At 69.6% G+C, this 55,928-nt stretch carries 57 protein-coding genes (2 of these 57 running past the window's edge); 22 read left to right on the forward strand and 35 right to left on the reverse strand.

Annotated elements, in window-relative coordinates:
* The 3 genes in view from J3P44_RS00875 to cysC are tightly spaced (each overlapping or abutting the next) and all read right to left on the reverse strand, a layout consistent with a single transcriptional unit that may run on beyond the window.
* Positions 1-357, reverse strand: partial view of a sulfite exporter TauE/SafE family protein gene (locus J3P44_RS00875; RefSeq protein ID WP_255888340.1) — the beginning only. It extends 648 nt beyond the left edge of the window; 357 of the gene's 1,005 nt are visible here — the first part of the coding sequence; the start codon lies at positions 355-357; its stop codon lies beyond the left edge, outside the window.
* A complete protein-coding gene (locus J3P44_RS00880) occupies positions 357-932 on the reverse strand; it encodes an arsenate reductase/protein-tyrosine-phosphatase family protein (RefSeq protein ID WP_255888341.1) in 576 nt (191 codons plus the stop codon). Before J3P44_RS00880 ends, J3P44_RS00875 begins: the two co-directional genes overlap by 1 nt.
* Entirely contained in the window at positions 925-2,196 is a 1,272-nt protein-coding gene (gene cysC, locus J3P44_RS00885) for an adenylyl-sulfate kinase (RefSeq protein ID WP_255888342.1), read from the reverse strand. The genes J3P44_RS00880 and cysC overlap by 8 nt, the downstream gene beginning before the upstream one ends.
* Before the next feature lie 57 nt (positions 2,197-2,253).
* Here cysC and J3P44_RS00890 point away from each other — a divergent pair, with 57 nt between their 5' ends.
* The 4 genes from J3P44_RS00890 (at position 2,254) to J3P44_RS00905 (ending at position 4,860) form a co-directional block, all read left to right on the forward strand.
* On the forward strand, positions 2,254-3,237 hold the full coding sequence (locus tag J3P44_RS00890) for an asparaginase (RefSeq protein ID WP_255888343.1): 984 nt from the start codon (positions 2,254-2,256) through the stop codon (positions 3,235-3,237).
* 95 nt (positions 3,238-3,332) lie between these two features.
* On the forward strand, positions 3,333-3,737 hold the full coding sequence (locus tag J3P44_RS00895; RefSeq protein WP_255888344.1) for a helix-turn-helix domain-containing protein: 405 nt from the start codon (positions 3,333-3,335) through the stop codon (positions 3,735-3,737).
* Positions 3,734-4,462, forward strand: coding sequence for a hypothetical protein (locus J3P44_RS00900; RefSeq protein WP_255888345.1), 729 nt, complete (start codon positions 3,734-3,736; stop codon positions 4,460-4,462). The genes J3P44_RS00895 and J3P44_RS00900 overlap by 4 nt, the downstream gene beginning before the upstream one ends.
* A 104-nt stretch (positions 4,463-4,566) precedes the next feature.
* The gene (locus tag J3P44_RS00905) at positions 4,567-4,860 is read left to right on the forward strand and encodes a DUF2516 family protein (protein WP_255888346.1); all 294 of its coding nucleotides are present in this window, start codon (positions 4,567-4,569) and stop codon (positions 4,858-4,860) included.
* 175 nt (positions 4,861-5,035) lie between these two features.
* On the opposite strand, the gene J3P44_RS00910 is transcribed toward J3P44_RS00905, so the two are convergent.
* From J3P44_RS00910 to J3P44_RS00920, 3 genes are read right to left on the reverse strand one after another with little or no spacing between them, the layout of a single operon-like run.
* Positions 5,036-6,454: a sugar nucleotide-binding protein gene (locus tag J3P44_RS00910; RefSeq protein WP_255888347.1), complete on the reverse strand. Its 1,419-nt coding sequence runs from the start codon at positions 6,452-6,454 to the stop codon at positions 5,036-5,038.
* Complete coding sequence (rfbB, locus tag J3P44_RS00915) at positions 6,451-7,449, reverse strand: dTDP-glucose 4,6-dehydratase (RefSeq protein ID WP_255888348.1); 999 nt, start codon at positions 7,447-7,449, stop codon at positions 6,451-6,453. The genes J3P44_RS00910 and rfbB overlap by 4 nt, the downstream gene beginning before the upstream one ends.
* 10 nt (positions 7,450-7,459) lie before the next feature.
* Positions 7,460-9,367 carry a DUF4012 domain-containing protein gene (locus J3P44_RS00920; protein ID WP_255888349.1) on the reverse strand — a complete coding sequence of 636 codons (1,908 nt, stop codon included), beginning with the start codon at positions 9,365-9,367 and terminating at the stop codon, positions 7,460-7,462.
* 62 nt (positions 9,368-9,429) lie between these two features.
* On the opposite strand from J3P44_RS00920, the gene rfbA reads away from it, so the two are divergent.
* A complete protein-coding gene (rfbA, locus tag J3P44_RS00925) occupies positions 9,430-10,296 on the forward strand; it encodes a glucose-1-phosphate thymidylyltransferase RfbA (RefSeq protein ID WP_255888350.1) in 867 nt (288 codons plus the stop codon).
* On the opposite strand, the gene J3P44_RS00930 is transcribed toward rfbA, so the two are convergent.
* Entirely contained in the window at positions 10,297-11,232 is a 936-nt protein-coding gene (locus tag J3P44_RS00930) for a GDP-mannose 4,6-dehydratase (RefSeq protein ID WP_255888351.1), read from the reverse strand.
* Positions 11,229-12,209: a GDP-mannose 4,6-dehydratase gene (gene gmd, locus J3P44_RS00935; protein WP_255888352.1), complete on the reverse strand. Its 981-nt coding sequence runs from the start codon at positions 12,207-12,209 to the stop codon at positions 11,229-11,231. Before gmd ends, J3P44_RS00930 begins: the two co-directional genes overlap by 4 nt.
* Before the next feature lie 41 nt (positions 12,210-12,250).
* Between gmd and galE the strand changes: the two genes are divergently transcribed.
* A complete protein-coding gene (gene galE, locus J3P44_RS00940) occupies positions 12,251-13,264 on the forward strand; it encodes a UDP-glucose 4-epimerase GalE (RefSeq protein WP_255888353.1) in 1,014 nt (337 codons plus the stop codon).
* A complete protein-coding gene (locus J3P44_RS00945) occupies positions 13,261-14,085 on the forward strand; it encodes an N-acetylmuramoyl-L-alanine amidase (RefSeq protein WP_255888354.1) in 825 nt (274 codons plus the stop codon). The genes galE and J3P44_RS00945 overlap by 4 nt, the downstream gene beginning before the upstream one ends.
* 16 nt (positions 14,086-14,101) lie before the next feature.
* On the opposite strand, the gene J3P44_RS00950 is transcribed toward J3P44_RS00945, so the two are convergent.
* Positions 14,102-15,004: a dihydropteroate synthase gene (locus tag J3P44_RS00950; protein ID WP_255888355.1), complete on the reverse strand. Its 903-nt coding sequence runs from the start codon at positions 15,002-15,004 to the stop codon at positions 14,102-14,104.
* Between the two features lie 17 nt (positions 15,005-15,021).
* Here J3P44_RS00950 and J3P44_RS00955 point away from each other — a divergent pair, with 17 nt between their 5' ends.
* Positions 15,022-15,708, forward strand: coding sequence for a dihydrofolate reductase family protein (locus J3P44_RS00955; protein WP_255888356.1), 687 nt, complete (start codon positions 15,022-15,024; stop codon positions 15,706-15,708).
* Here J3P44_RS00955 and J3P44_RS00960 read toward each other — a convergent pair.
* Positions 15,705-16,232, reverse strand: a complete 528-nt coding sequence (locus J3P44_RS00960) for a type 1 glutamine amidotransferase domain-containing protein (RefSeq protein ID WP_255888357.1) — start codon at positions 16,230-16,232, stop codon at positions 15,705-15,707. The genes J3P44_RS00955 and J3P44_RS00960 overlap by 4 nt on opposite strands.
* Positions 16,233-16,342: 110 nt before the next feature.
* Between J3P44_RS00960 and npdG the strand changes: the two genes are divergently transcribed.
* On the forward strand, positions 16,343-17,008 hold the full coding sequence (npdG, locus tag J3P44_RS00965; protein WP_255888358.1) for an NADPH-dependent F420 reductase: 666 nt from the start codon (positions 16,343-16,345) through the stop codon (positions 17,006-17,008).
* Positions 17,009-17,035: 27 nt separating this feature from the next.
* Here npdG and J3P44_RS00970 read toward each other — a convergent pair whose 3' ends face one another.
* On the reverse strand, positions 17,036-18,196 hold the full coding sequence (locus J3P44_RS00970) for an acyl-CoA dehydrogenase family protein (protein ID WP_255888359.1): 1,161 nt from the start codon (positions 18,194-18,196) through the stop codon (positions 17,036-17,038).
* 109 nt (positions 18,197-18,305) lie between these two features.
* On the opposite strand from J3P44_RS00970, the gene J3P44_RS00975 reads away from it, so the two are divergent.
* A complete protein-coding gene (locus J3P44_RS00975; protein WP_255888360.1) occupies positions 18,306-18,944 on the forward strand; it encodes a hypothetical protein in 639 nt (212 codons plus the stop codon).
* Positions 18,945-18,970: 26 nt separating this feature from the next.
* Here the strand turns inward: J3P44_RS00975 and J3P44_RS00980 are convergent, their stop codons facing one another.
* Positions 18,971-20,035 carry a P-loop NTPase family protein gene (locus J3P44_RS00980; RefSeq protein WP_255888361.1) on the reverse strand — a complete coding sequence of 355 codons (1,065 nt, stop codon included), beginning with the start codon at positions 20,033-20,035 and terminating at the stop codon, positions 18,971-18,973.
* A gap of 23 nt (positions 20,036-20,058) precedes the next feature.
* Between J3P44_RS00980 and J3P44_RS25330 the strand changes: the two genes are divergently transcribed.
* The gene (locus tag J3P44_RS25330) at positions 20,059-20,469 is read left to right on the forward strand and encodes a VanZ family protein (RefSeq protein WP_255888362.1); all 411 of its coding nucleotides are present in this window, start codon (positions 20,059-20,061) and stop codon (positions 20,467-20,469) included.
* Here J3P44_RS25330 and J3P44_RS25335 read toward each other — a convergent pair.
* Positions 20,444-20,728 (reverse strand): PqqD family protein, encoded by a 285-nt coding sequence (locus J3P44_RS25335; protein WP_255888363.1) that lies wholly within the window; start codon positions 20,726-20,728, stop codon positions 20,444-20,446. The genes J3P44_RS25330 and J3P44_RS25335 overlap by 26 nt on opposite strands.
* Entirely contained in the window at positions 20,725-21,582 is an 858-nt protein-coding gene (locus J3P44_RS00995; RefSeq protein WP_255888364.1) for a nucleotidyltransferase family protein, read from the reverse strand. The genes J3P44_RS25335 and J3P44_RS00995 overlap by 4 nt, the downstream gene beginning before the upstream one ends.
* 79 nt (positions 21,583-21,661) lie before the next feature.
* On the opposite strand from J3P44_RS00995, the gene J3P44_RS01000 reads away from it, so the two are divergent.
* Positions 21,662-23,173: a tyrosine-protein kinase domain-containing protein gene (locus J3P44_RS01000; RefSeq protein WP_255888365.1), complete on the forward strand. Its 1,512-nt coding sequence runs from the start codon at positions 21,662-21,664 to the stop codon at positions 23,171-23,173.
* A 22-nt stretch (positions 23,174-23,195) separates the two neighbouring features.
* Here J3P44_RS01000 and J3P44_RS01005 read toward each other — a convergent pair whose 3' ends face one another.
* The 11 genes from J3P44_RS01005 to J3P44_RS01055 all read right to left on the reverse strand — a co-directional run bounded on the left by J3P44_RS01005 (position 23,196) and on the right by J3P44_RS01055 (position 35,652).
* A complete protein-coding gene (locus tag J3P44_RS01005; protein ID WP_255888366.1) occupies positions 23,196-24,608 on the reverse strand; it encodes a sugar transferase in 1,413 nt (470 codons plus the stop codon).
* Between the two features lies 1 nt (position 24,609).
* A complete protein-coding gene (locus J3P44_RS01010) occupies positions 24,610-25,731 on the reverse strand; it encodes a glycosyltransferase (protein ID WP_255888367.1) in 1,122 nt (373 codons plus the stop codon).
* The gene (locus tag J3P44_RS01015; protein WP_255888368.1) at positions 25,728-26,753 is read right to left on the reverse strand and encodes a glycosyltransferase family 4 protein; all 1,026 of its coding nucleotides are present in this window, start codon (positions 26,751-26,753) and stop codon (positions 25,728-25,730) included. The genes J3P44_RS01010 and J3P44_RS01015 overlap by 4 nt, the downstream gene beginning before the upstream one ends.
* On the reverse strand, positions 26,746-27,897 hold the full coding sequence (locus tag J3P44_RS01020) for an O-antigen ligase family protein (RefSeq protein WP_255888369.1): 1,152 nt from the start codon (positions 27,895-27,897) through the stop codon (positions 26,746-26,748). The genes J3P44_RS01015 and J3P44_RS01020 overlap by 8 nt, the downstream gene beginning before the upstream one ends.
* Positions 27,894-28,952 carry a glycosyltransferase family 4 protein gene (locus J3P44_RS01025; protein ID WP_255888370.1) on the reverse strand — a complete coding sequence of 353 codons (1,059 nt, stop codon included), beginning with the start codon at positions 28,950-28,952 and terminating at the stop codon, positions 27,894-27,896. Before J3P44_RS01025 ends, J3P44_RS01020 begins: the two co-directional genes overlap by 4 nt.
* Positions 28,943-31,216: an N-acetylneuraminate synthase family protein gene (locus J3P44_RS01030; RefSeq protein ID WP_255888371.1), complete on the reverse strand. Its 2,274-nt coding sequence runs from the start codon at positions 31,214-31,216 to the stop codon at positions 28,943-28,945. The genes J3P44_RS01025 and J3P44_RS01030 overlap by 10 nt, the downstream gene beginning before the upstream one ends.
* Positions 31,217-31,289: 73 nt before the next feature.
* The gene (locus tag J3P44_RS01035) at positions 31,290-31,961 is read right to left on the reverse strand and encodes an acylneuraminate cytidylyltransferase family protein (protein ID WP_255888372.1); all 672 of its coding nucleotides are present in this window, start codon (positions 31,959-31,961) and stop codon (positions 31,290-31,292) included.
* The gene (locus J3P44_RS01040; protein WP_255888373.1) at positions 31,958-32,920 is read right to left on the reverse strand and encodes a hypothetical protein; all 963 of its coding nucleotides are present in this window, start codon (positions 32,918-32,920) and stop codon (positions 31,958-31,960) included. The genes J3P44_RS01035 and J3P44_RS01040 overlap by 4 nt, the downstream gene beginning before the upstream one ends.
* A 62-nt stretch (positions 32,921-32,982) precedes the next feature.
* The gene (locus tag J3P44_RS25340) at positions 32,983-33,993 is read right to left on the reverse strand and encodes a CgeB family protein (RefSeq protein WP_255888374.1); all 1,011 of its coding nucleotides are present in this window, start codon (positions 33,991-33,993) and stop codon (positions 32,983-32,985) included.
* Complete coding sequence (locus J3P44_RS01050) at positions 33,990-35,042, reverse strand: glycosyltransferase family 2 protein (protein WP_308212204.1); 1,053 nt, start codon at positions 35,040-35,042, stop codon at positions 33,990-33,992. Before J3P44_RS01050 ends, J3P44_RS25340 begins: the two co-directional genes overlap by 4 nt.
* Positions 34,969-35,652: a class I SAM-dependent methyltransferase gene (locus J3P44_RS01055; protein WP_255888376.1), complete on the reverse strand. Its 684-nt coding sequence runs from the start codon at positions 35,650-35,652 to the stop codon at positions 34,969-34,971. The genes J3P44_RS01050 and J3P44_RS01055 overlap by 74 nt, the downstream gene beginning before the upstream one ends.
* A 101-nt stretch (positions 35,653-35,753) precedes the next feature.
* Between J3P44_RS01055 and J3P44_RS01060 the strand changes: the two genes are divergently transcribed.
* On the forward strand, positions 35,754-36,665 hold the full coding sequence (locus tag J3P44_RS01060; protein ID WP_255888377.1) for a glycosyltransferase family 2 protein: 912 nt from the start codon (positions 35,754-35,756) through the stop codon (positions 36,663-36,665).
* A gap of 52 nt (positions 36,666-36,717) precedes the next feature.
* Here J3P44_RS01060 and J3P44_RS01065 read toward each other — a convergent pair whose 3' ends face one another.
* Positions 36,718-38,496, reverse strand: a complete 1,779-nt coding sequence (locus tag J3P44_RS01065) for an ABC transporter ATP-binding protein (RefSeq protein WP_255888378.1) — start codon at positions 38,494-38,496, stop codon at positions 36,718-36,720.
* Between the two features lie 53 nt (positions 38,497-38,549).
* Between J3P44_RS01065 and J3P44_RS01070 the strand changes: the two genes are divergently transcribed.
* On the forward strand, positions 38,550-39,395 hold the full coding sequence (locus J3P44_RS01070) for a glycosyltransferase family 32 protein (protein ID WP_255888379.1): 846 nt from the start codon (positions 38,550-38,552) through the stop codon (positions 39,393-39,395).
* A 4-nt stretch (positions 39,396-39,399) separates the two neighbouring features.
* On the opposite strand, the gene J3P44_RS01075 is transcribed toward J3P44_RS01070, so the two are convergent.
* The 5 genes from J3P44_RS01075 to J3P44_RS01095 form a co-directional block, all read right to left on the reverse strand.
* Positions 39,400-40,185, reverse strand: coding sequence for a glycosyltransferase family A protein (locus tag J3P44_RS01075; protein ID WP_255888380.1), 786 nt, complete (start codon positions 40,183-40,185; stop codon positions 39,400-39,402).
* 5 nt (positions 40,186-40,190) lie between these two features.
* Entirely contained in the window at positions 40,191-41,018 is an 828-nt protein-coding gene (locus J3P44_RS01080; protein WP_255888381.1) for a glycosyltransferase family 2 protein, read from the reverse strand.
* 813 nt (positions 41,019-41,831) lie between these two features.
* Positions 41,832-42,701, reverse strand: coding sequence for a beta-1,6-N-acetylglucosaminyltransferase (locus tag J3P44_RS01085; protein ID WP_255888382.1), 870 nt, complete (start codon positions 42,699-42,701; stop codon positions 41,832-41,834).
* Positions 42,702-42,709: 8 nt separating this feature from the next.
* Entirely contained in the window at positions 42,710-43,585 is an 876-nt protein-coding gene (locus J3P44_RS01090) for a glycosyltransferase family 32 protein (protein ID WP_255888383.1), read from the reverse strand.
* 39 nt (positions 43,586-43,624) lie between these two features.
* Positions 43,625-43,864, reverse strand: a complete 240-nt coding sequence (locus J3P44_RS01095; RefSeq protein ID WP_255888384.1) for a hypothetical protein — start codon at positions 43,862-43,864, stop codon at positions 43,625-43,627.
* Between the two features lie 111 nt (positions 43,865-43,975).
* Between J3P44_RS01095 and J3P44_RS01100 the strand changes: the two genes are divergently transcribed.
* Positions 43,976-44,893, forward strand: a complete 918-nt coding sequence (locus J3P44_RS01100; RefSeq protein ID WP_255888385.1) for a glycosyltransferase family 2 protein — start codon at positions 43,976-43,978, stop codon at positions 44,891-44,893.
* On the opposite strand, the gene J3P44_RS01105 is transcribed toward J3P44_RS01100, so the two are convergent.
* The gene (locus J3P44_RS01105) at positions 44,872-45,639 is read right to left on the reverse strand and encodes a class I SAM-dependent methyltransferase (RefSeq protein WP_255888386.1); all 768 of its coding nucleotides are present in this window, start codon (positions 45,637-45,639) and stop codon (positions 44,872-44,874) included. The two genes, J3P44_RS01100 and J3P44_RS01105, sit on opposite strands and share 22 nt — an antisense overlap.
* A gap of 110 nt (positions 45,640-45,749) precedes the next feature.
* Here J3P44_RS01105 and J3P44_RS01110 point away from each other — a divergent pair, with 110 nt between their 5' ends.
* Both J3P44_RS01110 and J3P44_RS01115 read left to right on the forward strand, forming a co-directional pair.
* Positions 45,750-46,370 (forward strand): PIG-L deacetylase family protein, encoded by a 621-nt coding sequence (locus J3P44_RS01110; RefSeq protein WP_255888387.1) that lies wholly within the window; start codon positions 45,750-45,752, stop codon positions 46,368-46,370.
* On the forward strand, positions 46,367-47,008 hold the full coding sequence (locus J3P44_RS01115; protein WP_255888388.1) for a WbqC family protein: 642 nt from the start codon (positions 46,367-46,369) through the stop codon (positions 47,006-47,008). Before J3P44_RS01110 ends, J3P44_RS01115 begins: the two co-directional genes overlap by 4 nt.
* 45 nt (positions 47,009-47,053) lie before the next feature.
* On the opposite strand, the gene J3P44_RS01120 is transcribed toward J3P44_RS01115, so the two are convergent.
* Positions 47,054-48,034 carry a MauE/DoxX family redox-associated membrane protein gene (locus J3P44_RS01120; RefSeq protein WP_255888389.1) on the reverse strand — a complete coding sequence of 327 codons (981 nt, stop codon included), beginning with the start codon at positions 48,032-48,034 and terminating at the stop codon, positions 47,054-47,056.
* A gap of 195 nt (positions 48,035-48,229) precedes the next feature.
* Between J3P44_RS01120 and J3P44_RS01125 the strand changes: the two genes are divergently transcribed.
* Positions 48,230-49,576: an MFS transporter gene (locus J3P44_RS01125; RefSeq protein WP_255888390.1), complete on the forward strand. Its 1,347-nt coding sequence runs from the start codon at positions 48,230-48,232 to the stop codon at positions 49,574-49,576.
* A 1-nt stretch (position 49,577) separates the two neighbouring features.
* On the opposite strand, the gene typA is transcribed toward J3P44_RS01125, so the two are convergent.
* Positions 49,578-51,473, reverse strand: coding sequence for a translational GTPase TypA (typA, locus tag J3P44_RS01130; RefSeq protein WP_255888391.1), 1,896 nt, complete (start codon positions 51,471-51,473; stop codon positions 49,578-49,580).
* A 158-nt stretch (positions 51,474-51,631) separates the two neighbouring features.
* Between typA and J3P44_RS01135 the strand changes: the two genes are divergently transcribed.
* The 3 genes from J3P44_RS01135 (at position 51,632) to J3P44_RS01145 (ending at position 54,553) form a co-directional block, all read left to right on the forward strand.
* On the forward strand, positions 51,632-52,975 hold the full coding sequence (locus J3P44_RS01135; protein ID WP_255888392.1) for a protealysin inhibitor emfourin: 1,344 nt from the start codon (positions 51,632-51,634) through the stop codon (positions 52,973-52,975).
* A gap of 10 nt (positions 52,976-52,985) precedes the next feature.
* Positions 52,986-53,483: an O-acetyl-ADP-ribose deacetylase gene (locus J3P44_RS01140; protein WP_255888393.1), complete on the forward strand. Its 498-nt coding sequence runs from the start codon at positions 52,986-52,988 to the stop codon at positions 53,481-53,483.
* A gap of 77 nt (positions 53,484-53,560) precedes the next feature.
* Entirely contained in the window at positions 53,561-54,553 is a 993-nt protein-coding gene (locus tag J3P44_RS01145) for a DNA topoisomerase IB (protein ID WP_255888394.1), read from the forward strand.
* Positions 54,554-54,568: 15 nt separating this feature from the next.
* On the opposite strand, the gene serC is transcribed toward J3P44_RS01145, so the two are convergent.
* Positions 54,569-55,705, reverse strand: a complete 1,137-nt coding sequence (gene serC / locus J3P44_RS01150; protein ID WP_255888395.1) for a phosphoserine transaminase — start codon at positions 55,703-55,705, stop codon at positions 54,569-54,571.
* 100 nt (positions 55,706-55,805) lie between these two features.
* Between serC and J3P44_RS01155 the strand changes: the two genes are divergently transcribed.
* Positions 55,806-55,928: the 5' end (the start) of a GNAT family N-acetyltransferase gene (locus J3P44_RS01155; RefSeq protein WP_255888396.1), read on the forward strand. 423 nt of this gene lie beyond the right edge of the window; 123 of the gene's 546 nt are visible here — the first part of the coding sequence; its start codon is at positions 55,806-55,808; its stop codon lies off the right edge, out of view.

A 55,928-nucleotide genomic window follows, 5' to 3' on the forward strand; every position in this document is an offset into this window, starting at 1 on the left:
GAGCAGCAGCGCAAAGCCGATGCAGAGCTTGAGGGTGTCGTCGATGTCCTCCGGGTCGACCACCCACGACACCAGGTAGGGTCCGAGCAGCGCCATCGGGATCGACCCGATCATCAGCCACTTGGCGAGCTGCATGTTGGGGGATCCCTCGCGCTTGTGCACGATGGCCCCGCCGGTCTTGTAGACCGCCGCTGCCGTCAGGTCGGCGGTCACCACGGTGGCGGTCTCCCCGACACCGAGGAAGATGAGGGCGGGGGTCATCAGCGCGCCGCCGCCCATCCCGGTGAGGCCGACGACGATGCCGACGAGGAACCCCGCCGCGAGGATGGCGAAGAACGTCTCGGTGATGAGGTCCATCAACCCTCTTCCTCGGTGGTGGTGGGCTCGGTCGTGGCGGCGTGGGATGCGGCCGACGAGCCTGTCAGACGCGGCACGATCGCGCTCAGCATGGCAGTGATTGTGCCGGTTGCCTCCGTGGCGGCTGCAATACCGCGCCGGTAGGGGTCGGCGACGTCGTGCTCCGGGGCGGAGGGCGTACGCCTCTCGCCGGCAGCGACGACGAGCTCACGACCGGTCAGGTCCGGGATCTCGGCGATCGACGCGGCGAACTGTCCCAGGGTGAAGACCCGGCGGTGGAGCTGCGGGAAGTCGTCGAGGATGTGCTGACGGTGGACCTGCTCGGCGGTGAGGACCAGGTCGGCGCCGGTCAGCGTCGCGGCGGTGAGGTGCCGGCTGCGGAACTCGTCGGAGACACCCGCGCGCAGCGTGGTGATCATGTCCGGGTTCATCGGCCGGCCGTTGCGGGCGTGGGTGCCGGCGCTGGCGAAGACCACCTGTGCGGAGCCTGCGAGGTCGCGGGCGATCAGCTCCATGGCCGGCGAGCGACAGATGTTGGCGGTGCACACGAAGAGCACCGTGAGCGGCTCACCCATGCCGGGGGAGGTGGAGGAAACGGGCCTGGTCGAGGGCGACCAGGACGTCGTCGAGGGCGTCCTCGATCGTGCGCCCCGTGGTGTCCACGCGCACGGCGGGGTCGTCGGGTTCCTCGTAGGGGGAGGAGATGCCGGTGAACTCGGGGATCTCGCCGGCACGGGCCTTGGCGTAGAGCCCCTTGCGGTCGCGGCGCTCGCACTCCTCCAGCGGGGTCGCGACGTGGACGAGGAAGAACGCGCCGCCTGCGTCCTCGACCATCTGCCGCACCTGCTCGCGCGTCTCGGCGAACGGAGCGATCGGCGAGCACACGGCCACCCCGCCGTGGCGGGCGATCTCGGCGGCCACCCAGCCGATGCGGCGGATGTTGGTCTCCCGGTCCGTCTTGGAGAAGGTCAGCCCCGCCGAGAGGTGGCGCCGGACGACGTCCCCGTCGAGGCTGGTCACCGAGCGGCCACCCTGCTCGAGCAGCAGGTCCATCAACGCCCTGGCGAGCGTCGACTTGCCGCTCCCGGAGAGGCCGGTGAAGAAGAGCACCAGTCCCTGCTGCTCCGGCTCGGGCCGGTCCTCCGCGACGATCTCGGCGATCGCGGCGGGGTAGACCTCGCTGGTCGCGGAAGGCGCGCCGGCACCCCCGCTGGTCGAGGAAGGCGCGCCGGCACCCCCGCTGGTCGAGGAAGGCGCGCCGGCGCCTGTCACGAGACCCGTGTCCGACAGCGCGTGGACCAGGTCCGGTCCGGCGTACGTCGCCACCACCTGCGCCCCCAGCTTGTGGTCGACGTCGGCGTCGCCGTGGGAGGGAAGGGGTACGGCAACCACGCGGGCGTCGTCGAGCAGGTCGGCGGCGGCCAGGGTGGCGCGGAGCAGCGCGACGGGCGACAGCGCAGGCGTACCGGTGCCCATGAGCGCCACGAGGACGACACGTCCGAGGCCGCGGACCTCGGCTATCTCGCTCTCGGTGAGCGCGTCGGCGACGGGGACGAACGTGGCGCCGGCGTGCTGCTCACGCGTCTGGGCCGGGGTGAGGTGCAGCCGGCGGAAGGGGCCGTACTGGGCGTGGGTAAGCGGTTCCAGAGAGCCGTCCGCGGAGACGCGCGCCAGGGGCAACCCCTCGGGATCGACGAGCTCCGCCTCGAGGGCACCGTCGGGCAGGTCGAGCGTCACGGCGCTGCCTGGCTCGTTGAAGCGGGTGAGCGGTGCGTAGGCCCCTGACAGGAGAAGCTCCAGGTCGTCGAGCTCGGTCGGCGTCGGGCAGTGCTGGATCACCCGCGCATCCTCTCACCCTGTCCGAACCGGGTGCGGCGCGGTGAGTAGCCTGCCCGCATGCCTGCTGTCGCCACCCTGTCCCCGAGCGGTCTGCCCGTCGTCGCCGAGATCGTCCGCTCGGGGTTCGTGGAGGGTCACCACTACGGCTCGATCGTCGCGCTCGCGGCAGACGGGTCGGTCGACTGGTCGGTGGGCGAGGTCGAGGCGCCCATGCTGCCCCGGTCGAGCAACAAACCGATCCAGGCGCTGGCGATGGTCGAGCTGGGGTTGGACCTCCCGCCGGACCTGCTGGCCCTGGCGTGTGCCTCGCACTCCGGGGAGCCCATCCACGTCGAGGGCGTACGCCGCACGCTCGCCTCCGCGGGCCTGGACGAGTCCGCCCTCCAGACCCCGCCGGACTACCCGCTCGACGACGACGCCCGCGAGGCCCTGATCCGCGAGGGCGGCTCCCGGTCCTCGATCCTGATGAACTGCTCCGGCAAGCACGCGGCGATGCTGGCGACCTGCGTGCTGCGGGGCTGGGACACGGCGACCTATCTCGACCCCGGGCATCCGCTCCAGGTGGCGATCATCGAGACCTTCGCCAGAGTGACCGGTGAGCCGGTCACGACGGTCGCGATCGACGGCTGCGGAGCTCCGCTGCTGGCCACGTCGCTCACCGGGCTGGCGCGGGCCTTCTCCTCGCTCGCGCGCGCCACGGACGGACCGGAGCGCGCGGTCGCCGACGCGATCCGCGAGCACCCCGAGTACGTCAGTGGCACCACGCGCGACGAGCTCGAGCTGCACCGCGCGATTCCGGGACTGATCGGCAAGGCCGGGGCCGAGTCGTGCTACGCCGTCGCGCTGCCGGACGGTCGCGCCTGGGCGCTCAAGACCGACGACGGCGCGCCCCGGGTGCGCCCGGTCCTGATGGCCGAGGCCCTGCGTCGCTCCGGGGTGCTGACCGAGCAGGGAGTGGACGCAGCAGCGGTCGAGGCCACCGGGAAGCTCGAGCTGCTCGGCGGCGGTATCCCCGTCGGCGAGATCCGTGCTGCCTTCTAGCTAGCACCCAAAAGAGCCAGAAATATCTGGAAGAGTGAGCGCCGTCACCTGACCCCGGCTTGTTTTCTGCTAACTCTTGTTAGCACAATGGGGTCATGGCCGGGAACAAGAGCACCAAGACGAGCAAGGCCGTCGTCGGCTCCCTGGGCTCGCTGGGCGACTACCTCAAGGAGCAGCGGCTCGCTGCTCAGCTCTCCTTGCGCCAGCTCGCCGACCAGGTGGGGGTGAGCAACCCCTACCTGAGCCAGATCGAGCGTGGCCTGCGCAAGCCGTCGGCCGAGGTCCTCCAGCAGCTGGCCCGGGCGCTGCGCGTCTCCGCCGAGCAGCTCTACGTACGCGCCGGCATCGTCCACCCGGACGCGGGCCAGGCCGGCTCGGTCGAGCTCGCCGTCCTTGCGGACCCCGGCCTCACCGAGCGCCAGAAGCAGTCGCTGCTCGACGTCTACGCCTCGTTCCTGGCCCTCAACGAACGCGACACCCCCACCAACCCACAGGCATGACCACACCCCACCAGAAGGAGAAGGACATGGCCACCGCCAAGTTCGACATCAAGACCGCCGACCTGAAGAACCAGGCACTCAGGCCCGTCCTCGCGAGCGTCGGCGTCACCGACCTCGCCGTGGAGGTCGTCCGCGATGCTGTCGCCGACGTGCAGAAGCGCCTCACCGCCGTGCAGAAGGACGTCACCGCCCGAGTGGCCGACGTGCAGAAGCGCGACGCCAAGGCTGTCCGCACCGCCATCGAGGCCCGCATCGCCGAGCTGCAGTCCGAGGCACTGACCTACCCGGCGAAGGTCACGACGATCGTCGACGAGAACGTCGCGGCCGCCAATGCCACCTACACCGAGCTCGTCAAGCGCGGCGAGTCGCTCGTCGACCGCATCCGCCGCCAGGAGTCGACGAAGGCCACCGTGACCTCGGCCAAGTCGACCGTCGCGAAGGCGAAGACAACCGCCACCCAGGCCAGGAAGGCCGCCGACGCCCAGGTCGCCGCCGCCGACAAGGCCGCCGCCACCAAGGTCGCGCCGTCGCCCAAGCCGACCGCCAAGAAGGCCACCAGGAAGGCTGCGGGCAAGAAGGCCGCCGCCACGACCGCCCGCAAGACCGCGGCCAAGAAGACGGCGACCGCCCAGAGCAGCGCCAAGGCCACCGCCTCCGCCGCCACCCAGACCGCCGCCACCGCAGTCCAGGCCGTCACCGACGCCGCCGAGAAGGTCGGCGACTGAAGAGACGCCCCAACCGAGGAGCAGCTGACGCTGTTCTGAGCCCACGCAGGACCCCCGTCCCACGGACGGGGGTCCTGTTCGTCCTCAAGCCTTAGGCTGGTGGGGTGAACATCTACGCGTTCCAGAGCACCCTGATGCTGGTCGTGCTCGTGGTGCTGCTCGCGATCAAGGGATTCGCGTTCATCAACTCGCTGACCTACTCCGCCGAGGCCTATGAGGCCGCGGGCAAGCTGACCAAGCAGGCCTGGTGCGCGATCACCGGTCTGGGCTTCGCGGCCCAGCTGATCCTGATCGGCTCCTCACCGCTCGGGATCATCCACCTGGTCTTCACCATCGCCTCGCTCGTCTACATCGCCGACGTACGTCCGGCCCTGGCCGAAGTGACGTCAAGGCGCTAGACATTTGGCTCGCTCCGCTCGCCGTGTCCGCAGCGCTCGTAACCCGCTCGTTCGTCGTCGCGCGTGCGCGCCTCCCCCGCTTCGCTCCTCCTGCGCTTCCCGCTCCTCCTGCACTCCCGGGCGCGCTGCGGACCTTGAGGGCGAGCGGAGCGAGCCAATCAGGAGAGCGAGCCAGTCAGCCCAAATAGCGGTCGAGGGCCGCGATCGCGTCCTCGGGCTTGTAGCCCGTGGCCTTGATCTTCTCCAGCGACATCGCCGAGTTGAGCGGCCGGGGTGCGAACGGCTCCCCCCGCGCGAGCACGCCCTCGGCGTACGCCGTCGTGCTGGTGCCCGAGACGTCCTCCGCGCTGCGCCCGGACCGGCCGAAGACGGCCTGAGCGATCTCGCGCCAGGACATCGCCGGGCCGTCGTTGGAGATGTTGTAGGTGCCGAAGTCGGCGCCGGACTCGAGCAGGTGGCGGGTCGCGCGCACCAGCTCGTCGGTGAAGGTCAGCCGCCCGACCTGGTCGTCGACCACGCTGGGGGACACACCCTTCTCCGCAAGCGCCTGCATAGTGCGGACGAAGTTCTTGCCCTCGCCGATCACCCAGGACGTGCGCAACAGGTAGTGGCGCGGCGCGAGGCCGACGGCGAGGTCGCCCGCCGCCTTGGACTGGGCATAGACGCCGAGCGGCGACAGCGGCTCGTCCTCGGTGTGGCCCGGGTCGAGGGGCGCAGTGCCGTCGAATACGTAGTCCGAGGAGTAGTGCACGAGTGTGAACCCGTGCTCGCGGGCGAGTCGGGAGAGCGTGGCGGGACCGGAGGCGTTGGCGGCCCAGGCGGCCACACGGCCCTCGGTGGTCTCCGCGGCGTCCACGGCGGTGTATGCCGCTGCGTTGAGCACGACGGCGTACTCGTGCCACGGCCACGCGCCGACCGCCTGCGCGTCGGTCAGGTCGAGGGCGGGGACGCCGTCACTGGCGAAGATGTCGACGCGGTCGGCGTCGGGGTGGGCTGCGTGCAAGGCCCGGCCGAGCTGGCCGAGCGCACCGACGATCAGCGTCTTCTTCGGCGCGATCGCGGTCGTCGGGTCGAGGGCCGGGTTGTTCTGGTCCTTCTCACTGATGATGGCCTCGTCCAGCGGGATGGGCCAGTCGATCGCGACCGTCGCGTCGTCCAGCGCGAGGGCGGGGTAGGAGATGCCGGGGCGCCAGTGCTCGTTGACGAGGTAGGTGTAGGCCGTGGCGTCCTCGAGCGTCTGGTAGCTGTTGCCGACGCCGCGGGGCACGAAGACGGCGACGGACGTGTCCATCTCGAGGGTGAAGGTCGTGCCGAACGTCTCGCCCTCGCGCATGTCCACCCACGCCCCGAAGATCCGACCGGTGGCCAGCGAGATGAACTTGTCCCACGGCTCGGTGTGGATGCCCCGCGTGACGCCGCGCTCGCTGTTGAAGGAGACGTTGTTCTGGACCGGGCCGAAGTCGGGGAGACCGATCGCGAGCATCTTCTCGCGCTGCCAGTTCTCCTTGAAGAACCCGCGGTCGTCCTCGCGGCGGTCCAGCCGGACGACCACGAGCCCCGGGATCGCCGTGGTCTCGAGGGAGGGGAGGGTCACTGCCCCTTCTCCGCGTACTTCGCCTCGGTGGCGTCCTTGTGCGGGCGCCACCAGTCCTCGTGCTCCTGGTACCAGGTGATGGTGTTGGCCAGACCGGACTCGAAATCCTGGAACTGCGGCTGCCAACCGAGTTCCTGGCGGAGCTTGCCCGACTCGATGGCGTAGCGCAGGTCGTGGCCGGCCCGGTCGGTGACGTGGTCGAAGGCGTCCTCGGGCTGGCCCATCAGCGTGAGGATCAGGCGGACGACCTCGAGGTTGTTCTTCTCGCCGTCGGCGCCGATCAGGTAGGTCTCGCCGATGCGGCCCTTCTCCAGGATCGTCAGGACGGCCGAGGAGTGGTCGTCGGCGTGGATCCAGTCGCGGACGTTCTCACCCGAGCCGTAGAGCTTGGGCCGGATCCCGTCGATGACGTTGGTGATCTGGCGTGGGATGAACTTCTCGATGTGCTGCCAGGGGCCGTAGTTGTTGGAGCAGTTGGACACCGTTGCCCGCACGCCGAAGCTGCGCACCCAGGCGCGCACCAGGTGGTCGGAGCCGGCCTTTGATGCGGAGTAGGGAGAGGACGGGTTGTAGGGGGTGTCCTCGGTGAAGCGCTTGGGGTCGTCGAGCTCGAGGTCGCCGTAGACCTCGTCGGTCGAGACGTGGTGCAGGCGCTTGTCGTGCTTGCGCACCGCCTCGAGGATCGTGTAGGTGCCGAGGATGTTGGTGCGGATGAACGGGCTCGGGTCGTTGAGCGAGTTGTCGTTGTGGGACTCGGCTGCGTAGTGCACGACGGCGTCGTGCGCTGCGACCAGCGGGTCGACGACGTCGGCGTCGGCGATGTCGCCGACCACCAGCTGCACCCGGTCCTCGGGCAGCCCCGCCAGCGACTCCTGGGAGGCGGCGTAGGTCAGCTTGTCGAGCACCGTCACCCGCAGGTCGGTGTGGTCCACGAGGTGGTGCACGAAGTTCGACCCGATGAACCCCGCGCCTCCGGTCACAAGAAGGCGTTCCATGGGGGCGAGTCTAGGGTGCGGACTGCGGCCGGGCCGAGCCGGTGAGCCTGAAGCTCGGCTGCGTGACCAGTCCCGGATCCTCGTACGTCGCCACGCCGGGCGCGGTCCGCCTCCACCCCTCGGGGAGCTCCGAGACGTCGTAGCCGTCGGGCCACTGGACGGTCACGGACAGCGCCTGCGGCGTGACGAGCCCCTGCGGGGTCGCGTCGAGCCGGTAGGTGAGCGTGCCGTCGTCGAGGGCGACCGCGGCGGCAGGGACGTCGTACTCCAGCACGGCCTCGCGGGTCTCGCCGGGCGGCAGGACGAGGCGGAGCAGCTTGTAGGGGCGGCCGTAGTAGTCGAAGACGTCGGTGCCGACCGGGCGGTCGGCCACGAAGGTGCTGGCGACCTCCACGCCGTCGGGGAGGAAGACGCCGAGCGTCATCCCGTTCCAGCGGGTGCGGCTGCTGCCGCCACGAGGATCGCCGAACTCCTGGTTGGCGCCGTAGGGCGGCGAGTCGTTGTGGACGGAGATCGTCAGCCGGACCCGGGCCGAGCCGTCCTCGCGCAGCGTGACCTTGCTCGTCACCGAGCGTCGCTGCCAGTAGTCGGACTTGCTGGCGTTGGTGTTCTGGTTGAAGACCGCGATGTAGTCGTGGTCGGTGTCCGAGAGGTCTCCTGCCAGCCCGACGTCGGAGACCGCGGCCCGAAGGTCGAGGTCGCGCATCCAGATGGCGAAGTGGCGGCCCTGCGCGGAGTCGCGCAGGGAGTTGATCTTGTCGACGCCCTGGCCGGGCGAGAGGAGCCGATCGGCGAACACCGGCACGATGGCGAGGTTGAGGTCGTGGCGGGCCTCGTTGTCGGGGAACGCGTCGTAGTCGCCGACCATCTTCTGCGTGAAGTTGCTGGAGTCGAGCTGCCCGTAGATCGGCGCCTCGACGGGGCCGGTGATCCGCAGCAGGTCGGCCACGGCGACCACGTCGACAGCGACGAGGCCGTCGACATCCTGCCCGGTCCGGCGCTCCCAGCCGCGCAGGAGCTCCTCGCCGGAGACCGACCAGTCGGGTGCGAACGTCGCCGTGGAGAGACGGAGCTTGCCGTCGTGGAACGGGTTGCCCTCGACCTTGTCCCACCGTCCCACCCGGAAGAGATCGGGGTCCGATGTGTCCCGGGCGTCGCCCACGGTGAGCCGGCCCTCGGCAACGTCCAGGGGCACCACCGTCAGTGGCGCTCCACCGGAGAAGCGTTGCTCGCTCGGGTTCAGGAGGGCCAGCAGGTAGGTCTTCTCGGCGTCGGCGCCGAACAGGTCCGGCAGCACGTCGGCCAGCGGCTTCGCGCGTCGTGCGCTCGCGGCGAGCGGGGACACGACGGCGGACGCCTCGTCACGCGCCTCGGCCAGACGGGTGCCCACGCCGATGGCGGAGTCGTCGACCTCACGGAGCTCGAGCTGCGCGGCGTCGAGGTTGGCGCTGGCCTCGGAGACCGCGTCGACGAGGGACATCAGTGTGGGGATGTCGACGGAGCGGTTCCCGAACAAGGTGGCCTGCTTGCCGTTGACGGCCGGCCACGCCTCGACGGCCAGCTCGGCGGTCGCGGTCAGGTGGTCCAGGGCGTTGCCGAGGTGGCGTACGTCGGCGACCGGCTCACCCACGACCGGCACCAGGCTCCAGATGTCGCCACCGATGCCCTGCATCGCCTCCTGGACCTGGTCGGCGTGGCGCCGAGCGCTCTGCACGCTGGCCTCCGCCGTGGCGACGTCGCCGGCCTCGAGCGAGGTCTTCGCCGCCTCGAGGTCGGTCCGGGCAGCCTCGGCGTGGGTGGGCGCCTTGAGGAGGGGGATCGCCAGCAGCGCCAGGCCCACCAGCACCAGGAACAGGACACCGATGAGCGTGGCGGGTCGGATCCAGCGTCGCGAGGACGAGCGACGGTCGGACGGCATGCACCCATGGTGTCAAAGGACGCCGAACGGCGTGGGGGAACGCTCGGCCCTAAGGTGGCTCCATGCGTGGAATCATCCTGGCCGGAGGCACCGGCTCGCGACTGCACCCGATCACCCAGGGCATCAGCAAGCAGCTGGTGCCGGTCTACGACAAGCCGATGATCTACTACCCGCTGTCCACGTTGATGCTCGCCGGCATCCGGGACATCCTCATCATCACCACGCCGCACGAGGCGGACGGCTTCCACCGGCTGCTCGGCGACGGCTCGCAGTTCGGCATCAACCTGAGCTTCGCCGTCCAGCCCAGTCCGGACGGGCTGGCACAGGCGTTCATCATCGGCGCAGACCACATCGGCGGCGAGCGCTCGGCGCTGGTGCTGGGCGACAACATCTTCTACGGCTCCGGACTGGGCCACCAGCTGCTGCGCTTCGCGGACCTCGATGGTGCGGCGGTCTTCGGCTACCACGTGGCGGACCCCCGGGCGTACGGCGTCGTGGAGTTCGACGAGCAGGGGCGCGCGCTGTCGCTGGAGGAGAAGCCGGAGCACCCCAAGAGCGACTTCGCGGTGCCGGGGCTCTACTTCTACGACAAGGACGTGGTCCAGTACGCCGCCGAGCTGGCGCCGTCGGCACGTGGCGAGCTCGAGATCACCGACCTCAACCGCCGCTACCTCGAGGAGGGGCGCCTCCACGTCGAGGTGCTGCCGCGCGGCACGGCCTGGCTGGACACCGGCACCTTCGACTCGCTCAACGACGCCTCCAACTTCGTGCGCACGATCGAGGGCCGGCAGGGCTTCAAGGTCGGCGCGCCCGAGGAGGTGGCCTGGCGGATGGGGTGGATGTCCGACGACGAGCTGGTCGCACGGGCCGAGCCGCTGCGCAAGAGCGGCTACGGCGAGTACCTCATCGGGCTGCTCAGCCACGGCTGATCAGCCGAGGTCGGCCGCCACCATCCGGGCGACGGTCTCCTCAAAGGCCACGGTGGGCTCCCAGCCCAGGACGTCACGCGCCTTCGACGCGTCGCCGACCAGCTCGGTCGGGTCGGCCGGACGGAAGAACGCCCGGTCCTGGCGGACCAGCGGCTCCCAGTCGGTGATGCCCGCGGCAGCGAACGCCGCGGCGACGAAGTCCCGCACGGAGTGGGCCCGGCCGGTCGCGACGACGTAGTCGGACGGCTCCTCGGCGCGGGCAGCGCGGACCATCGCGTCGACGTAGTCCGGTGCCCAGCCCCAGTCGCGGCGCGCGTCGAGGTTGCCGAGCACGAGCTCGTCGGCCTCGCCGCGGGCGATCGCGGCGACGGTGGACGTGATCTTGCGCGTCACGAAGCGCTCGTGGCGCCGCGGCGACTCGTGGTTGTAGAGGACGAGGCTCGACACGTGCACGTCGCGCCGCCGGAAGACGCCGGCGGAGAGGTGGGCGAAGGCCTTTGCCGCGCCGTACGGGTTCACCGGCCGGATCGCCGTGTCCTCTGTCTGTGGCGACTCGGCCGGCTCGCCGAAGATCTCGGCGCTGGAGGCCTGGACGAAGCGCACGTCGCCGACCAGCCGGGCCGACTCCATCAGCGCGACCGCGGCCTGCCCGTTGACGTGGGCGGTGCGGTCCGGCTCGTCCCACGACTGGGCGACGGAGCTGATCGCCGCGAGGTTGTAGACCTCCAAGGGTGAGATCTCCTGCAGCAGGCGACGGGTGGCATCGAGGTCGCCGAGGTCGCCGGGATGGAGGACCACCTCGTCGGGACAGTGGTCCGGCTGGCCGTCCGCCTTCAGCACGAGCGCATGGACCTCCATGCCGTCGCCGACCAGCCGCTCGGCGAGATAGGTGCCGTCCTGGCCGCCGATGCCCGTGATGAAGGCGCGAGCGGTCACCAGCCCGCCTTGACCGCCGCGATGTCGCTGTCCACCATCATCGCCACGAGCTCGGCGAAGGAGACCGTGGGCGTCCAGCCGAGCCCGTCCCTGGCCTTGGACGCGTCGCCGATCAGCAGCTCGACCTCCGCCGGGCGCATGAAGCGCGGATCCTGGGTCACGTGCTTGCTCCAGTCGTCGATGCCGACGTGGGCGAACGCGAGGTCGAGGAAGTCGCGGATGGAGTGGGTCTCGCCGGTGGCGATGACGTAGTCGTCGGCCTCGTCCTGCTGCAGCATCCGCCACATCGCCTCGACGTAGTCGCCGGCATAGCCCCAGTCGCGCTGCGCATCGAGGTTGCCCAGCGCCATCGAGTCCTGCTGCCCCAGGTGGATGCGGGCCACGGCCTGGCTGATCTTGCGGGTGACGAACTCAGGACCGCGGCGCGGGGACTCGTGGTTGAACAGGATGCCGGAGGAGGCGTGCATGCCGTAGGACTCGCGGTAGTTGATGGTCATGTAGTGGCCGTAGACCTTGCTCACCCCGTAGGGAGAGCGCGGCCAGAGCAGGGTGCTCTCCGACTGCGGCACCTCCTGCACCTTGCCGAACATCTCCGAGCTCGAGGCCTGGTAGAAGCGCACGCTGCCGATGTCGTCGCCGGCGTGGAGGCGTACGGCCTCGAGCATGTTGAGGACGCCCATCCCGGTCACGTCGGAGGTGACGAACGCGTTCTCCCACGAGTAGGCCACGAACGAGATCGCGCCGAGGTTGTAGACCTCGTCGGGGTTGGAGTCGCGCAGGGCGCGCATCAGGCTGGAGAGGTCGGTGAGGTCGCCGTTGTGCAGCTTGACGTCGGGCACGAGGTTCTCGACCAGCTCGCGGCGGGGGTTGTTCTGGCCGCGGATGAGTCCGTGGACGTCGTACCCCTTCTCGAGCAGGAGCTCGGCGAGGTAGAGGCCGTCCTGGCCGGTGATTCCGGTGATGAGTGCAGTGGGCATGGGGCTCAGTCTGTCAGGCGGGCAGACCGTAGGCTCGCACCATGAAGATCCTCGTCAGCGGAGGAGCCGGCTACATCGGCTCGCACACCGTCATCCAGCTCGTCGCGGCCGGCTACGAGGTGGTCATCGTCGACAACTTCAGCAATGCCCACCCGACGGTCCTGGGGCGGATGGAGTCGCTGACCGGCACTCGCATCCCTCTGCACTCCTTCGACCTGTGTGACCACGACAAGACCGAGCACCTGTTCGCGTCGGAGCACTTCGACGGGGTCATCCACTTCGCGGGGCACAAGGCGGTCGGGGAGAGCGTCGAGAAGCCCCTCGACTACTACGAGAACAACCTCGGCTCGACGTTCTCGCTCGTGCGTGCCATGCAGCGCTACGACGTCGACAAGCTGGTCTTCTCCTCCAGCGCCACGGTCTACGGCGAGGACCAAGCAGCCGCCACCGAGGACCGGCGGACCTACGCGACCAACCCCTACGGCTGGACCAAGGTGATGCAGGAGCAGATCCTTCGCGACATCGCCGTCGCGGCGCCACAGATGCGGTTCGCCCTGTTGCGCTACTTCAACCCCGTGGGCGCGCACCCGTCGGGGACGATCGGGGAGGACCCCTCGGGCATCCCCAACAACCTGGTGCCGTTCATCGCCCAGGTGGCGGTCGGCAAGCGCGAGAAGCTGATGGTGTTCGGTGACGACTACGACACCGTCGACGGCACCGGAGTGCGCGACTACATCCACGTCGAGGACCTGGCCGCGGGCCACATCGCGGCGCTGGAGGCGCTCGAGGACACCGACACCGCCGTGCACACCTGGAACCTCGGCTCCGGCAAGGGCACGAGTGTGCTCGAGATGCTCCGCGCCTTCGAGAAGGCCGTCGGCCGGCCGATCCCCTACGAGATCGTCCCGCGCCGCGCGGGCGACATCGCGACCTCCTACGCCGACCCGTCGAAGGCCAATGCCGAGCTCGGCTGGAGCACGAGGAAGACCATCGACGACATGTGCGCGGACGTGTGGCGCTGGCAGTCGCAGAACCCCGAGGGGTTCAGCGGGTGATCCCTCGCGCGGTCGCGGGGGTCGCGCTGGTCGCTGCCGGGGTCGTGGTGCCGTCGGTCCACGCGGGCGCTCGAGCGGACCTGTGGCCGCTCGACGACCGGCATGGTGCGGTCCCGGCGTCCACGGGGCTGCCCCAGTCCGCCTCCCTCGACCTGCCGCTCGCCGGGAAGGTCGTGGCGATCGACCCCGGCCACCAGCTCGGCAACCACAACTTCCCCGCGCAGATCAGCCGCCCGGTGCCGGCCGGCGGATTCACCAAGCCGTGCAACACCACGGGCACCTCGACCGACGGCGGCTACCCAGAGGCGACACTCGTGTGGCGGGTCTCGCGACGCGTCGCCGAGCGGCTGCGCGACCTGGGCGCGACCGTACGCCTGACCCGCCACAGCAACCGGCAGGACCGGTGGGGACCGTGCGTCGACGTCCGGGGCCGTGCGGGCAACTCGATCGGCGCTGACCTCAAGCTCTCCGTCCACGCCGACGGGTCGTACGCCGCCGGCGCGCGCGGCTTCCACGTCATCGCCCCGGCCGATCGGGCCCCGTGGACCGACGACATCCACGACGCATCGATGCGCCTCGCGTCCGACGTGAGGTCGGGTCTCCTCGGCAGGCGCTTCGTGGTCGCCAAGTACGTCGCCGGCGGTGACGGGCTGGACGTCCGCTCCGACCTCGGCACCCTCAACCTTTCCGACGTGCCCACGGTGGTGGTCGAGCTCGGCAACATGCGCAGTGCAGCCGAGGCGCGCGTGATGACGTCGCCGCGCGGACGGGCCCGGTATGCCAGGGGGCTGGTCGCGGGAGTCCGCCGCTTCCTGCGCTGAGGCCTGGGCTGAGGGGTCAGCGGACCTCGAGCTCCCCAAGGCCCCGGAGCACCACGCGGAGGTGGGCGACCTCGTGGGTCCGCACCAGGTGGGTGCCGCCGAGGGCCGCGAAGACGCCGTAGAAGCCCTCGGCCTTGCGGAACTCGTCGCCGAAGATGTCGTAGCTGTGGGGCACGGCGTTGCAGACGGGGACGCCGAGCGGTCGGAGCCGGAAACCCTGCGCGAGGACGCGTAACTGGTGCCGTGCCCGGGCGGGCGGGTCGACGAGGTTGCCGTAGTAGAAGCCCATGCCGGGGTCGATGACGATCTTCTGCACACCGAGCGAGCGGGCGTGGGTGATCCGTGGGGCGAAGTGGTCGAGCAGCGCCGGGAGCGGGTCGGTGGCGAGGGGGACGTCGGCGATCTCGCGCACGTTGGCGGTCTCGCCGAAGCACAGCACCACGGCGGCCTCGTAGTCTGCGGCGAGCGCGAGCATCTCGTCCTCGTGCTGGCGTCCGGTCATGTTGAGCACACGAGCGCCGGCGTCGAGGCAGGCGCGGACCACCTCCGGCTCGTAGGTCTCGACGGAGACGACGGCCTCCGAGGCGAGTCCCTTCACGGCCGGCACGAGCGTGGCGATCTGGTCCGCGGCCGGGACGCGAGCGGCTTTCGCGTTGCTCGACTCGGCGCCGAGGTCGATGATCGCGGCGCCCTGGGCCGCCTGGATCCTGCCCATCCGCACGGCATCGGCCGGGCTCGTCGCGACGCTCTCGCGGTAGGTCGAGTCACGCGAGAGGTTGACGCAGCCCATGAGGGTGACCGGTCCGTCGCCGATGACGACCGAACCGCGCGGGCCGTCGAGGACGACCGGCGCCACCGGACTCGCCCACGAGTCGCCATGGGCGTTCTGGAGTGCGGCCAGGTCGGCGAGCGTGATCACAGTGCAACAGTAGGGGCGTGAGCGAACACCTCGAGCTGCAGCGCCTGGCCGATCTCTCCGACGAGGAGCTGGCGGAGGTGTACGCGCCGCCGGCCGAGCCGTGGTTCCGCGTCAACTTCGTGAGCACCGCCGACGGAGCCGCTCAGGGCAGCGACGGCGTCACCAAGAGCATCAACAACGCGCCCGACAAACGCGTCTTCGACGCGCTCCGTGCACGGGCGGACTGCCTCGTCGTGGGAGCCGGCACCCTCCGGGCCGAGGCGTACAAGGTCCCGCGCCTGCCCCTGGTCGTCGTGAGCCGGTCCGCCGGGGTGCCGCCCACGCTGGGGGATGCCCCGCGCGGCCGCATCCTGATGGCGACCGTCGCGTCGGCCGGTGGGCTGGCCGCGGCGCGCGAGCAGCTCGGCGAGGAGAACGTGCTCGTCCTGGGCGAGGACGAGGTCGACCTGGTCGAGCTCAGGACGACGCTCGCGGAGCGGGGCTGGGCCGAGCAGCTGTGCGAGGGCGGACCGGCCCTCTTCGCCGACCTGCTGGCCGCGGGCGTCGTCGACGAGCTGTGCTGGACGGTCGTGCCGACACTGACCGGGGGCGAGGCCCTGCGCATGACCAGGGGCGCCGAGGTCGAGGTCGCGCTGCGTCCCGTCCTGCTGCTGGAGCAGGACGGGACGCTGCTGGGTCGGTGGCTGGTCGAGCGGCCCGACTAGCTCTCGAGCGCGTCCAGCAGGGTCTTCGTGAAGGCGGGGAGGTCGTCAGGCTTGCGGCTGGTGATGAGGTTGCCGTCGACGACGACCTCCTCGTCGACCCACTCGCCGTCGGCGTTGCGGATGTCGGTCTGCAGACTCGGCCAGCTCGTGAGCCGCTTGCCCTGCACCCGGTCGGCCTCGACGAGGGTCCACGGGGCGTGGCAGATGGCCGCGACGGGTTTGCCCGAGTCGACGAAGTCACGGACGAAGGCGACGGCCGTCTCGTCGGTGCGCAGTGCGTCGGGGTTGGCCACGCCCCCGGGCAGGACGAGTGCGTCGTAGTCGGCGACGGCCACGTCGCTCACGCGCCGGTCGATGCGCTGGGTGCTGGACCTGTCGAGGTGCCGGAAGAGCTGGACCTCGCCCTCGTCGAGTGACACGAGGTCGGCCGTGTGGCCGGCATCCACGGCGGCCTGCCACGGCTCCGTCAGCTCGACCTCCTCGACACCCTCGGCAGCGGTCAGGAATGCGATGCGTTTGGACATGCCTCCACCATTGCTCGGGTCCTCGGGTCGGACAACCCCAGGTGGGGGTGTGGTCCACGTCTCGTCGGGCGGCCGGGACGGGGACGTGGGCGTTCGCTAGCGTCGGCCAGATGAGCGACCCCGAGCTGACCTCGCTGACCATCGCCGTGCTCGGCGGCACCGGGCCGCAGGGTCGAGGGCTCGCCCGCCGCTTCGCAGCCGCGGGGCTGGACGTCGTGCTCGGGTCGCGGAGCGCCGAGCGTGCTGCCGAGGCCGCCGCGGCGCTCGCCTCGGCAGGACGGGTGCGTGGTACGTCGAACGCGGAGGCGGCCGCCGCCGGCGACATCGTGCTGGTCGTGGTGCCGTGGGACGGGCACGCCGGGCTGCTCGCGTCGCTGACCGAGGAGCTGGCCGGGAAGATCGTGGTCGACTGCGTGAACCCGCTGGGGTTCGACAAGCAGGGCGCCTTCGCGCTGCCGGTCCCCGAGGGCTCGGCGACCCAGCAGGCGGCCGCCATCCTGACCGGCTCGCGCGTCGTCGGCGCCTTCCACAACGTCAGCGCCGTCCTGCTCGAGGACCCGGACGTCGAGCGGGTGGAGACTGACGTCCTGGTCCTCGGCGACGACCGCGAGGCGACCGACCTGGTCCAGTCGCTGGCGGACGTCGTGCCGGGCATGCGGGGTCTCTACGGCGGGCGGTTGCGCAACGCCCACCAGGTCGAGGCCTTCACCGCCAACCTCATCTCGGTCAACCGGCGCTACAAGGCGCACGCCGGGATGCGGGTCACCGACGTGTGAGAGGTACTGGTTGGGCGGCGCCGAGCGTCAGCCGATCGAGCCGGCGGCGTCCTTCGCCAACGACCGCGAGATGACCATGCGCTGGATCTGGTTGGTGCCCTCGAAGATCTGCATCACCTTCGCCTCGCGCATGTAGCGCTCGACGGGGAAGTCGCGGGTGTAGCCGTAGCCGCCGAGGACCTGGACGGCGTCGGTGGTGACCTTCATGGCGTTGTCGGTGGCGACGAGCTTGGCGATCGAGGCCTCCCGGGAGAACGGCAGTCCGGCGTCCTTGAGGCGCGCGGCGTGGAGCACCGTGGCACGCGCGGACACCACCGCGGCCTCCATGTCGGCCAGCACGAAGGCCAGGCCCTGGTGGTCGATGATCTTCTTCCCGAAGGTCTCGCGCTCGCGGGCGTAGGCCACGGCCGAGTCGAGGGCCCCCTGTGCGAGGCCCACCGCCACTGCTGCGATGCCGAGGCGCCCCGAGTCGAGCCCGGCCAGGGCGATGCGCAGGCCCTCGCCCTCCGCGCCCAGTCGTCGCGAGGCGTCGACGCGTACGTCGTCGAAGCGCATGGTGGCGGTCGCGGAGCCGGTCAGGCCCATCTTGCGCTCCGGCGGATCGGCCGAGAGGCCCTCGGAGTCGGCGGGGACCAGGAAGCAGGAGATCCCGTTGCGTTCGTCCGACGTACGCGCCATCACCTTGTAGAAGTCGGCATGGCCGCCGTGCGTGGTCCAGGCCTTCGCCCCGTTGAGGACGTAGGAGTCGCCGTCGCGGCGAGCGGTCGTACGCATCGCGGCAGGGTCGGAGCCGGCGTGGGCCTCGGAGAGGCAGTAGGCGCCCAGGAGGTCGCCGCTCAGCATGTCCGGGAGCCACTCGGCCCGCTGCTCGTCGGTGCCGAAGGAGGCCAGGCCGAAGCAGGACAGGGCGTGCACGGAGACACCGACGCCGACCGACGACCAGACGGACCCGATCTCCTCCAGCACCTGCAGGTAGACCTCGTAGGGCTGGTCGCCGCCGCCGAACTCCTCGGGGTAGGGCAGGGACAAGAGGCCCGCCTGTCCGAGCAGGGCGAAGACGTCGCGCGGGAAGGTCTCCGTGGCCTCCGCCTCCGCCGACCGGGGTGCGAGCTCCTTGGTGACGATCTCGCGCGTGAGGGCGAGCAGGTCACGGGCCTCGTCGGTGGGGAGCTGGCGGCGCGCGGTCATGGACGGCACGTTACCGGCGAGGTCCGCGAGTCAGCTGAGGGGTAGTCCGTTGGGACCCACTCTTCCCAAGTGGGCTGCGGGAGCTCCCGAGGAGGTCTAACCTGCGCGCGTGGGGACTTCGTGGCTGCCGTGGTCGGCGGCATCGCTGGCGAGCGGTGCCGTGCTCCTGGTGCTGGGTGCCCTCGCGATGCCACCCACCTCCGAGGTCGGCGACGTCATCGTCGCCATCGACCGGCAGGACGCGGCGTGGTTGATGGCCTCGGCGTCGTTCTTCCTCGCGTCCGTGGCGCTCACGATGGGTCTGCCCGCGGTCCTGTTCCTGCTGCCCGCGCGCAGGCACGTCGCGGCCATGGTCGGCATGTGGATCTGGGGGGTCGGCACCATCGGCACCTCGGCACTGGCGGCCTTCCTGATCCTCTTCCGCGCCACGGTGCGCGCCGTCGAGATCTCGCCGGAGGACGTCGAGGAGCTGAGCCGCGACCCGGTGCTGAGCGTGAGCCTGCTCTTCGTCGTCGGGGCCTTCTACCTCGGCGAGCTCGTGGTGGGCGTCGTCCTGCTGCGGTCGGCGGTCGTGCCTCGCTGGATCCCCGCGCTCCTTCTGTTGCACGTGGCCCTTGCCCCCGTCAGTGAGCTCCTGCCGGAGGAGCTGCAGAGCTTCACGGCGATCGTGCTCGGCATCGCCCTGATGGGGATCGCCGTCAAGGCCAGCGAGGCGTGGGCCGGCGCGAAGGCACCTACGCCGCTCTGACGCCCTCCCGGCGAGGCAGGCCAGACTCACGCAGGTCGCTGCACCATCCGCTGGTCGGCCATGAGCTCCAGGGCGTCCGCGACCTTGTCGGCTGCGTCGGGATGGTCGCCCCACAGGGTCTGTGCCCGCGCGACCAGCTCGTCGGCCGTGCGGGGCTGCTCGAGAGCCAGCCAGATGAGCACGCCCAGCCCGGCGAGTGCGTGGACCCCGTCGCCGATCATCAGCACCAGCTCGTCGTCGTACTCCTCCGCGTCCGTCCACGGCGCGCGGGACCACGCGCCGGGGACGGGGTCGCCGGCCGTGCCGGGGTCGAAGGGGTGGTGGGCGTGCCAGGGCGCCGTCCGGGGCTCGCGGTCGAGCAGCCCCACCACGTCCTCGAGCCACCCCGTGAACTCGTGGTACTCCAGCGCCCACACACCGCCGCAGGCATCGATGGTCGAGGCGACCCGATGGATCGGGTGCTCCAGCCGGACGAGGGAGGACGTCTGCTCGACGATCTCGACGATCGCCCGTGGGTCAGGGACAGGAACGAGTCCTTCGTCGCCCGTGCCGCGGTGCAGCAGCACGATCCGGTGGAGGTGTGCGCGGTCCGGGGGGCGGCGGAGCCCGAGGTCGTCGGGGGAGAGGGAGCTCTTGAGGTACGGCGCATCGGGATCGGTGATGACGGACAGCGGCTTCGGGTGGGGGTGAACCTCGAGCGTCTCGTCGATGGAGACGGTCTCGTCCGAGAGGTAGCCGAGCCGGCCCGCGAGCAGGGAGATCGCGGTCGTCTTGCCCGACCCGGACGGGCCGATCACGGCGAGGGTGCGCCCGTCCTCGTCGGCGACGGCACCCGCGTGCAGGTTGAGCCTGCGACCGGCCGTGGCGTCGAGGGCAGCCATCGTGACGCGGCTCGTGACCGCGTAGTCGTGGGCCACCTCGGCCGCGGGGTCGAGCAGCTCGAGGTCGACGACGGTCGAGGCCTCTCGGTCGGTCAGGGCACGGCTCCACTGGCGGCGCAACCGGTCGGCGGCGCTCCCGGTGACCGGGATGCCGACGGCGACCCCGAGGGACTCCACCACCACCTCGGGCGGCTGCCCCTCGTTGCTCACGTCGACCACTCTAGGGTGGGCGCGTGGTCTGGAGGCGTTGGCGCGGTGTCGTGGCCGCAGTTGGCGCCGCCTACCTGCTCGGCCTCGTGGTTGTCGTGGCGAGTCCATGGGGCTGGGAGCTCAACCGTCTGACGGTCGACCTCTACGTGCAGCTGCGCTACGACTGGCCGATCGCTCCGGACTGGGTGTCACCGGAGCACTACGGCGCCCTGCTGAACGTCGTCCTGTTCGTGCCGTTCGGCGCCTTGGCGGTCCTGGTGACCGGTCGGCCGTGGTGGTGGGTCATCCCAGCGGCTGCGCTCGCCTCGGTGGCCATCGAGCTGGCACAGGGGCGGTGGCTCGCCAGGGACGACTCGTCGTGGGACGTCGTCGCCAACACGGCCGGTGCCTTGCTCGGTGCGCTGGCGATCACTCTTCGTGGACGAACCCGATGATGACGAGCTGGTCGACGAGGGTCGCCACGTCATCGCGGATCTCCTCCGGCTCCGCGTCGGTCATCCCGGCCGCGGCAACCGTGATCTCCTCCAGCGTGCCGCCGTCGGCCACTGCCAGCCACACCAGGCACCCGGAGCCCTCGAGGAGGATCGGCGGCCCACCGGGAACCTTGGTGACGTACGCCGTGGGCTCGTCCCCGGGGTCGAGGTCCTGCTCGCTCACCCATGCCACGTCGTCAGCGATCGTGTAGCGCGTCACGAGCCCCTCATCCGTTGCGACAGCTCCGCCGCTGCACGACGCAGCCGGATCACCTGCCTGGCCCGGACCTCGCGGCGCGTGGGGGGCCTGCCCATCTCCATCCTCAGGTGGTCGCGGTTGACCCGCATGGCCGCCGTCACCAGCCCGACCTTGGCTCGGGCCGTCGGGGCAGCAGCCATCCGGGCCCGCCACTCGTCCAACCGGCTTCCGCCATGGATGAAGTAGTGCCACAGCGCATAGGTCGGGTCGTCGCGGTGCAGCTCGAGCTCCCCGATGCCGGCGGCGAGCGCGACCTCGGCGCCCAGCTCGGCGGCGAGCTTGCGTACGTGGTCCTGCTCGCCGGGCTCGGCGTCGCTCCATGCCAGGCCGACGTCGGCCGTGCCGCCCGAGCGCGCCGCGTGCAGGACCAGAATCAGCCGCTGAGCGGTGCGGCCGGGGACCGGGCAGGGTCGGTGGGCGATCGGGTGGAGGACGCTGCCGCGCGCCAGCACCTCGAACGCCTGGTCGGGCTCCAGCGTGATCCCCGGCCAGCTCACGTGCACGTCGACCCAGCCCCAGTCGTCGTGCCACCAGTTGGCTGCATGGGCGAAGACGGATCCGGTCGCGAAGCCGGTGCGCTGCTCCCAGCCGACCGACTCGAGCCCGGCGACGAGCCGGGACAGATGTCCTGGACGCACCAGGACGTCGACGTCGCTCGAGTGCCGACCGGCGGCACGGAGGCCGGGGAGCACGGCCGGCCCCTTGAGGTGCAGGAGGTCGGCGTCGCGGTCGTCGGCCAGCTTCTGCACCACTGCGTGGGCGAGGTGGACGCGGGCGGCGATGGGCGCCGCCCTGCCCTCCCGCTCCTGGCTCATGGGCCCATCGTGCCAGCCTGTGCCGGGCGAGTTGCGCTTTCTGCACGCCCACCGCAGGACACGCCCTAGACTCGCGACCATGACGTTCGGGGACTTCGTCCGGCTGAGCCGCGCCTACGTGTGGGTGCTGATCGGCTGCGCGATCCTCGGCGCCCTGCTGATGGTGGCCAAGACGACCCGCGACCCGGTGCTCTACTCGGCGACGTCGTCCGGCCTGGTCCTGGTCGGCGACGCGACCTCGGCAGCCGAGGATCTGGGCAGCTCCCAGGTGGCCGAGGACAAGGCCGAGCTCTATGCGTTCCTCGTCTCCAAGACCCCGGTGGCGGAGCAGGTGGTCGAGGACCTGGGTATGGACGTGCCGCCCGCGGCGATCGCCGGCCGGTTCTCCGCGTCCGTGAACACCGACGTCAACGCGCTGACGGTCACCGCGATCGGGAGCACACCCGAGGAGGCACGTGACCTGGCCAACGCGGTCGTCGACGCCGTCGTGGTCGTGGCGCAGGAGATCCAGACCGGGGAGACGAGCTCCAGGGGACCCGCCCTGACGCGGATCGTCCCCCTCGAGGAGGCGCAGCTCCCTGGGGCCCCGTTCACCCCCGACTACCCGCGCGCGGCCATCAAGGGGGCACTCGGCGGCCTCGTCCTGGCCTACGCCGTGCTCATCGCCCGCCGCCTCATCGACCGCCGGATCCGCAACGTCGGCCACGTCGAGGAGGCCACCGGGTCGTCCGTGCTCGGCATCATCCCGAAGGAGGAGGCCCTCGGGCGTACCCACCGTGGGGTGCGCGGCGACCTGGGCCGGGCGGCCGAGTCCTTCCGCCAGCTGCGCACCAACCTCCGGTTCGTCGACGTGGACAACGAGCCGAGGCGGATCGTGGTGACCTCCGCGCTGGCCGGTGAGGGCAAGTCCACCGTCTCCGCCAACATCGCCCGGCTGGTCGCCCACGCCGGCACACCCGTGTTGCTGATCGACGCCGACCTGCGCCGACCGATGATCGCCTCGACCTTCGAGATCGACGGTGCCGTCGGGCTCACGCAGGCCCTGGCCGGCGACGTCGACGTCCGGGACGTGATCGTCGAGTCCGGCATGGACAACCTCAGCCTGCTGCCGGCGGGACGCATCCCGCCCAACCCGAGCGAGCTGCTGGGCTCGCTGCGGATGAAGCAGTTCGTCGACGACCTCTCCGCGGACTACCTGGTCATCCTCGACGCGCCGCCGCTCCTTCCGGTCACCGACGCCGGGCTGCTGTCGGCGTTCTGTGACGGGGCCCTGCTGGTGCAGGCGGCCGGCAAGACGCAGATCGAGCAGAGCCAGCAGTGCCGCCGGATCCTCGATCAGGTCGGCAGCCGGCTCCTCGGCGTCGTGCTCAACAAGGCGCCGGTGAAGGGCGCGAGTGCGATCGCCTACGGCGGGGGATACGGCGGCTACGGGGACTACAGCAGCTTCCAGGAGGAGGCCTCGCGCGAGGCGGACTCCACCGCCAGCAGGGGCCGCCGGCGCAAGGCGGCCAAGGCCGACAGGGGCGACAGGGGCGACAACCCGGCCAAGCCCGCCCGGGCTGAGAAGTCGGACAAGGCCGGGAAGCCCTGAGCCGACGGGTCGGCTCAGGGGTTCAGTACGCCCCGCGGCTTGCCAGCACGGCCGTGACGGTGCGCGCCAGGATGAGCAGGTCCTGGACCATCGACCAGTTGTCGACGTAGTAGAGGTCGAGCCGGACCGTGTCCTCCCACGACAGGTCGGAGCGACCGGAGACCTGCCACAGGCCGGTCATGCCGGGCAGCACGTTGAGGCGACGCAGCATGTCGTCCTCGTACTGCTCCACCTCGGACGGCAGCGGCGGTCGGGGGCCGACCAGGCTCATCTCACCGCGCACGACGTTCCAGAGCTGGGGGAGCTCGTCGAGCGAGAAGCGGCGGATGAACCGTCCCGGCCTCGTCACTCGCGGGTCGTTGGGCTCCTTGAAGAGCACGTGGTCGCGACCCTCGAGCTCGGGGAGCCGTTGCTCGGCGTCGATCGACATCGAGCGCAGCTTGAAGCAGGTGAACTCCTTGCCCTCGCGTCCCACCCGGATCTGGCGGAAGAAGATCGGTCCGTGGTCGTCGAGCCTGATCCACAGCATCGCCGCCAGCAGGAGGGGCCACACCAGAGCGAGGATCGTGAGTGCGCCGACGAGGTCGAAGGCGCGCTTGGCGTCGTTGGTCGCCAGCTGGGAGCGGGAGCGTCCCAGGTGCATGAGGGGCAGGCCCGCGACCGGCCGGATCCGCACGCGCTCGCTGGAGACGTCGGTGACGTTGGGAGCGACGATGATCTGCACGTTGGCGTAGTCCTCGAGCTCCCACGCGAGTCGTCGCAGCTGGGTCGAGGAGCTCACCGCGCCGGCGGTGAAGAACACGACGTCGGGTCGATGCTCGTCGACGACAGCCCGGACCTCGTCGATGAACCCGAGGACCGGGATGCCGGTGGAGGTCACCTCCAGCCCGGCGTAGTCATGGGGGATGAGGCAGCCGATCACCCGGTAGCCGAGCCACGACTCGCGGGCCAGCACGGTGTGGATCTCGCCGATGTAGCCGGGGGTGCCGACGAGGAGCACCTTCTCGTTGAAGTGACCGCGCACCCGGAAGCGCTGGATGATGCGGCGCGAGACGAGTCGCCCGATGAGCAGCATGAGCACGCCGATCGGGAACAGCAGGACGAAGAAGCCTCGGGACAGCGGGTACTGCATGAGGAACGCCATGGTGGCGACCAGCGCCCCGGTGAAGAAGGACGCGTTGACGACGAGCTTGAACTCCTCCGTCCCGGCGCCGAAGACGTCGAGCTCGTAGGCGCCGAAGAAGGCGAGCATCACGAGCCACGTCGCGACGAAGAAGCCGCTGGCCAGCACCGAGTTCTCCAGGACGTCGCCGGCCGTGTCGAAGATCGGCAGCGAGACGCGGAACCGGATGGCCAGCGCAGTGGCGGCAGCGATCATCAGCAGGTCGCCGGCTCCCACCAGCCAGGGGAGCAGCTTGACGCCCTCGGGCCGCACCTCAGGACCCCCTTCCTTCGTCGAGCGCGATCGAGCGGATCCGGGCGATGAACCGAGCCTCTCCGAACTCCTCGGCTCGGGCTCGCAGTCTGTCATTGTCCCAGTCGAGTCGGTCCGAGTGGGCAAGAGCCGCTGCAATGTCCTTCGGCTCGGGTCGGTCGAAGAAGAGGCCGGTCTCGCCCTCGACGATGGTGTCCAAGTAACCGCCGCCGCGCAGGGCCACGGTCGGTACGGCGAACGCTGCGGCCTCCAACGGGGTCAGCCCGAAGTCCTCGTGACTGGGCGCCACGAGGACGTCCGCGTGCGCATAGGCCCAGCGCATCTGCTCGTCGGTCAGGCCGTTGAGCATGCGGACGTTGGCCGGCAGCGCGGCACGCAGTCGCGCTTCCTCGGGTCCCCGGCCGATGACGACGAGCCTGCGCCCGTACTGTCGCGCCGCGTCGATGGCCACGTCTACGTTCTTGTACGGGAGCAGCCGAGAGACCAACAGCAGGTAGCCGTCCTGCCAGTCCAAGAGCTCGGAGATCGGCTCCTGCGCAGCGGCTGCGTCCATGCTGTGGGGCGCTGGGACGACGTCCGCGTCGAGGCCGTACGTCGACCGAATGCGATCGCGCACCACCTCGGAGATCGCGAGGTAACGGTCCGCCCGAGCAGCCGCGCGCTTGTCCCACCGGACGAGCGCGGGACGCAGCGCCATCAGGCCGATGCCGGTGGCCGAAGTGTGGGCGGGCGCGCCGAGGTAGCGCTCGCTGTCGTAGAGCCAGCGCGCAGGCGAGTAGCAGTAGACGACCGACCTGCCAGGAATGTCGAAACCGTGTGCCCAGCCGCTGCTGGAGACGATCGTCACGTCCGCTTCGACGCGGAGACGGGAGGCCGTGGGCGCCAAGAGGGGAAGGGCACGCCTGTGGTCACGGCGGAGCGCTCCGACGCGGTTGAGAGGCGACGTGATGACGTTGGCCTCCGAAAACTCCGGATAGGTCCCTTCGGGGTCGTAGAGGGTGGTGTGCACAGCGGCCTCGGGGAACGCCTTCATGAGCGTGAGCACGACGCGCTCGGCGCCGCCGCGCTGGGTGAGATAGTCGTGGGCGATCGCTACTGTGGGCTGACGTCGCTCGCTGTTCATCCCACCCCCAGGTCGTCGAGCAGTCGCTGCACCCGCTGCCGGCCGGACTGCGGGGAGTACTCCTCCTCCCAACGCAGGCGAGCACGGTCGGTCACGCGTTGCACCTGCTCGTCGGAGGCGGACAGCGCACGACCGATCACGGCGGCGAGGTCCTCGGCGTCGCCGCTGCGGGCTACCCAGGGGTGGTCAGCCCCGGCGACCTCGGGCAGCGCGCCGGCGTCGGAGATCACGAAGGGGACGCCGGCGGCCATGGCCTCGGCGACGACGAGGCCGAAGGACTCCGGCACACGACTGGGGAAGACGGCAAGGTCGACCTCTGCGAAGAACTCCCCTGGACTGACGCGGTCCAACCGCTGCACACGGGCACCCAGAGCAGCCAGAGAATCGGTGACTGGCAGTCGCTGCTCTACCGGTACCCACCGGTCGTCACCGGCCACGAGCAGTCGGGCGTCCGGCCCGACCGACGGTGACACCATCGCCTGTGCCAAGAGGTCGAGGCCCTTGTCGGTCGCCAGCCGGCCCAGGAACCCGACGCGGCGGCCACCCGTGGTCATCGGCAGGCGAGTGACCTCGTCCGTCCAGTTGGCACACACCGTCGAGCCGGGAACTCTGGAGGACACGAACGCGGACGGGGTCAGCAGACGCTCGCTGCGAACCCGTGCGAGCGCCAGCGCCGCTTGCTGGGAGCGGGAGCGTGGGAGCTGGTGGAGGTGCACGAGGCGGCTCGCACGTCCGGCGGTCGCGAGAGCAGGCACGAGGCCGTGGCACCACAACAGGCCGTCCCGCTCGGCGAGGTCCCACGCTCGCAGCCGCTGCATGTACTCGCGGCGACCGTCGGCGCGGATCGCGACGACGTGCGCCCCGACCCCGGTGGCGAAGTCGAGGACCTCGCTGGGAGCGTGCGGCGCCACGACGTTGACGCGGTGTCCGAGGTCGAGCAGTGCCTGGGCGCAGCGCAGCATCATCTGTTCACCACCCCCCAGATCGGGGTTGTTGGCAGCCAAGTGGAACAGCTCAACCATCAGGAGGTCCCTCTGGTACAGCCATGAGCCTCTGGCCCAGCGCCATGGCCACGGCCACCGCCATGGGTGTGTCGAGCAGCGCTTCGCCGAGAGTGATGGCCATGACGGCGACGCCGACGATGGCGGCCTGTGCTCCTGCGGCACGGAGGTCCCCCTTACGTGCCAGTGGCGTCAGCTGCACGAAGGCGAACACCATCAGTCCCAGCACGAGGATGAGAGCGACCCAGCCCCCCTCCTGCCTCGTGGCGAGATAGCTGTTGTGGAAGAAGAACTCGAGGCCACGGACGTCGACCGTGGCGGTGCCGGGGCCGTGGCCGTACCACGGAGCGCTGGCCAGCTCCACCTGTTCCTGCCGGATGATCCGTGCCCTCAGGGCGTCGCTTCCGGAACGGTCGGAGAACGGACCGACGGTCGTCAGGTCCTCAGGGATGTTGTTGACCACCCAGACGAGGCCGGCGGCCAGCGCAGCTCCACCGACGACGCCGAGGCGTCGTCCGACGACGAGCCAGATGATGACGAACACCCCAGCCATCAGGCCGGTGCGGGAGTAGCTCAGCGTCAGCCCGGCGGCGACCGGGACGGCGACAACCAGTCGCACCTTGGCGCGCTCGTCGCAGAAGAAGATCGCCAAGGTCCCCAGGACGGCGATGAAGTACGCCCCGGCGTTGGGGTCTGCGAGGTAACCCGTCAAGCGCCCGGGATAGTTGCTGCTGCCGAGCCCGGCGACTGCCAGCCCCATGACGACGATGAGACCGGTGGCGAGCCCCGCCCCCACCGAGCGGGTCGAGAGGCGCCCGGTGCCACCTGCCCACACCAGTCCGGCTAGGACGGCGACGTGTCCGACGCGCCGCGTCCACTCCACGTCGTTGGCCTGGCCGGAGTAGACGAGCAGAGCCAGCAGCGTGCCGAGGAGCAGCACCACCACCCACGGCAACCGCGCGCCGCCGCGGGCCGGCCGGAAGAGGCACAGGCCCACGAGCGCGACCATCGCCAGCTCGTTCACGGGGATTCCCGCGACCGCGATCGAGCGCAGGGGCAGGACGCCCATCAGCATGAAGTCGCTCATCCGGATCTCACGGTCCGCCTGGTCGGCCCGTTCGATCGTCCGGTCGGCCAGGTTCCAGGGAGAGTCGATGCGGCTCACGGTCGCCCCCCGGCCACGGCGTACGTCTCCGCGACCCGCGCACACATGTCGGCCACCGTCGGCCACCCGGTCAGCCCAGGCCTCGCGGTGAGATCGAGGCCTTGGGCGGCCAGGGCCGACGCCACGGCATGCGGATCTTCCGCGCGAACCAGCGAGGCCGCCGGCAGGATCTCGGGATTTGCGCCGACGTCGCTCGCGACGACGCCCATCCCGCGACCGGCTGCGTCGAGGAGCGCGTAGGAGCAGTTCTCCCACACCGAGAGCATGGCCAGCACGTCGTGGGCGGCCATCGCCTGGTCGGGGTCGACGAAGCCGGGCATCGTGACCACCTCGCCGAGGCCCAGCCGGTCGACCTGGTCGCGCAGGGCGCCCGCCTCCGGCCCGGCGCCGGCGAGCGTCAGCCGGGCCTCCGGGTGCGCGCGGCGCAGCTCGGCGAAACCACTCACGAGGGACGGGAGCCGCTTCTCGGGAGCGAGTCGCGCCAGGGACAGGATCCGGAGTCCCGCGCCCGGGTGGGTCGTCGCCACCGCGTCGACCCCGTTGGGGATCACCACGACCTCACGTCTGGGGTGCCACTTCTCGACCATGGCATCCGCGGTGGCCAGGCTCACCGCGATCGCGGCGTCGAAGCGGCGCATCCGAACCGTGTGCACCGCGGCCATGACCCGCGCCTTGGCCATCGACCGGTGGTAGATGACGTCGTCGCGCGCGATGCCGTGCTCCGTGGTGACGAGCCGGGCACCACGGCCCACGGCGAGCGCAGTGACGATGTCGGCGTACGAGAGATGGCTGTGCACGACCTGAGGGCGGAGGCTGCGAACGGTGTGGCGCAGACTTGCCATCGACGCACGCAGACCGTGCTCGGGTCCGAACGGCTGCTCGAGGACGGCCGCCCCCACCGCCTTGAGCTCGCGCGGCAGGTCGCCCGGCGGGGTGAGGAAGACCAGCCGCCAGCCCGGGATCCCGGCGCGTGCCACGTCGAGGACGTGCCGCGCCACCCCTGCCAGGTCGCTGACCGGGACCACCCACAGGGCGGTGGGTGCGATCAGAACCATTGCTCCAACCGCTCCAGAGCGATCCAGAATCCCTCCCCGTCGTTGACGTGCCCCTGCCAGATCTCGGGGATGAAGCTCACGCCCGGCGACATCGCGTCGAGCTGCTGGGCCAGGACGGCCCAGTCGATCTCGCCGTCGCCGACCTGGACGCCCTCACCGTCGACCCCCGTCGCGTCGACCAGGTGGAGGTGCTCGGCGTGCGGAGCGAGGAGGTCCGTCGCCTCGGCGAACGACATGCCGAGGTAGTTGGCCGAGAGCTTGGAGTGGGACACGTCGAAGCACAGGCGCCGGCCGTGGCGCTCGGCGAACTCGGCGGTGTCGCGAGGGTCGACGAAGAGGTTGCAGTAGAGCTGTCCGCCCATGTACCACGGATAGGGCGGGAGCGTCTGCGCGCACAGCCGCACCCCGGAGTCGTCGATCCGGGCCAGGCCGGCGGCCACGCGGTCGTACATCGCCGCCCGCTCTGCCGGCGGCACGAAGGCGTCGGTGGTGAAGCCGCCGAGACTGGCGATGATGACGGGCCCTTCCGCATCGGCCTTCGCGTCCGCGCCTCTCGTGAAGTGCTGCTGCATCTCGCGCGTCGTGTCGACGACACGCTGCAGCTCGCGGATTGAGCGCTCCCAGTGGTCGTCGTCCTCGGAGGCGAGGTTGAGCAGGAAGTCGCCGGCGAAGAGGTCGGGGGAGTGCGTGGTGAAGCCCATCGGCAGGCCGTCGGGGTAGGGCGCGAAGACCTCGGCGACGGGCAGGTCGAGGTCCTTGTAGGAGAAGTGGAACTCCAGGAAGTCCGGGGTGGTGTCCCGGGTCATCGCCTCGATGTCGTGGTAGCGGACCGCCAGGCCCCACGGGCGGCGGAACGAGTACGCCCTCCCGCGCGGCGCGGTGTCGCCGAGGTCGGTGGCGTAGAAGAAGTCACCGGCCTCGAGGGTGCGGGTCGTCGTACGCCCGACGAGCTTGTCGTAGGCGTTGGGCTGCAGCCCGCGGCCGGGGCTCTTGATGTCGATGTCGGCAGCGTTGAGGACCTCGCCGGCCTCGATGCGGCGGGTGGCCACCAGCGACTTGGCGAGGTTGACCCGGTTCATCATCTCGCCGGTCGACACCGCTCGCGGGGCAGCCGTGCCGAGGGCCTCCTCGACCTCACGCACGCGCTGCACCATCTCCCTGAACTCGCCCGGCAGCAGGCTGACCTTGTGGTCGTTGCCCTCCAGGTCGCGGTCGAGGGTGAAGTGCTTCTCGATGATCCGGGCACCCAGCGCGACGGCGGCGAGCGCGATGTGGAAGCCGCGCTCGTGGCCGGAGTAGCCGACCGGCGCCTGGGTGAGCTCGGCGAGGCGGGTCAGGTAGGCGAGGTTGACGTCCTTGAAGGGCGCGGGATAGGTCGACTGGCAGTGCAGGAACGCGTGGGCGACCCCGGTGCCGCGGACCAGGTCGACCGTCTCGCGGATCTCGCCCTCGGTGGACATGCCGGTCGAGATGACCATCGGCGTCCCACTGGCGGCCATGTGGCGCAGCAGGGCGTGGTTGGTCATGTCGGCGGAGGCGACCTTGAGCGACGGCACGCCGTAGTCGACGAGTCGGTCCACGCTGACCGGGTCCCAGGCGGTGCACATCACGTCGATGCCCACGTCGCGGCAGTGGTCGAAGACCTCGAAGAGCTGGTCGGCCTCGAGGTTGTACTTGGCGAGCAGGTCGAGGGTGTACTGCGGGCCGAGGTCCTCGCCACCGGAGCCCGACGTCCCCTGGCGGTAGAGCGACTCCATGTCACGCAGCTGGAACTTCACGATGTCGGCGCCGGACACGACGGACAGGTCGACCAGCTGCTTGGCGAGGGACACGTCGCCCTGGTGGTTGATGCCGATCTCCGAGATCAGCAGCGTCGGGGCGTCCGGGCCCACGAGGTGGCGGCCGATCCGGAGCTCGTCGGCGCGGTTGATCGCAATCGCCACGAGGTGGCCGCGCTCGTCGACCAGCGCCACGTGGTCGATGCCCGAGCCGAAGGCGTGGGAGATCTCGGCCGGGCTGCTGCCGATCGGAAGGCTCCGCGGCGACGTGTTGGCTGCCTCGATGGCCGGCACGTCGACGGTGAGGCTGGCGGCGCTGCTCACCCATCGGCGGAAGTCGCCGTCGGACAGCACGCCGTCGAGGTGGCCGTGCGAGTCGACGAGGAAGATCACCCGCGACTTGTTGGCGGTGATCTTCTCGAGCGCACGCAGGACCGGGTCGCCCGAGTAGACGACGTAGGGCGTGAGGTCACGCTCGATGATCAACGGAGGGCCTTTTCGTGGGTGGGCGTACGTGTACCACCGTAACGAGCCGACCCGCTCCGCGTGGCCACCTTTGTCAACGAGCGGTCAGCAGGCGGGCCGCGAGCGCGACGTCGAGCTCGGTGTCGATGTCGATGCCCTCGTCCTCGGCCATGACGAAGAGTCCGATCCTGCCGCCGAGACGGTTGTCGTGCCGCTCGTAGATCTCGGTGCGCGTGAGGTAGAGCGATCCCGTCTCGCGGTAGCGCCGGGCCTGCTCGGTCAGGTCCTGCCGTCGCGGCCGCGCGCTGACGTCGTACGCCGCGGTCGGGGGGGTGCCGGCCTGCCAGATGAACGGGGGTTGCTCGACGACGCCGACCATCGAGTCGACGCCGGTCTCCGCGAACTCGGCGAGGGCTCGGGCCAGGGTGTCGTCGTGTCGGACCGGCGAGGTGGCCTGGAGAAGCATCACGGAGTCGGGTCGACCTCGCTCGACGGTGACCTGCTCGATCGCGTGGCGAACTACGGGTTCGGTGGGCGTCGTGTCCTGCGCCAGCGCCTCGGGTCGCAACCACGGGACACGGGCCCCGGCGGCCAGCGCGACCTCGGCGATCTCCTCGTCGTCGGTCGACACCAGCACATCGAGGTCCGGCACCGCGAGCGCTTGCTCGATCGTCCACACGATGAGGGGCTTGCCGCCGACGTCGAGGAGGTTCTTGCGCGGCACGCCCTTGCTGCCGCCGCGGGCGGGGATCACGCAGAGGGTCACGCTGCCGCCTCCAGCAGGATCCGGGCGATCTGTTGTGCAGGCTCGACGCCAGGACGTGGGGGGGCCTGAGTTGGCACCCCTCCGAATCGGCTCATGCCGTAACGCTCCCAGAACTCACCCAGCCAGGCAGGCGGACGGGGGAAGTCGACCCAGGCATCGACCCCGCGAGACGCCATCTCGAGGATGCCGGTCGAGAAGACGCTCACGACGGGTCGGTCCCAGGTGGCCAGGGGAGCGCCTGAGGTGTCGAAGCGGATGCCCGCCCGACGGAGCCCGGCGTGGGCAACGAGGGAGAGCTTGTCCTTCTCGGACGGATGCGGCCGGTAGGTGGCGTCGTGTGCGCGGCAGAACCGGATGGCGGCCTCGACCAGCCGTGCGCGCGAGATCTCCGCCGCATGCCCTTGTCCGAGGTAGGTGATCGGTTCGGTGTCAGCGCCGGGTCGAGCGACGTCAAGAGCGGCCTCGCTCGCGGCCCAGAGAAGCTGGCTCCCCACCTCCAGGTGGTGGACGTCTGATCGGCCAGATCGCCAGAACTCGCCGTCAGCCTCGCTCCAGGCCAGAAGGGTCGAGTCCCGTGGCAGTGGCGGCGCGTGCGGGGTCAACGCCCCGTGCTGGGAGACGAACGTGTCCGCCCCCGCCTTGCGCGCCCAGCTCCACGCCACTGTCCCAATGCCGGTGTACTCCCCGCAGCCGAGGAGCGTTCTCGCCGATCGCAGGTGCGTTCCGAGGTCGCCGACTCGAACGACCTGCGCGGTGCCTGGCACGTCCAGCCGCACGCCAGGGCCGAGCACGGTGATGACCCGCGCGGGTGGGATCCACTGCACTGGCGCCAGCACGGCGTTGACCATGCTGGCGTGCGCGGCGTCGACCAGGACCACGATGTCGGCGTCAGGACTGCCGTGGACGACCGTGGCGGGTGGCTCGCCCGCGTTCCGATTCCCGACCAGCCGGAGTTTCACGCGTCGAGTGAGGTGGCGCCGTTGCTGCCACCGGTGCCACTGGTCGAGGTCGCTTGCGATCCTCAGCCCCATGCGGCCTCCAGAACTGGGACCCGGTGGTCGAACGTGTGCTCGGCGAGGGTGCGCCTCTGACCCCTCTCGGCGATCTGGGTGGCCCAGGCACGGTCCGCGCACGCGCGCCGGCTCAACTCCACCAGTTCCTCATCGGAGGCGAACACTAGGACTTCTTCCCCCGGAGCGTAGATCTGGTCGACGTCTGGTCGGTCGATCAGCTGGAGGCCACCGGAGCCGGGGATCTCGTAGGTGCGCATGGTGAACCCGTCCTGATCGGTGTGCGAGTTGAGCGCTGCCACGGCGCCGGCCGTGATGCCGTACGCGGTCCCACGCGGGACATCGCGAGCACTCGGCACCTGGGGGCTGCGGAGTCGCCAGGTCCGAAGTCGATCGATCGGATGCGAGGACCAGTCGCGGCCGTAGGCACGCACCGGGACTCCCGCGCGATGAAGTGTGGTCAGGATCCGCTCACGGTCGGCGTATCGCGCGCCGACGAAGACCAACTCGTTCGAGCGGATCGGCGTGAACGTGACGGTGTGGTCGAACGCGTCGAGCACGTGCGCCGCCCGCAACCTACGCCGACTCAACTCGGCCACGTCGTGGGGCGAGTAGGAGACGATGGACGGACGAGAGATCAGGATCTCGTCGTCGAACTCCATCCTGGACAGCTCGTCATAAAGCCAGAGCAGCTGGTGGGCGCCGGAGGCGTCGACGGCTTCCCAGTAGTGGGTGCCGAGGACGTCGCCCTTCACGGTGACGATGACATCCGGTCGGCTGGCGCGCACGGCGGCAACGGCCCGAGCGGTCAGCGTACGCATCCGAGCCTGCTCGCCCAACGTGGAGCCGAGCCGGCTGGGCAACTCGTGCAACACCTTGCTTCGCAGCTTGTCGCCCGTGGTCGCGTTGAGGTCGTAGGGATGGACGCTCACCTCGTGTCCGACCCGCCTGAGGGCGCCGGCTATGGAGTCGCCGTACCCGTGGAAGGCAGGGGCGACGAGCAGGATTCGGCGTGCGGTCACAGGTGCGTCCGCACGCGGCCGGGGTAGCGCCGTCCGGCGTCGGCGGCCGACTGGATCGCCAACGCCACCAGCTTCTCTGCAGGCCGCGCCGGCAGCACGCCGATGGTGCGGTCGAGCATGCGGCCAGCGATGCCGACGGTGCGTTCGGTCGCGAGCGCTGAACCCAGGCGGACGAGCGCGTTCCAGGCACTGCAATCGAGTCGGCTAAAGGTCTGTGCGTCGGGGCCGTGCTTGGAGACGAACTTGCGGTAGGCCTCTCCGGAGTGGAACGCGCGCTGCACGCGCTCGGTCGTGCTCGTCACCGGCCCGTGGTGCAGCGTCGTGAAGTCCGGCGCTACCAGGATCTCCCGGCCCAGACGGTGCAAGCGGTAACCCCACTCGACGTCCTCCCACCCATAGGCGCGGAAGTCCTCGTCGTAGCCCCCGACGGCAAGGAAATCGTCACGGGTCGTCGAGACGTTGCCCGACCACCACTGCCAGGTGCGCTCGGGCGGCGTTGCGAATGCCTGGGCGCGGATGGACTCGTCTGCGCGGATGCCGTACGTGCGCGCGTAGGGCGTGTCGGGGAAGACGTCGCGGCACATGCCGATCACACCCCTTGGCGCCTGCTCGTGCAGACGGACGTGGTGGGCGACGAAGTCAGGCTCGAGCTCCAGGTCGTCGTCAGCGCGGATCAGCACCTCACCGCGCGCGTCGAAGAAGCCGGCGTTGAGTGCCGCGGCGCGCCCCCTGTTCTCGGGGAAGACGATCGATCGGACTGGCAGCTCATCGCCAAAGCGCCGGACAACGGACGCCGAGTCGTCAACGTCTCCGTCGAGCACGACGATCATCTCGACGTCCTGATGCTCTTGTTGGCCCAAGGACGTCAACAGAACTGGGAGGCGAGCGGCACCACCGCGCGAGGGGACGACGATCGTGGCGCTCATCGATGTGAACGGTACCGCGAGAAAGGCGTACGGCGCACGGTCTGGACGGTCATCGCTGGCTTCCGACGTCGAGGGACGTCGCGACCACGACGTACTGCACCCACTGAGCCGAGCCCAGCGCATGCCGGAGCTTGCGCCGGTGTCCCGCGAACAGGCGTGGATATTCCATCGTGATGTTGTTGATCCCGTTCGCCGAGACCACTCGGAATCCTGTGCTCTGAAACATCTCGATCATGCTCCGGCGAGTGAAGAACCGCAGGTGGGTTCGATCCAAGATCCCCGTCTGGGTATAGGAGAACCTACCTCGGGCTAGGCCCCAGACCACGGGGGCGTACTGGACGTTGGGGATGCTTGCCAGCACATGTCCGTCCGGAGCGAGAAAACGATGCGTGCTGCGAAGCACGGTCCATGGATCAACGAGGTGTTCCAGGACGTCGTTGAAGCAGATGAGGTCGAATGTCACATCACGTTCCTCCAAGACGTGTGGGAAGTAGCCCGTTAGTACCTCATCGAACTCGGAGTCCCGCGCGGCCAGCTCGGCTGCCTCGCGGTTGGCCTCGATGCCGACGATGCGGGCTCTTGGGCCCAACGCCTGCCTCAGCGACAGGTCGAATCCGCCACGGGCACACCCCACATCGAGGGCAGACGTGGCGTGCTTCGGGATGTGTGGGGCCACGTCCTGACGCGGATTGCGCTCGTAGACGTCTTGTTGCGGTGGCTGACTCTCGCTCACGAGGCATCCTTTCTCCGTATCGTCGTCTTGGCAACGAGCAGGCGCTCATGCGGCGACGTCTGAATGGATAGCCGTTGGCTCACCCGGAGGGAGACATGTAGGTGGACGCGGCGATGCGCTCCGTCGTCATCCCTCATCACGGAGACCCCAAGACGACGTCCGAGCTGGTCGCGATGCTGCGAGCCGCAGCGCCGCATGCCGACTCACCTGAGGTGATCGTCGTCGACGACGGATCGCCCGAGCCTCTGGGATCCTTGCCGGGCGCTCGAGTGCTTCGGCTGGACCAGAACAAGGGATTCGCGCATGCGGTGAACGTGGGTGTCCGTGCCTCGAGGGGCGACGTGATTCTCGTGCTCAACAGCGATCTGCGGCCCAGACCGGGTTTCGTCGAAGATCTGGTGCGCGAGGCGCAAGCAGAGTTCCCCGCGTTGACTTCCCCGACGGTGACGGAGGGGGGAGTGGTCATGGAGAACTCGACGGTGTTTCCGACCGTGTGGTCGGTGGTGGCGTCTCGATCGGCCCTTCCGGCGATGCGGGATCGGGTTCGCGTCGCCGAGGCACAGCCACGAACGAAGATGGGCAACCGGGAAGTGGCTTGGGTCTCAGGTGCAGCTCTCTGCTTTCAGCGCGGCGTGTTCGAACGAGTCGGCGGCTTCGACGAGGACTTCTTCATGTACATGGAAGACGTGGACCTGCAGTTCCGGCTCCGTTCGATGGGGATCAAGCGCGTCCTGCTGGAGAGTGTCTCGGTGGAGCATCTGGGTGCTGCGTCGAGCACCGAGGAGGACAGGCGCGGGTGGATGGTGGACAGCACGTTCGTCTACTTCAGGAAGCGCGGCCGGCTGCATGTGCTTGCCGCAGCCTGGATCGGCATGATCAGCACCAACGTCGCCTACGACGTCGCGCGTCGCTTGACAGGAAGACGCGTCTCCATCTGGGGCAACGCAGTTCAGCAGTGGCGCCTGATGCGGTCAGGCTTGGCCGCTGGCAGGCGGGCCACTCGGGCACGGTAGGGATGACCGGTCGCGACTACACCTGCGCGCGTCGCCTCCCTAGGGGGTGTTGTCAGAGCGTGCCGAGCTGAACCAGTCTGGCGAACTCCGCGTTGTCGTTTCTCAACTCCTCGAACGTGCCGGTCGCGGCGACACGACCGGCCGACAGGAGAGCGATCTGGTCGCAGTGGCGCACGGTGGAGAGACGGTGTGCGACGATCACCAGCGTCACGTCGCCGTGGAGCTCGCGTACGGTCGCGCTGATGCGGTGCTCGGTCTCGTTGTCGAGGGCAGAGGTGGCCTCGTCCAGGACGAGCATCTGTGGGTTCCGAAAGAGGGCACGAGCGATCCCGACCCGCTGTCGCTGGCCCCCGGACAGCCGGGTGCCCCTCTCGCCGACGTGAGTGTCCAACCCGTCGGGCAACTCGGCGACCAACTCGTCCAGCTGCGCGTGCTTCACGACGCGGCGCATCTGGTCATCGTCGACTTCCCCGCCTTCCGGCGAGAATGAGATGTTGTCGCGCAGTGAACCGTCGAGGAGGAAGACGTCCTGAGGGACGACGGCGAGTCCCGCTTGCCATGCGGCCCGCCGTGCCACTGTGTCCTCCCCGTCGGCCGTGATGCGGCCGGCCGTCGGCGTCTGGAGACCGAGGAGGAGGTCGACGAGCGTCGACTTGCCGGCCCCGCTACCGCCGACCAGGGCGAGCGAGGACCCGGCCGGCACGCGCAGGCTGCAGTCAGACAGCACATCGGTGGCGGCGCCGTCGTAGCGAAAGCTGACTGACTCGATGCGGAGCTCATCTCGCAGCGGCATGGGGTCGCTGCGCACGGCTCGCGGCGGCGGTGCCGAGCGCATTGCCTGCAGGTCGCCCTCGATGAGGTCCAGCGAGGGCTCACCAGACCGGACGGTGTTCATCGACGCCACCAAACGAACTGTTCCTGGCATGACGCGGAAACCCGCCACGGCGAAAAGCGCGAGGATGCCGAGAGCGTCGCCCGATGACTGCTGGCTGAAGAGCACAGCGGTCATCGCGCCGATGCCGATCACGAACAGGCTCTCGGCGGCGTACTTGGGGAAGTCGGAGAGAAAGGTGATGATCCTGTTCTGCATCGCAGAGTCCATCTTGGCGGCGGCGTACCCCTCGACGAAGACGTCTTGCTCATTGCGGAGCTTGATTTCCTTGATGCCGCCGAAGCTCTGGAGGGCATATCGCATGGCGACGAGACTGGCGTCCGTGATCGCCCAGCTCGCCCGCATGGTGGCCCGTTTGGTGTAGCGCTGAGTCAGGAAGCCGCCCAACCCGAAGATGAGCACAGCCAGCACGGTCGGCGCTGGCGCGGTCAGGAGCAGGGCCAACGTCATTCCGGCCACGGTTACCGCGTCGGTCACGATGGCGACGGCCGGTACGAGGATGAGTCCGAAGACGTTGCTGACTGATTCATTGACGCGACGCAGCAGATCGGCCGACCCCCGCTGCACATGGAGGCTGTACGGCGCATGCAGGTAGTAGCGCATCAGGTCGGCTGAGGCGTCGACCATGCGCCTGCTGACGAATCCGATCGTCCACCAACGGATGGCGAGGGCAAGCACGCTCTTGCCGAGGAACCCCAAGCCGACCGCTGTGGCGAGGATGATCGCGAGAGCATCGTCACCCGGGTTGCCGAGGACGTCGCGCAAGCGATCGAGCGTGCCGGAAGGAATCTGTGTGATCAGCTGCATCAAGGGAATCACCAGGAGCGTGGCGAGCACTTCGGTGACGGAGATGAGAATGGAACCGCCTATAGCCAGCGAGAAGCGTCTCCTCGTCCGCTGGTCGAACAGGCGGAGAGCTCGTCGCACGAGGTCAAGCAACAGATCACCTTCACGAGTGGTGGGCAGTTGCGACAGTCTAGGAGGATGATGTCGTGAGGTCGGACCGAGTGGTGAATCACCTGCGTTCGACGAAGCACGCCGCGTGGTTGGCAAGGAGAGCGGCCTGGTCGGCGATCGAGCCAGGTGTCGCCCCGGCCATCGACGCCGGATTACGGTTCTACACCGTAGCCAGGCCTCCGCGGTCCGAGCTGGTCCACGACCTCCCCGTCGAGCCCGCGCCACGCCGGATCTTCTGCCTGTGGACGGGCGTCAACCCGATGTCACCCAACCGGGTCAGGGCTATGGGCGAGATCCGACGCCTCAACGAGCCCGAGGTGGAGGTCGTGCTCGTCACCCCTCGGACGCTAGCCGATTGGGTTGTTCCGGATCACCCCTTGCACCCGGCCTACGAAGACCTGGCACTGATCCACCGATCGGACTACCTGCGCACCTACTTGATGCACCATCACGGAGGCGGATACTCCGACGTCAAGGCAGCCCGCGCATCGTGGGCCGGGCCGTTCAAAGCGCTCGAGGGGGACCCGGAGGCGTGGATGCTCGGCTACCCGGAGGTGAGCTACCGCGTAGTGGCACCGGCCCCGAAGCGCCTGCACCGCCAGCTCCAGGTCCACTACGCGCGCCTGCTGGGCAACGGCGCCTACATCGCTCGGCCCAGGACGCCACTGACGAGGGCGTGGCTGAGCGAGGCCGAGCGGAGATTGGATCTGTGGCGCGACGACATCGCCCGTGCTCCCGGAGAGGTGTCGTCAGGACCGCCCGGCTACCCCGTGCCCTTCTACGGTCTGCTGGGCGAGATCTTTCATCCACTGTGCCTTCGCTTCCACGAGCACCTCAGGCAGGACCCGCGGCTCGTGCCCCAGCTGCACGACTACAAGTAGTCGATCACCTGCCCAGCACGCGCAGGGCCGCTGTACGCAGTCGCTCGCTCGGTCGCTGGCGGACAGCCTGGAGCTGGTTCAGCTGAGCGGCGAGGATCCGGCTGGCGTCGTTCGGAAAGCGATTGATGATCGGCAATCCGGCTTGGAGGATTCGCGCACGTGTGGACTCCTGGACATCCCATGGGACGTTCTCCGTGACCTGACCTGGTCTGCGGCGGTAGTACAACCCGACGGTCGACAGCAGCCTGACAGTGCGTCCCAGGGCGACGATCTTGACCCAGAGGTGCCAGTCCTCGCCCCATCGAAGGTCCTCGTCGTAGCCACCGCACCGAACCCAGTCGTCTCGTCTGAACATGGCTGACACAGGGAGCTGATTCGCCACGAGCCACGCGGCGGGGGCAGGGGGGGCCGGGTGCATCTCTCCGGTGCCGGAACCGAAGAACTCCGTGCCGGCTCCGACGATTCCGACATCGGGGTCCGTGTCGAGGACACTGCTCGCCTGGCGAACGTACGTCGTCGCCAGCCGATCGTCGGCGTCAAGAGGAAGAATGTACTCGCCCGTGGCCGCGCCGATAGCGGCATTACGAGCGCTCGACACACCTGCATGCTGGCAACGGAGCACGCGGGCCCCATGCTGCTTCGCCTCGTCGAGCGCCTCGAGGGTGACGGTATCCACGGAACCGTCGTCCGCCACGATGACTTCGTAGTCGTCGTGGTCCTGGGCGAAAGCGCTGGCGACGGCCTCGCCCAAGTGAGCCCCGTCGTTGAAGCACGGGATGACGATGCTCACCCTGCTCAACGTCGCCACCGCCGGAGCGAGGTCTGCGCCCAAGAAGCGAAATCGTTCAGTCGGCCGAATCGGTGCCGAAAGGTGTCGAGGGTGGACAACTTGAGATCGACATATTCGGTCACGACGTCCATATGTGCTGCGTACAGGTCGGGCTGGTCCCGCATCGCGTTCACGATGGCGGTCGTGGCAGTCCTCCACCCCATGTCTCGGGTCATCTGACCGGGTCGCTGCCGATAGAACCAAACCGTCTCGTCCAGGATGTGGACGTCCCGGCCAAGTCCCAGGATGCGTAGCCAGTAGATCCAGTCCTCGGCGAACCGCACATGCTCCGGGTAGCCTCCGACCGCCTCCCAGTCGGCGCGACGGGTGACCGAGCAGGCGTACAACCGGTTCTCGAAGAGCATGCTGGCGATGCCGTCGTACGTCGGTCGCGCGCGGCCAGTCGTGAGCCCGAAGAACTCGATCCCACCACCCACGATCCCCACCCGCGGGCGAGCGTCGAGCACCGCGGTCGCCAGTTGGACGTAGTCCGGGCTGATGCGGTCGTCGGAGTCCAGCGGTAGCACGTAATCGCCGGTGGCAAGGGCGATTCCGGCGTTGCGCGCCGCGGAGAGCCCCCGGTTGCCCTGTCGGTGGACCTGCACCGCGTCGCTCTGCAGTGCCTCGAGGACGGTGCGCGTGGTTGCGTCGGTCGATCCGTCGTCGACGACGATGATCTCGACGGCGGGCTGGGTCTGGGCCAGCGCGCTCTCGACGGCCTCACCCACGTAAGCGCCGTCGTTGAAGCACGGGATGACGATGGAGACGCGACCAGGCGGAGACGTTGGCGTCATGGCAGTGAGCCTAGAGGGACTAATGTCCTAGAGGGTGTCCTCCCAAAGCTCAAGCTCGACGTCGAGGGCGGTCGAGCGCTCATGGTCCGGGGACTACGTGCGTGCGGCGATCTGCTCGAGATCCTCCCGTCGTCCGGTTCCGGCTGCACCACGAGGCCTTCGTCCCACAGCAGTCCCCGGCCGGCCTCGCAACCGGGCGGGACGCCAGCGACAGTGGCGCCCGATGCAAGTGCGACCGTCCACCGTCCCTTGCCGTAGTCCCGGGTAGGTGCGTGTAGACGGTTGACCAGGTTGGTGAACGATCCTGTGGCCTTGGCACCACGCATGGCTGTCATCAGAGAGGCCTGGGTGGTGCGGCTTCAGGCAGCAGTTGGTGGCCCCGGATGAACGTCAGACCTATCCGCGACACGTCGGCCGCCGTGACCTCGGCGTCTGCCTACTCATCCGGCTGCCTGCCTACCGCAGCAGATCGACCGGGCGCTCGTCGCGGCAGCGCGGGTCGATCGAGCACGTCCCGGTCGCCGCCGGCGACGACGGCGGGAAGTCACCAAGGAGCCCAAGGGCTGGCTGACGTGCCACGACCACGCAGGTCCCGGACGATGAGCGCCGAGACAGTGGCGCCAGCGCACGGCGCGCCCGGTCTGACGTGGGTCTGGTCTGCAGCAGGACGAAGTCAGCGTCGGTCCACCGTGCCAACACGCCAGCATTGACTCGACACTGGCCCAACCGCGACCGCCCGGATCCGTGTCGACGACTCGGTTGCGACGCACATGGGTGAGCATCTCTACTGAGGACCGGGTGATCGGGCCGAGTTCAGCTCAGGTGCTCGACGAGGCGGTCGACCACCGCCCGGTCAACTGAAGACATGAACTTCCGCGCGAACATGCGATCGGAGTCCAGGAGCTCACCGAAGTCCTTTTCGGTGAAGACATACGGCCCGCCCCGGTCCCAGTCGATGAGGCGGGCGCTGCCTGCGTACTCGTCGTGCGGATCGAACAGTCGAGCCCGAAACTCAGAGTTCCAGGCGAGCGTCTGGACGTAGAGCTCGGACGGCGCATGGCCGAACCGAAGGAGCCGTCGGATCAGCTTCTCGTTGTCAAGGAGGTGCAGCGCCATGAGGTGAGTGATCGAGAACCAGTCACTGCCCTTGCGCAGCTCGAGTCCGAACCGGCGCGCGTGGTCGTAGCCCAAGCGGCGCTGCAATCGGATGACGTTGTCGGTGCCTCGACTGCGAATGGCGCGTTCCACGCGGTTGGTGGGCCGCATGTAGCGGTTGAAGAAGTGGAGCTCGGTCGCCCAGCGGGGGTCGAAGCGCTCGGCGTACCCGATGAACTCCCGGCCCGCGTGACGGCTGAAGAAGTCATGGATCTCGTCCTGTGTCTTAAGCGGCAGGTCGGCGCCCGACACGAGGTGGTAGTAGTCGTAACGGCCAGGGGCTGCTGCTCGGAAGAGTCGGAGCGCCGCGTCGACCTGGGAGAAGTCCCCCCAGAAGACTTTTCGTCGCGGCACGAACACCATCTCGGAACGTGTGCACACAGGTGCCAAGCGACTCGGGTCGGTCTGGGTGAACCTCTTGTCTAGGTGCACGAAGACGGTGTTGCGCCGGTCGTCCAGCAGCTGCAGCAGTTTGACGAGGACGTACGGATCGTCGTGGGCCAAAACCAAATACGCGTGGCGAGACACGTGATTGCCTATCGGTAGTTCTCGAGGGAAGGTCGCAGTCGCTCGTCGACCAGGATCCGGTCCGCGTACTTGAAGCACATCGGCTGGAACGTGGCGCCCTGCAGGGCACCCCAAGGAACGGGATACCCGTTGTTGTCCCCGAGGACGTTCCCCGGCGTGGCGGCGAGACGTTGGGCGAACCGGTCAAGACGTCGCGAGACCTCCGCGAACCACTCGGCAGTCAGTGGCGTTCCTGGCCGGGCGATGAAGGCGCCGTTGGCGGGCAGCCGTCGGTGGTGGCGCTGGAGACTGCGGTAGATGCTGCCCGCCTCGTCCGAGACGTCACGCGCGCTGACCTCCGGGTAGCCCAGGACCCACTTGTCAGGATTTGCGTCGAGGCGGTCGAAGCAGGAGGCCAAGTCGCCGTAGTCGCGCTTGATGTCGGCATACCCACCGCCATGATGGTGCATGAGGTAGCACCTGAGGTAGTCCGACCGATGCACGAGGGACAGGTCTGCGTATGCCGGAGGCAGAGGGCTGTCCGGCACGACCCAGTCGACGAGGTTGTCGGCGGTCACCAGGACCACCTCGACAGCGGGATTGTCCGTCCGCAGTTGAGCCAGCGCTGCCGAACGGTTGGGCGTGAGCCCGTTGTCCCCCGTCCACAGGCAGAACACGCGCCGGGGCAGCACCGAGGCCGGGACCTCCTCTAGCGACTTCGGCGTCCGGCTGACGAACGAGTCGAGATAGTCGCCATTGGAGTACTGCGGGGGCGAGATCCGGCTCCACGCAGTCAGCATCCGGTCCTGTGTACCCCATCGGACCTCGGTCAGCAGGTCCGTCACGCGCTTTCTGCGGAGCCAGGCGGCATGCTTGGCTTCCCGCGCGAGCTGGGTGAGGGCCATGAGACCATGATAGGTAGACCTGCCAGGCCGTTGGTCAGGTCAGCAGCCTGACTGGTGGTCGATGAAAGCGTCGTCATCGAACCAGACCACCCAGTCGTGGGCGTCAAGTGTGGAGCCACCGCGGCGGACCTTGTGCCAATAGCCGTCAGCGCCCTCGAACGGCGCCGGCTCGAGGTGCTGGGCGAGTCCGTGGCGTCGGGCGTAGAGCTGGTGTCCCACGTCCGATGCGTATCGGAGCCGGTTGCATCCGGACACGATTGCGACGTCCAGTTCGACCATGGCGGCGAGCCTACCCACGCTGGGCGCGAGGAGGGCATACAAATCGGTGACGTCGCGGTCGTGCTCGGTAGTCGATCAGACAGCGACGCGGGCGTACGTCATCATGAATTGGTGCTGACTCAGACTGTCTCGGTAGTGATCCCACACTACGGAGACCCCTTGCCCACCAAGAATCTGGTGTCCAGCATCCGTGAGCAGGTCCGACAACTCGGTGGGAGCGTCGTCGTCGTCGATGACGCGTCTCCCGTACCGCTTGGTGAGGTTGAGGGCGCCACCGTGATTCGTAGGAAGGTCAACGGCGGGTTCGGAGCAGCCGTGAACAACGGCATGGCAGTCGTGGAGACTGATCTCGTCGCCATTCTCAACAGCGACCTGATCGTCGGGAACGACCTTCTCGAGAGCTGGCTGGAGGCGGCGACGCCCTGGCTCCCGGCCGTAGTGGCCCCCCAAGTCGTGACGTACGGGCACATCGGCGCCACCACCTTCCGCTTCCCCGGCCCCAGCACCGTGCTGGCGCAGGGGACCAATCTGGTGGCCGTCAGACGAGCCTCTCGATGGGCCTCGCGCCTGATCGGCGAGGACCTACCATCCAATCCTGCTAGCACTCATGTGGTCGACTGGGTGTCTGGCGCCGCAATGCTGCTCCCCGCCGAGACCTTCCGTTCGGTCGGCGGGTTCGACGAGCGGTTCCACATGTACCTCGAGGAGGTCGACCTCCAGCGACGTTTGCGGGATCGCGGCGTCCCCGCTGTCTACGTTGGGCATGTACGCGTCGAGCACGTCGGGTTCGGGTCGTCGGACCAAGCCAAGCGGGAGCGGTGGGCGCTGGAGTCCTGGCTCCGCTACGCCGACAAGTGGGGGTGGCAGGGCCGCCTCAAGGTCGCCGTCGCTGTTGCGGCGTACATCAATCTCGCGACAGACGGCCTGCGGCGTGTGCTCGGGAGGGATGTCCAACCGGTGACGGACTGGCGTCGGCGGCGGTCACTCTCCCACGACGTCTGGACCAGTCAGGCTCGACGGGAGTCGTAGTACATCCATATCGAGGCGGGTGACGGTTCGGCGGTCTCCGTCCCCCATTGGTCGTAGACGCGCACGTCGGTGAACCCGGCAGCTTCGAGCTGGGCGACCTGGACCGTGGGGGAGATGTAGTAGTGGAGCAGTGAGTAGTGGTGCGCCTCGTCGTTGACGAGCGCGTACTCCGGGGTCTCGACCTGCTCCTTGCGGAGGTGCCGCCAGTTCCTGTGGTGCCGCAGAGCTTCAGCGCTCTTCCTGAGCATGACCCGGCCAGGCTTGAAGCGGCCCTGCCACGGCAGCATGCCGCGTCGCACGTAGTCACGGTTGTGGCTGGAGAACATCCAGTGGCCACCGGGCCGGAGGACTCGATGCACCTCGGCAAGGACCTGGCGGCGGCCGTCGTGGTCGAGCGAGTCGAGGCCGTTGAAGCTGAAGTTGACGAAGTCGAAGCTCGCGTCCTCGAACTGCGACATGTCGCGGGCGTCGCACCAGCGGATGTCCGAGTCTGGATAGAGCTGGGCGGCCGCGCGGACGAGCCCGTGGGAGTAGTCGACTCCCACGTAGTGGCCCACCTTCGGAGCGAGGTAGGCCGTGGTCCGCCCGGCTCCGATGCCGATGTCGAGCAGTCGGCCGGTCCGAAGCTCGTCGCTCAGCGGCTCGAACATGTTGCGCTCGGCCTGCTGGGGTGGGGCGATCGTGCGGTAGATGTCGATGACACCTGTGTCTTCGTAGATCCGCTGGTTGTCGTCGCTCGGGGCCACGACCAGAGCCTAGTTGCTGCCGGTCGTTGTGCTAGGGCGATGGGGAGCGGCCCGCCCGGGCGTCCGGTGACTAGAGTGCGCTTGATGTTCATGCACCCGGAAGGAGCCCGATGCGCCGCCTTGTGATCGCCCCCCACATGGACGACGAGTCCCTGGGCTGCGGCGGGCTGCTCGCGAAGCACGCCGCGGACTCCACCGTCGTCGTCGTGACCCAGAGCGGGGACACCCGTCGAGGTGAGCACACACGTGCCATGGAGGTGCTCGGCGTCGCCGACTCCCGGTGCCTGGACTTCGAGGACGGGACCACCCAGCACTACATGTCGGATCTCGTGGCACGGCTCGACGACGTGATGAGGGACGTACGCCCAGACGAGATCTACCTCCCCTTCCCCTCGCTCCACCAGGACCACATCGGCGTCTACGAGGCGGGTATGCGCTCGGCGCGACTGTCCATGTCTCCCGACCACTGGGTTCCGAACTCGGTGTTGGTCTACGACATCGCCGTCTACGACGTGAACCTCTACCCCTCCGACCTCCGCTGGAACGTCTTCGAGGCGCTCACCGAGGAGCAGGCGGACCTCAAGGCCGAAGCCTGCGCGGCCTACGTCTCGGAGAATCCCGGCGGGGCGCACCCGATGAACAGCATCAAGGAGATCGCCGCCACGGTCGGCCACATGCGCAAGGTCGAGTTCGCCGAGCAGTACGCCCTCGTACGCCAGGTGCGTCGGTGAAGGTCACGATCCATCAGCCGGACCTCCTGCCCTACTCGGGGTTCTGGTTCAAGATGGCCACCTGTGACGCCTTCGTCCTCTCGGTGCACGACCAGTTCCAGAAGCACGGCTACCAGCGCCGGGTCACCATGCGCGGCGCCTGGTGCTCCCACCAGCTCGTCGGCAAGCCGTCGATGGTGCCGATCAACACGGTCGAGGTTGCCGATGGCTGGCAGCAGCGCATCGTCGACGTCATCAAGGGCAGGTACGCCGGCGCGCCCTTCCTCGAGTCCCGCGGCAGCGAGCTCTTCGAGCGGATCCTGGCCAGCGAGGGACGATTGCTGCACGAGGTCAACATCTCGATGATCGAGATCGTCCGCGACATGCTCGACATCTCGACCCCGCTGGTCGTGACCGAGCCACCTGTCGAGGCGGGGACTGAGCGGCTCATCGAACAGGTGCGGATGGTCGGCGGCACGGCCTACCTCGCGGGACAAGGTGGTCGTGCCTACATGGGAGACGACCCGGAGGGCAGGTTCGCCGCGGCGGGTCTGGATCTGCTCTGGTCGCAGCACCAGCGCTCGACCGATGACTCGATCGTCACGCTGTTGATGGACGAGCCTGACCCCATGGACCACGTCCTGAGACAGGCCACCTGACTTCACTGCCGAGCTGTCGTGATGCTGATGGACATCAGCGTCCTGCTAGTCGGCCGTGAGCTGAACCAGCACGTCCTCCACGAACTCGGCCACGGCGTCCTCACCGACGACGGGACCTCCGGCCATGAGCCCGTCGACCCCGATCAGGACGGCGGCCGGCGTGCTGACGGAGAACACCCGGCGCACGTTGAGCTCCGGCTCCACCGCGCCCAGCTCGCGAGCATGCGCAGCGGCGCCGGCCGCCGAGGGCTCGTCGGGATAGACGGCCAGCACTCCCACGGCGGGCGCCAGCTGCGCCGCCCAGTCGTCCAGCTTCGCCGCGGTCCGGACGCAGGGACTGCAGCCGGGGTTGAGGACCACCAACAGCCGGGCCTGCATGGTGGCCAGCTCGGCCAGGGTGGTGGACCGGTCGTCGGGGAGCTTCAGGACCCCGTACGGGATCGGCTGGCGTTCGTAGTCGAGGACCTCCGCGTCGCCCTGCGACCGGGTCGCGGGGGCCGACGTGCCACCCACCACCAGCAGTGCCACCGCCGCAGCCGCAACGGCCGCGACCAGCGTCCACGCGTCCCCGCTGTCCAGGTCACCGAGGGCCGCCGGAACGGACCCGCCGTCCAGGGCGAACCAGACGACCAGCCCGGAGAGCACCACCAGCAGGCCGTTGCGCCCGAGGGTCGTCCGGTCGATGTCGTGGCGCCCCAGGCTGCCGAAGCACGAGCAGGACACCGGCTCATCGAAGCCGAGCGCCCGAGCGACCAACCAGGTGTAGGAGAGCATCAGCACCAGCACGGCCAGCGCCACAGGCAACAGCCATCCCGATGGCGCCGCGAGCAGCAGGACCGCCAGCGCGACCTCGGCCCATGGGAGGGCCGTTGCCGCGGCGTCGGCGGGCACCACGTGTGGCACCCGGAGCGCGTCGAAGGCGTCGCGGGTCGCGCGGCGGTCACGGAGCTTGGCGACTCCGCTGGTGACCAGCACGGCCGCGAGGGTCAGCCCCACGATGAGCGCTGCGACCGGTGTCGACGACATGGCCCGAATCGTACGGTCCGTGGTCCGGCGATGGTGCTCGAACGGAATGGCAGGCTGGTCTTCAACTCCTGCACGAGCTGACCCGCGCGCTCTTCGGCTCCCGCTCGCTCCTCCCTCGAGGGACAGGACGCAGCAACGTCGGAGGCGCGCCCGGTCAAGGAATGCTCGGGTTCGGTGTGCGGTTGTCGTCTCTTGATGACCTCTCCCGCTGCGCCCCGCCTCGAGCCCGAGAGCACTGACGACTCTCGTCGCGTCTCGCTCCTGCTCGGCCTCCTCTTCGGGCTGGCCGGGATGGGCTCGTCCAGCGCGGCGGTGACCCTGCCCCTGCTCGGGCCCGACCTCGGAGTCGGTCAGGGGCTGGCCACGTGGACGATCAGCCTCTACGCGCTCATGCTCGCGGTCACCACCGCGCTCTACGGCCGGATCTCCGACCTCGTCGGCGTACGCGCACCGCTCCTGGCCGGGCTGGTGCTGATGTCGGTCGGCGCGCTGGTCGCCGCGGTGGCGCCCACCTTCGAGGTCCTGCTCGGTGCCCGCGTGATCCAGGGCGCCGGGGCGGCCGCGGTCCCGACGCTGGGAGTCACGGTCCTGTCGGCGAGGTACTCGGGCGAGATCCGCGGGCTCGCCTTCGGTCGCCTCGCCGGCACCGCCGCGGCGGTGAGCTGCCTCGGGCCCCTCGTCGGCGGCCTCGTCGAGTCGGCGCTGGGGTGGCGCGCCGTGATGGCACTGCCGATCCTCGGCGCGCTCGTGGTGCCGTTCCTGTGGCGTGCCCTGTCCACCGACGGCAGCGGAGCGCGTCTCGACATCGTCGGGGCGGTCCTGGTGGCCCTCACCGCGGCCGGGATGGTCCTGCTCGTGCAGTCCCCGTCGGCCGGGCTCCTCATTGCCGCGATCGGAGCGACCCTGCTGGTGCTGGGGGTGCCCGCGGTGCGCGCGACCGTACGCCGACGTCCCGACGGCTTCCTCCCGCTCGAGGTGGTGCGCAACGCCGTCGTCGTACGCAGCGCGGTCGCGGCCGCGGCGGTGCCCGCGGCGTGGTTCGCGCTGCTGATCGCCCTGCCTGCGGTCCTCCTCGCCCACGGGTGGGAGGCGTGGGAGGTCGGCCTGGCCATGGTGCCCAGCGCGGTGGTGGCGCTCTTCGTCCCGCAGGTCGCCGGGCCGCTGCTGGTCAGGATCGGCCCCGGGCGAGCGCTGGCGTTGTCCGGGCTGGTCGCCTCAGCAGCGCAGCTGGTGGCGGCAGGCGGCGCCTACCTCACGAGTGCGCCGATCCTCGTGGTGGCGATCGTGCTGGTCACCTTCGCCTTCGGGCTGGGCCAGCCGGCGCTGAGCGCGGTCGTCGGCGACGCCGTGTCGCCCGAGGTCCGGGGCGTCGCCCTCGGTGTGGCCACGCTGCTCTTCCTCATCGGCGGCAGCGTCGGCTCGGCCGTGGTGGCCGGTCTCGGCGGTCCGCTGGGCATGCCAGTGGCGCTGCTCGTGCTCGCCGTGCTCCCACTGCTTGGGCTGGTCGTGCTCGCGCCGACGCTGCGGCCGGCGCGGGGCTGACTCAGCCCTTGTTGGCCTTGCGCGCCTGCGAGGCCGTCTTGGCGCGGGCGTTGGCGTCCAGCACGACCTTGCGGATCCGGACCGTCTCGCGCGTGACCTCGACGCACTCGTCCTCGCGGCAGAACTCCAGGCACTGCTCGAGCGAGAGCCGCTTCGGCGGGATCAGCTTCTCGAAGTTGTCGGAGGTGGCGGACCGGATGTTGGTCTGCTGCTTCTCCTTGGTGATGTTGACGTCCATGTCGTCGGCGCGGGAGTTCTCGCCGACGATCATGCCCTCGTAGACCTCGGTGGTCGGCTCGACGAACAGCACGCCGCGCTCCTGCAGGGACGTCATGGCGTACGCCGTCGCCACGCCGGCGCGGTCGGCGACCAGGGAGCCCGAGTTGCGCGAGCGGATCTCACCGGCCCACGGGTGGTAGCCCTCGGAGATGTGGTGGGCGATGCCCGTGCCGCGGGTCTCGGTGAGGAAGTCGGTGCGGAAGCCGATGAGGCCACGCGCAGGGACGACGAAGTCCATCCGGACCCAGCCGGTGCCGTGGTTGGTCATCCCCTCCATGCGCCCCTTGCGGGCGGCGAGGAGCTCGGTGATGGTGCCGAGGTACTCCTCGGGCGCGTCGATCGTGAGGCGCTCGAAGGGCTCGTGCACCTTGCCGTTGACCTCACGGGTGACGACCTGCGGCTTGCCGACGGTGAGCTCGAAGCCCTCGCGGCGCATCTGCTCGACCAGGATCGCCAGCGCGAGCTCGCCGCGGCCCTGGACCTCCCAGGCGTCGGGTCGCTCGGTGGGCAGGACGCGCAGGGAGACGTTGCCGACGAGCTCCGCGTCGAGGCGGTCCTTGACCAGGCGGGCGGTCACCTTCGCGCCCTTGACCTTGCCGACCAGGGGTGAGGTGTTGGTGCCGATGGTCATCGAGATCGCCGGCTCGTCGACGTGGATCAGCGGCAGTGCGATCGGGTTCTCGGCGTCGGCGAGGGTCTCACCGATCGTGATGTCGGGGATGCCCGCGATGGCGACGATGTCACCGGGACCGGCGGACTCGCCCGGCACGCGCTCGAGGCCCTCGGTGACGAGCAGCTCGGTGATGCGGACGTTCTTGGTGACTCCGTCGCGCTTCATCCACGCGACCGTCTGGCCCTTCTTCAGGGTGCCCTGGTGGACGCGCAGCAGCGCGAGGCGGCCGAGGAACGGCGACGAGTCGAGGTTGGTGACGTGGGCCTGGAGCGGAGCGCCCTCGTCGTACTGCGGGGCCGGGATCGTCTCGAGGATGGTCTTGAAGAGCGGCTCGAGGTCCGAGCCCTCGGGCATGGAGCCGTTCTCCGGCTGCTGGAGCGAGGCGATGCCGGCCTTGCCGGACGCGTAGACGACGGGGAAGTCGAGGGCGTCCTGGCTGTGCGAGTCGTCGAGCAGGTCCATGAAGAGCTCGTAGGACTCGTCGACGACCTCGGTGATGCGGGCGTCGCTACGGTCGGTCTTGTTGACGACGAGGATCACAGGCATGTCGGCGTTGAGCGCCTTGCGAAGGACGAAGCGGGTCTGGGGGAGCGGGCCCTCGGAGGCGTCGACGAGCAGCACGATGCCGTCCACCATGGACAGGCCGCGTTCGACCTCGCCGCCGAAGTCGGCGTGGCCGGGGGTGTCGATGATGTTGATGACCATCGGCTGGCCGCCGCCGGCCGGACCGGCGTAGTGCACGGCGGTGTTCTTCGCGAGGATGGTGATGCCCTTCTCGCGCTCGAGGTCGCCGGAGTCCATGACGCGGTCGGCGACGCTCTCGGCCTGGTGGGCGGTGAACGCGCCGGCCTGGCGGAGCATCGCGTCGACCAGCGTGGTCTTGCCGTGGTCGACGTGAGCGACGATCGCGACGTTGCGCAGGTCGGAGCGGGACAGGGTGGACATGCAGGAGCCTTCCGGGCGGAGACGAGCAAGCGGCCGTACGGCCGGGCGCGGCCAGCACGGCCGCAGCGTCAGAAGTCTAGTGCGGGACGGGCAGGAAGCGGATTTCCCGGACGTCGCTCCCCCTACCCACTGTCGGACGGCAGGGGTAGACCTGTCCCATGACGTCTCGGGCCCCTTCCTCCCACACCTCCCCCCGGTGCACCTTCATCCCGCCCTGGCTCGCCGAGCTCGTCGACGGGCCGGAGCAGGCCGCGCGCGACGAGGCGCTGCGCGCGAGCCGGGAGGGGCGGGCTCGCTCGGCCGGCACCGCGACCGTCGACCTCGACGCTCCCGCCTGGACCGTCCACGACGCCGGCTCGACGACCTCCCTGCCAGGCACGCCGGCCCGCTCGGCAGGTCAGCCCGAGACAGGCGACGTCGCCGTCGACGAGGCGGCCGCCGGCATCGAGGCGACCCTGGCGATGTTCGCGGAGGTCCTCCGGCGCGACTCCCACGACGGCGCGGGCGCGCCGGTCAGCCTCACCGTCCACTACGGCTCCGACTACAACAACGCCTTCTGGGACGGCAACCAGCTGGTCTTCGGCGACGGTGACGGCCGCGTCTTCGAGCGCTTCACCAAGCCGGTCGACGTGCTGGCCCACGAGTTCTCCCACGCGGTCATCCAGCACACCGCCGACCTGACCTACCGCGGTCAGTCGGGCGCGCTCAACGAGTCCGTCGCCGACGTGTTCGCGTCCTGCCTCAAGCAGCGGCTGCTGGACCAGGAGGCCGGCGACGGCGATTGGCTGATCGGGGAGGGCATCTTCACCGCGTCGGTCCGGGGTCGTGCGCTGCGCGACATGGCGGCCCCCGGGACGGCCTACGACGACCCCGAGGTCGGCGCCGATCCCCAGGTCGGACACATGGACGACTTCGTCGAGACGACGGCCGACAACGGCGGAGTCCACCTCAACTCCGGCATCCCCAACAAGGCCTTCCAGCTCGCCGCGGTCGCCATCGGCGGCACGGCGATCGAAGGTGCAGGCCGGATCTGGTACGACGCCCTCATCGGCGGTGACGTCTCTGCGGACGCCGACTTCGCTGCCTTCGCCGCCGCCACTGTCGCAGCCGCCGGGCAGCACGCCGACGTCGTCCGCGACGCGTGGACGCAGGTCGGCGTGGAGCCGGCCGCCACCGGAGGTGCGGCGGTGCCGGAGGCCGTGCCTGACACCGTCGCCGCTGCTCGGCTGAGGGTCGAGCGCAGCGGGGGATTCATCGGCCGGACGGAGTCGGCCGAGGTCGACCTCGACGATCCCGCCCAGACTGGGCTCCGTGGCCTGGTCGCCGACGCCGGGCTCACCGGCGTCGACCCTGCGCTGGACCCCACGCCCCGGCCCGACATGTACGTCTACACCTTCACGCTCGACGACCACGAGCCCGTCTGCGTGCCCGAGCACCGGCTCACCGACCTCCAGGCCGAGCTCGCCCGACGGGTCCTGCAGCCCGGGTCGGTCGCGGACTGAGGAGCAGGCGATGCGGCTCACCGTCGTCGATGGCGACATCACCACCCAGCAGGTCGATGCGGTCGTCAACGCCGCCAACCGTCGGATGCGCGGCGGCCTCGGGGTCGACGGGGCCATCCATGCTGCCGGTGGGCCGGAGGTGCTCGAGGACTGCAAGCGGCGCTTCCCCGACGGCCTGGCCACCGGCGCCGCGGGCTGGACGACCGGCGGTCGGTTGCCTGCGCGCTGGGTGATCCATGTGGTCGGCCCCAACTACGCCGCCGGCGAGCGGGACCGCAGCCTGCTGACCTCCTGCTACTCCGGCGCGCTGGCCGTCGCCGACGAGCTCGGCGCCCGGACGGTGGCCTTCCCGCTGGTGAGTGCCGGCGTCTACGGCTGGCCGCGGGAGGACGCGATGCGGGCCGCGGTCGAGACCCTGCGCACCACCCCGACCGCGGTCGAGGAGGCCCGCATCGTCGCGTTCGGCAGGGCGGCGTACGACGAGATCGCCGCGGTGGTGGGAGCCTGATGCGCGATCCGGAGCGCTGGCCCGTCTCCTCCCTCTGGGTGTCTCCGCGGTCGAGGGTCTCCCGCTAGGTTCACCGGGTGCCTCGACTGCGGCGTACGTTCCCCGACCAGCCGGGCTGGACCCGACGGCGGTCCGGCAAGGGGTTCACCTACCTCGACCTGGACAGCAACCGACTCGGCGAGGAGCAGGCCCAGCGCTGCAGGGACCTGGTGATCCCGCCCGCGTGGACGGACGTGTGGATCACGCCCCACGCCAACGGCCACCTCCAGGCGGTCGGGACCGACGACGCCGGGCGTCGGCAGTACCTCTACCACCCGCAGTGGCGCAGCAGCCGCCAGGCCGCGAAGTTCGACCGGATCCTCCGCTTCGGCAAGGCGCTCTCCAAGGCCCGCGAGCGGGTGCTGACCGACATCGAGGCCGAGGGGATGTCGCTCGAACGTGCCTGTGCCGTCGCCGTACGACTCCTCGACCTCGGCTACTTCCGGATCGGCAACGACGTCTACACCGACACCAACGGCTCCTTCGGCCTGACCACCCTGCGCAAGGAGCACGTCAGCCGTCACGGCAAGGCCCTGCGGTTCCAGTTCCTCGGCAAGTCGGGCATCGAGCACAAGATCGACATCGACGACAAGGCCGTGATCGGGGCGCTCGACGTGATGCGGCGCCGGCGTGGGGGCGAGGAGCTCCTGGCGTGGAAGGACGGTCGGCGCTGGCGCAACCTGGGGTCAGGCGACGTCAACGCCTACATCCGCACCTGCATGGGGATCGAGGCCACGGCCAAGGACTTCCGCACCTGGCACGCGACCGTGATCGCGGCGGCCGCGCTCGCCGAGGCCGACGAGCCGGGGGAGACCAAGGCGTCGCGCAAGCGCGCCGCGTCCGGCGCCATGAGGGAGGTCTCGGAGTTCCTCGGCAACACCCCCACGCTGGCGCGGACGGCGTACGTCGACCCGCGCGTGGTGGAGGCCTACGAGCGGGGCCGGACGATCAAGGTCCGGACGCGCTACGACACCGCCGACGCACGCCAGGCAGCGCTCGAGCGCGCCGTGCTCAAGCTGCTCTCGGCCTGAGCACGACGCTCGGGCTCAGAGGTTCTCGACGACGTGGTCGATCGCGCCGGTGAGCTTCTCGACGTCGGCCGGGTCGATCGCGGGGTACATCGCGATCCGCAGCTGGTTGCGGCCCAGCTTGCGGTAGGGCTCGGTGTCGACCACGCCGTTGGCGCGCAGCACCGCGGCGATCCGGGCGGCGTCGATCGACTCGTCGAAGTCGATCGTGCCGATGACGAGCGAGCGGTCCGCCGGGTCGGCGACGTAGGGGGTCGTGTACGACGTCCGCTCCGCCCAGCCGTAGAGCGCGTCCGAGGAGGCGGTCGTCCGCTCGACCATCGCCTTGAGCCCACCTTGGCCGTTCATCCAGTCGAGCTGCTCAGCCATCAGGAAGAGCGTGGCCACCGACGGGGTGTTGTAGGTCTGGTTCTTCGACGAGTTGTCGATTGCGGTCGGCAGGTCGAAGAACGGCGGGACGTAGCGCTCGCTCGCGGCGATCTCCTCGGCACGTGCGAGGGCGCGGGGCGACATCAGCGCGATCCACAGCCCGCCGTCGGACGCGAAGCACTTCTGCGGCGCGAAGTAGTAGGCGTCCACCTCGTTGAGGTCGACGGGCAGGCCGCCGGCGCCGGAGGTCGCGTCCACGAGCACCAGCGCGTCGTCGGCGACGTCCGCGGGACGGCGTACGGGAGCCATCACCGCGGTGGAGGTCTCGTTGTGCGCCCAGGCGTAGGCGTCGACGCCGTCCTCGGCGACCGCGTCCGGTCGCGAGCCGGGGTCGCTGGAGATGACCGTCGGGTCGGCCAGCCACGGCGCCTTCTTGGCCGACGTGGCGAACTTGGACGAGAACTCGCCGAAGGCGAGGTGTTGGCTCTTCTCGCGGATCAGGCCGAAGCAGGCGATGTCCCAGAAGGCGGTCGCCCCGCCGTTGCCGAGGACGACCTCGTAGCCCTCCGGCAGGTCGAACAGCGCAGCCAGTCCCTCACGGACCCGCCCGACGGTCTTCTTCACCGGCGCCTGCCGGTGGGAGGTGCCCATCAGCTGGTCGCCGGTCGCGGCCAGCGCGTCGAGGTGGCTCGTCTGGATCTTGGACGGACCCGCGCCGAAGCGGCCATCGGCCGGGAGGAGCTCGGCGGGGATCTGCAGTGTCTGATCGTGCGGGGCGTCGGTCATGGAGAAACCTCACGTGGAGCGGGACGGTGGTCCTGACGACGCTGTCAGAGGCGCCTATTGTGGCATCCGCCCAAGCACGTCTCATGTCGGGGGAGCTCTCGTGAACACCAGCCTGGACGGCAACGCCCTGGACGGCAGCGCCTTGGACGACACGGCCCGGGACCACCTCGTGATCGAGCGGGTGCCGATCACGCACCCGGACGCCCAGTCGCTGATCGAGGCC

The organism is Nocardioides astragali, from assembly GCF_024436375.1.
Lineage (GTDB): Bacteria > Actinomycetota > Actinomycetes > Propionibacteriales > Nocardioidaceae > Nocardioides > Nocardioides astragali.

Bases quoted from the DNA above. Each gene is read 5' to 3' on its own strand.
- J3P44_RS00880 (WP_255888341.1), bottom strand. From the start codon at position 932: ATGGGTGAGCCGCTCACGGTGCTCTTCGTGTGCACCGCCAACATCTGT.
- J3P44_RS00890 (WP_255888343.1), top strand. From the start codon at position 2,254: ATGCCTGCTGTCGCCACCCTGTCCCCGAGCGGTCTGCCCGTCGTCGCC.
- J3P44_RS00895 (WP_255888344.1), top strand. From the start codon at position 3,333: ATGGCCGGGAACAAGAGCACCAAGACGAGCAAGGCCGTCGTCGGCTCC.
- J3P44_RS00900 (WP_255888345.1), top strand. From the start codon at position 3,734: ATGACCACACCCCACCAGAAGGAGAAGGACATGGCCACCGCCAAGTTC.
- rfbB (WP_255888348.1), bottom strand. From the start codon at position 7,449: ATGGAACGCCTTCTTGTGACCGGAGGCGCGGGGTTCATCGGGTCGAAC.
- J3P44_RS00920 (WP_255888349.1), bottom strand. From the start codon at position 9,367: ATGCCGTCCGACCGTCGCTCGTCCTCGCGACGCTGGATCCGACCCGCC.
- rfbA (WP_255888350.1), top strand. From the start codon at position 9,430: ATGCGTGGAATCATCCTGGCCGGAGGCACCGGCTCGCGACTGCACCCG.
- gmd (WP_255888352.1), bottom strand. From the start codon at position 12,209: ATGCCCACTGCACTCATCACCGGAATCACCGGCCAGGACGGCCTCTAC.
- galE (WP_255888353.1), top strand. From the start codon at position 12,251: ATGAAGATCCTCGTCAGCGGAGGAGCCGGCTACATCGGCTCGCACACC.
- J3P44_RS00960 (WP_255888357.1), bottom strand. From the start codon at position 16,232: ATGTCCAAACGCATCGCATTCCTGACCGCTGCCGAGGGTGTCGAGGAG.
- npdG (WP_255888358.1), top strand. From the start codon at position 16,343: ATGAGCGACCCCGAGCTGACCTCGCTGACCATCGCCGTGCTCGGCGGC.
- J3P44_RS00970 (WP_255888359.1), bottom strand. From the start codon at position 18,196: ATGACCGCGCGCCGCCAGCTCCCCACCGACGAGGCCCGTGACCTGCTC.
- J3P44_RS00995 (WP_255888364.1), bottom strand. From the start codon at position 21,582: ATGAGCCAGGAGCGGGAGGGCAGGGCGGCGCCCATCGCCGCCCGCGTC.
- J3P44_RS01000 (WP_255888365.1), top strand. From the start codon at position 21,662: ATGACGTTCGGGGACTTCGTCCGGCTGAGCCGCGCCTACGTGTGGGTG.
- J3P44_RS01010 (WP_255888367.1), bottom strand. From the start codon at position 25,731: ATGAACAGCGAGCGACGTCAGCCCACAGTAGCGATCGCCCACGACTAT.
- J3P44_RS01015 (WP_255888368.1), bottom strand. From the start codon at position 26,753: ATGGTTGAGCTGTTCCACTTGGCTGCCAACAACCCCGATCTGGGGGGT.
- J3P44_RS01025 (WP_255888370.1), bottom strand. From the start codon at position 28,952: ATGGTTCTGATCGCACCCACCGCCCTGTGGGTGGTCCCGGTCAGCGAC.
- J3P44_RS01050 (WP_308212204.1), bottom strand. From the start codon at position 35,042: ATGCGCTGGGCTCGGCTCAGTGGGTGCAGTACGTCGTGGTCGCGACGT.
- J3P44_RS01080 (WP_255888381.1), bottom strand. From the start codon at position 41,018: ATGACGCCAACGTCTCCGCCTGGTCGCGTCTCCATCGTCATCCCGTGC.
- J3P44_RS01090 (WP_255888383.1), bottom strand. From the start codon at position 43,585: ATGGCCCTCACCCAGCTCGCGCGGGAAGCCAAGCATGCCGCCTGGCTC.
- J3P44_RS01095 (WP_255888384.1), bottom strand. From the start codon at position 43,864: ATGGTCGAACTGGACGTCGCAATCGTGTCCGGATGCAACCGGCTCCGA.
- J3P44_RS01110 (WP_255888387.1), top strand. From the start codon at position 45,750: ATGCGCCGCCTTGTGATCGCCCCCCACATGGACGACGAGTCCCTGGGC.
- J3P44_RS01120 (WP_255888389.1), bottom strand. From the start codon at position 48,034: ATGTCGTCGACACCGGTCGCAGCGCTCATCGTGGGGCTGACCCTCGCG.
- J3P44_RS01125 (WP_255888390.1), top strand. From the start codon at position 48,230: ATGACCTCTCCCGCTGCGCCCCGCCTCGAGCCCGAGAGCACTGACGAC.
- typA (WP_255888391.1), bottom strand. From the start codon at position 51,473: ATGTCCACCCTGTCCCGCTCCGACCTGCGCAACGTCGCGATCGTCGCT.
- J3P44_RS01135 (WP_255888392.1), top strand. From the start codon at position 51,632: ATGACGTCTCGGGCCCCTTCCTCCCACACCTCCCCCCGGTGCACCTTC.
- J3P44_RS01140 (WP_255888393.1), top strand. From the start codon at position 52,986: ATGCGGCTCACCGTCGTCGATGGCGACATCACCACCCAGCAGGTCGAT.
- serC (WP_255888395.1), bottom strand. From the start codon at position 55,705: ATGACCGACGCCCCGCACGATCAGACACTGCAGATCCCCGCCGAGCTC.